This window comes from Kitasatospora sp. NPDC001159 (assembly GCF_053598235.1).
Genome location: NZ_JBSFJV010000037.1, coordinates 1 through 56894 on the forward strand (window position 1 = coordinate 1; position 56894 = coordinate 56894).

Annotated in this window: 48 protein-coding genes and 2 pseudogenes (1 of these 50 running past the window's edge); 31 read left to right on the forward strand and 19 right to left on the reverse strand. The window is 72.7% G+C overall.

All coding sequences use genetic code 11. The features are described from left to right. Positions 1-220, reverse strand: a pseudogene (locus tag ACWC9T_RS20275) (hypothetical protein); the annotation flags it as partial. A 90-nt stretch (positions 221-310) separates the two neighbouring features. On the opposite strand from ACWC9T_RS20275, the gene ACWC9T_RS20280 reads away from it, so the two are divergent. After that, positions 311-1063, forward strand: a complete 753-nt coding sequence (locus ACWC9T_RS20280; RefSeq protein WP_449822418.1) for an SDR family NAD(P)-dependent oxidoreductase — start codon at positions 311-313, stop codon at positions 1061-1063. A 139-nt stretch (positions 1064-1202) separates the two neighbouring features. On the opposite strand, the gene ACWC9T_RS20285 is transcribed toward ACWC9T_RS20280, so the two are convergent. Continuing rightward, positions 1203-1805, reverse strand: coding sequence for a TetR/AcrR family transcriptional regulator (locus ACWC9T_RS20285; RefSeq protein WP_449822419.1), 603 nt, complete (start codon positions 1803-1805; stop codon positions 1203-1205). A 56-nt stretch (positions 1806-1861) separates the two neighbouring features. Here ACWC9T_RS20285 and ACWC9T_RS20290 point away from each other — a divergent pair, with 56 nt between their 5' ends. Further along, a complete protein-coding gene (locus ACWC9T_RS20290) occupies positions 1862-2764 on the forward strand; it encodes an alpha/beta fold hydrolase (protein ID WP_449822420.1) in 903 nt (300 codons plus the stop codon). 173 nt (positions 2765-2937) lie between these two features. After that, positions 2938-5004, forward strand: coding sequence for a phosphocholine-specific phospholipase C (locus tag ACWC9T_RS20295; protein WP_449822421.1), 2067 nt, complete (start codon positions 2938-2940; stop codon positions 5002-5004). A gap of 126 nt (positions 5005-5130) precedes the next feature. On the opposite strand, the gene ACWC9T_RS20300 is transcribed toward ACWC9T_RS20295, so the two are convergent. Next, the gene (locus ACWC9T_RS20300) at positions 5131-5838 is read right to left on the reverse strand and encodes a sirohydrochlorin chelatase (protein ID WP_449822422.1); all 708 of its coding nucleotides are present in this window, start codon (positions 5836-5838) and stop codon (positions 5131-5133) included. After that, positions 5835-6959: a uroporphyrinogen-III synthase gene (locus ACWC9T_RS20305; RefSeq protein WP_449822423.1), complete on the reverse strand. Its 1125-nt coding sequence runs from the start codon at positions 6957-6959 to the stop codon at positions 5835-5837. The genes ACWC9T_RS20300 and ACWC9T_RS20305 overlap by 4 nt, the downstream gene beginning before the upstream one ends. 192 nt (positions 6960-7151) lie before the next feature. Between ACWC9T_RS20305 and ACWC9T_RS20310 the strand changes: the two genes are divergently transcribed. The 6 genes from ACWC9T_RS20310 to ACWC9T_RS20335 all read left to right on the forward strand — a co-directional run bounded on the left by ACWC9T_RS20310 (position 7152) and on the right by ACWC9T_RS20335 (position 15040). Then, positions 7152-9290: a molybdopterin oxidoreductase family protein gene (locus ACWC9T_RS20310; RefSeq protein ID WP_449822424.1), complete on the forward strand. Its 2139-nt coding sequence runs from the start codon at positions 7152-7154 to the stop codon at positions 9288-9290. After that, positions 9287-10510 (forward strand): NAD(P)/FAD-dependent oxidoreductase, encoded by a 1224-nt coding sequence (locus ACWC9T_RS20315; RefSeq protein ID WP_449822425.1) that lies wholly within the window; start codon positions 9287-9289, stop codon positions 10508-10510. The genes ACWC9T_RS20310 and ACWC9T_RS20315 overlap by 4 nt, the downstream gene beginning before the upstream one ends. After that, a complete protein-coding gene (gene nirB, locus ACWC9T_RS20320) occupies positions 10507-13092 on the forward strand; it encodes a nitrite reductase large subunit NirB (RefSeq protein ID WP_449822426.1) in 2586 nt (861 codons plus the stop codon). Before ACWC9T_RS20315 ends, nirB begins: the two co-directional genes overlap by 4 nt. Then, positions 13089-13448, forward strand: coding sequence for a nitrite reductase small subunit NirD (nirD, locus tag ACWC9T_RS20325; RefSeq protein ID WP_449822427.1), 360 nt, complete (start codon positions 13089-13091; stop codon positions 13446-13448). The genes nirB and nirD overlap by 4 nt, the downstream gene beginning before the upstream one ends. Next, positions 13445-14782, forward strand: coding sequence for a nitrate/nitrite transporter (locus ACWC9T_RS20330; protein ID WP_449822428.1), 1338 nt, complete (start codon positions 13445-13447; stop codon positions 14780-14782). Before nirD ends, ACWC9T_RS20330 begins: the two co-directional genes overlap by 4 nt. 126 nt (positions 14783-14908) lie before the next feature. Beyond that, a complete protein-coding gene (locus ACWC9T_RS20335; RefSeq protein WP_449822429.1) occupies positions 14909-15040 on the forward strand; it encodes a hypothetical protein in 132 nt (43 codons plus the stop codon). Positions 15041-15117: 77 nt separating this feature from the next. On the opposite strand, the gene ACWC9T_RS20340 is transcribed toward ACWC9T_RS20335, so the two are convergent. Further along, on the reverse strand, positions 15118-15591 hold the full coding sequence (locus tag ACWC9T_RS20340) for a hypothetical protein (RefSeq protein WP_449822430.1): 474 nt from the start codon (positions 15589-15591) through the stop codon (positions 15118-15120). A gap of 381 nt (positions 15592-15972) precedes the next feature. Here ACWC9T_RS20340 and ACWC9T_RS20345 point away from each other — a divergent pair, with 381 nt between their 5' ends. After that, positions 15973-16149 (forward strand): hypothetical protein, encoded by a 177-nt coding sequence (locus ACWC9T_RS20345; protein ID WP_449822431.1) that lies wholly within the window; start codon positions 15973-15975, stop codon positions 16147-16149. 57 nt (positions 16150-16206) lie between these two features. Next, complete coding sequence (locus ACWC9T_RS20350; RefSeq protein ID WP_449822432.1) at positions 16207-17358, forward strand: alpha/beta hydrolase; 1152 nt, start codon at positions 16207-16209, stop codon at positions 17356-17358. Positions 17359-17360: 2 nt separating this feature from the next. Here ACWC9T_RS20350 and ACWC9T_RS20355 read toward each other — a convergent pair whose 3' ends face one another. Further along, entirely contained in the window at positions 17361-17846 is a 486-nt protein-coding gene (locus ACWC9T_RS20355) for a universal stress protein (RefSeq protein ID WP_449822433.1), read from the reverse strand. Between the two features lie 194 nt (positions 17847-18040). Then, positions 18041-20218: a potassium-transporting ATPase subunit KdpB gene (gene kdpB, locus ACWC9T_RS20360; RefSeq protein ID WP_449822434.1), complete on the reverse strand. Its 2178-nt coding sequence runs from the start codon at positions 20216-20218 to the stop codon at positions 18041-18043. 360 nt (positions 20219-20578) lie between these two features. Between kdpB and ACWC9T_RS20365 the strand changes: the two genes are divergently transcribed. From ACWC9T_RS20365 to ACWC9T_RS20375, 3 genes are all read left to right on the forward strand, one after another. Continuing rightward, a complete protein-coding gene (locus ACWC9T_RS20365; protein WP_449822435.1) occupies positions 20579-20755 on the forward strand; it encodes a hypothetical protein in 177 nt (58 codons plus the stop codon). Positions 20756-20793: 38 nt separating this feature from the next. Next, positions 20794-22137, forward strand: coding sequence for a diaminopimelate decarboxylase (lysA, locus tag ACWC9T_RS20370; RefSeq protein ID WP_449822436.1), 1344 nt, complete (start codon positions 20794-20796; stop codon positions 22135-22137). A 66-nt stretch (positions 22138-22203) separates the two neighbouring features. Continuing rightward, positions 22204-23313, forward strand: a complete 1110-nt coding sequence (locus ACWC9T_RS20375) for a hypothetical protein (RefSeq protein WP_449822437.1) — start codon at positions 22204-22206, stop codon at positions 23311-23313. A 94-nt stretch (positions 23314-23407) separates the two neighbouring features. Here the strand turns inward: ACWC9T_RS20375 and ACWC9T_RS20380 are convergent, their stop codons facing one another. From ACWC9T_RS20380 to ACWC9T_RS20390, 3 genes are all read right to left on the reverse strand, one after another. Then, the gene (locus ACWC9T_RS20380; RefSeq protein WP_449822438.1) at positions 23408-23761 is read right to left on the reverse strand and encodes a VOC family protein; all 354 of its coding nucleotides are present in this window, start codon (positions 23759-23761) and stop codon (positions 23408-23410) included. A gap of 68 nt (positions 23762-23829) precedes the next feature. Continuing rightward, on the reverse strand, positions 23830-24414 hold the full coding sequence (locus ACWC9T_RS20385) for an AAA family ATPase (RefSeq protein WP_449822439.1): 585 nt from the start codon (positions 24412-24414) through the stop codon (positions 23830-23832). A gap of 107 nt (positions 24415-24521) precedes the next feature. Then, positions 24522-26033: a S53 family peptidase gene (locus tag ACWC9T_RS20390; RefSeq protein WP_449822440.1), complete on the reverse strand. Its 1512-nt coding sequence runs from the start codon at positions 26031-26033 to the stop codon at positions 24522-24524. A gap of 327 nt (positions 26034-26360) precedes the next feature. Here ACWC9T_RS20390 and ACWC9T_RS20395 point away from each other — a divergent pair. The 7 genes and pseudogenes from ACWC9T_RS20395 (at position 26361) to ACWC9T_RS20425 (ending at position 33694) form a co-directional block, all read left to right on the forward strand. Then, a pseudogene (locus ACWC9T_RS20395) lies at positions 26361-26955 on the forward strand (isochorismatase family protein). A 322-nt stretch (positions 26956-27277) separates the two neighbouring features. Then, positions 27278-28621, forward strand: a complete 1344-nt coding sequence (locus tag ACWC9T_RS20400; RefSeq protein WP_449822441.1) for an ABC transporter substrate-binding protein — start codon at positions 27278-27280, stop codon at positions 28619-28621. Then, entirely contained in the window at positions 28618-29565 is a 948-nt protein-coding gene (locus tag ACWC9T_RS20405; protein WP_449822442.1) for a carbohydrate ABC transporter permease, read from the forward strand. The genes ACWC9T_RS20400 and ACWC9T_RS20405 overlap by 4 nt, the downstream gene beginning before the upstream one ends. Then, positions 29562-30389, forward strand: coding sequence for a carbohydrate ABC transporter permease (locus ACWC9T_RS20410; RefSeq protein ID WP_449822443.1), 828 nt, complete (start codon positions 29562-29564; stop codon positions 30387-30389). Before ACWC9T_RS20405 ends, ACWC9T_RS20410 begins: the two co-directional genes overlap by 4 nt. Before the next feature lie 2 nt (positions 30390-30391). Further along, positions 30392-32116, forward strand: coding sequence for a glycoside hydrolase family 36 protein (locus ACWC9T_RS20415; protein WP_449822444.1), 1725 nt, complete (start codon positions 30392-30394; stop codon positions 32114-32116). 18 nt (positions 32117-32134) lie between these two features. Further along, entirely contained in the window at positions 32135-33169 is a 1035-nt protein-coding gene (locus ACWC9T_RS20420; RefSeq protein ID WP_449822445.1) for a LacI family DNA-binding transcriptional regulator, read from the forward strand. 48 nt (positions 33170-33217) lie between these two features. Then, positions 33218-33694: a hypothetical protein gene (locus ACWC9T_RS20425; RefSeq protein WP_449822446.1), complete on the forward strand. Its 477-nt coding sequence runs from the start codon at positions 33218-33220 to the stop codon at positions 33692-33694. A 108-nt stretch (positions 33695-33802) separates the two neighbouring features. Here the strand turns inward: ACWC9T_RS20425 and ACWC9T_RS20430 are convergent, their stop codons facing one another. Continuing rightward, complete coding sequence (locus ACWC9T_RS20430) at positions 33803-34423, reverse strand: L-threonylcarbamoyladenylate synthase (protein WP_449822447.1); 621 nt, start codon at positions 34421-34423, stop codon at positions 33803-33805. Between the two features lie 159 nt (positions 34424-34582). Beyond that, positions 34583-35758, reverse strand: a complete 1176-nt coding sequence (locus tag ACWC9T_RS20435) for a PP2C family protein-serine/threonine phosphatase (RefSeq protein WP_449822448.1) — start codon at positions 35756-35758, stop codon at positions 34583-34585. Between the two features lie 251 nt (positions 35759-36009). On the opposite strand from ACWC9T_RS20435, the gene ACWC9T_RS20440 reads away from it, so the two are divergent. After that, a complete protein-coding gene (locus tag ACWC9T_RS20440) occupies positions 36010-36588 on the forward strand; it encodes a hypothetical protein (RefSeq protein WP_449822449.1) in 579 nt (192 codons plus the stop codon). Positions 36589-36643: 55 nt separating this feature from the next. On the opposite strand, the gene ACWC9T_RS20445 is transcribed toward ACWC9T_RS20440, so the two are convergent. Next, the gene (locus tag ACWC9T_RS20445; protein ID WP_449822450.1) at positions 36644-37552 is read right to left on the reverse strand and encodes a cyclase family protein; all 909 of its coding nucleotides are present in this window, start codon (positions 37550-37552) and stop codon (positions 36644-36646) included. A gap of 171 nt (positions 37553-37723) precedes the next feature. Between ACWC9T_RS20445 and ACWC9T_RS20450 the strand changes: the two genes are divergently transcribed. The 4 genes from ACWC9T_RS20450 to ACWC9T_RS20465 all read left to right on the forward strand — a co-directional run bounded on the left by ACWC9T_RS20450 (position 37724) and on the right by ACWC9T_RS20465 (position 44415). Further along, positions 37724-40579, forward strand: coding sequence for a SpoIIE family protein phosphatase (locus tag ACWC9T_RS20450; protein WP_449822451.1), 2856 nt, complete (start codon positions 37724-37726; stop codon positions 40577-40579). 79 nt (positions 40580-40658) lie between these two features. After that, a complete protein-coding gene (locus ACWC9T_RS20455; RefSeq protein WP_449822452.1) occupies positions 40659-42212 on the forward strand; it encodes a sugar ABC transporter ATP-binding protein in 1554 nt (517 codons plus the stop codon). Beyond that, positions 42209-43270 carry an ABC transporter permease gene (locus ACWC9T_RS20460; protein ID WP_449822453.1) on the forward strand — a complete coding sequence of 354 codons (1062 nt, stop codon included), beginning with the start codon at positions 42209-42211 and terminating at the stop codon, positions 43268-43270. The genes ACWC9T_RS20455 and ACWC9T_RS20460 overlap by 4 nt, the downstream gene beginning before the upstream one ends. Beyond that, a complete protein-coding gene (locus tag ACWC9T_RS20465; RefSeq protein WP_449822454.1) occupies positions 43267-44415 on the forward strand; it encodes a substrate-binding domain-containing protein in 1149 nt (382 codons plus the stop codon). The genes ACWC9T_RS20460 and ACWC9T_RS20465 overlap by 4 nt, the downstream gene beginning before the upstream one ends. A 171-nt stretch (positions 44416-44586) precedes the next feature. Here ACWC9T_RS20465 and ACWC9T_RS20470 read toward each other — a convergent pair whose 3' ends face one another. The 4 genes from ACWC9T_RS20470 to ACWC9T_RS20485 form a co-directional block, all read right to left on the reverse strand. Then, positions 44587-45675, reverse strand: coding sequence for a PP2C family protein-serine/threonine phosphatase (locus ACWC9T_RS20470; RefSeq protein ID WP_449822455.1), 1089 nt, complete (start codon positions 45673-45675; stop codon positions 44587-44589). Positions 45676-46183: 508 nt separating this feature from the next. Next, the gene (locus ACWC9T_RS20475) at positions 46184-46993 is read right to left on the reverse strand and encodes an MFS transporter (RefSeq protein WP_449822456.1); all 810 of its coding nucleotides are present in this window, start codon (positions 46991-46993) and stop codon (positions 46184-46186) included. 117 nt (positions 46994-47110) lie between these two features. After that, positions 47111-47590, reverse strand: a complete 480-nt coding sequence (locus ACWC9T_RS20480; protein ID WP_449822457.1) for an RrF2 family transcriptional regulator — start codon at positions 47588-47590, stop codon at positions 47111-47113. Positions 47591-47657: 67 nt separating this feature from the next. Continuing rightward, a complete protein-coding gene (locus tag ACWC9T_RS20485; RefSeq protein ID WP_449822458.1) occupies positions 47658-48071 on the reverse strand; it encodes a Fur family transcriptional regulator in 414 nt (137 codons plus the stop codon). Positions 48072-48340: 269 nt separating this feature from the next. Between ACWC9T_RS20485 and katG the strand changes: the two genes are divergently transcribed. Next, positions 48341-50560, forward strand: coding sequence for a catalase/peroxidase HPI (gene katG, locus ACWC9T_RS20490; protein WP_449822459.1), 2220 nt, complete (start codon positions 48341-48343; stop codon positions 50558-50560). A 55-nt stretch (positions 50561-50615) separates the two neighbouring features. Here the strand turns inward: katG and ACWC9T_RS20495 are convergent, their stop codons facing one another. After that, positions 50616-51302, reverse strand: coding sequence for a response regulator (locus tag ACWC9T_RS20495; RefSeq protein ID WP_449822460.1), 687 nt, complete (start codon positions 51300-51302; stop codon positions 50616-50618). Continuing rightward, on the reverse strand, positions 51302-52552 hold the full coding sequence (locus ACWC9T_RS20500; RefSeq protein ID WP_449822461.1) for a sensor histidine kinase: 1251 nt from the start codon (positions 52550-52552) through the stop codon (positions 51302-51304). The genes ACWC9T_RS20495 and ACWC9T_RS20500 overlap by 1 nt, the downstream gene beginning before the upstream one ends. A 207-nt stretch (positions 52553-52759) precedes the next feature. Here ACWC9T_RS20500 and ACWC9T_RS20505 point away from each other — a divergent pair, with 207 nt between their 5' ends. The 4 genes from ACWC9T_RS20505 to lanM form a co-directional block, all read left to right on the forward strand. Beyond that, the gene (locus ACWC9T_RS20505; protein WP_449822462.1) at positions 52760-53461 is read left to right on the forward strand and encodes an ABC transporter ATP-binding protein; all 702 of its coding nucleotides are present in this window, start codon (positions 52760-52762) and stop codon (positions 53459-53461) included. Further along, positions 53458-55836 (forward strand): FtsX-like permease family protein, encoded by a 2379-nt coding sequence (locus ACWC9T_RS20510; RefSeq protein ID WP_449822463.1) that lies wholly within the window; start codon positions 53458-53460, stop codon positions 55834-55836. The genes ACWC9T_RS20505 and ACWC9T_RS20510 overlap by 4 nt, the downstream gene beginning before the upstream one ends. A 298-nt stretch (positions 55837-56134) precedes the next feature. Then, positions 56135-56314 carry a hypothetical protein gene (locus ACWC9T_RS20515; RefSeq protein ID WP_449822464.1) on the forward strand — a complete coding sequence of 60 codons (180 nt, stop codon included), beginning with the start codon at positions 56135-56137 and terminating at the stop codon, positions 56312-56314. A gap of 123 nt (positions 56315-56437) precedes the next feature. Further along, on the forward strand, positions 56438-56894 hold the start of the coding sequence (gene lanM, locus ACWC9T_RS20520; protein ID WP_449822465.1) for a type 2 lanthipeptide synthetase LanM. The gene runs 2756 nt beyond the window's last position; only the first 457 of its 3213 coding nucleotides appear in the window; its start codon is at positions 56438-56440; the stop codon falls past the right edge of the window.

Sequence of the window (56894 nt, forward strand, 5' to 3'; positions counted from 1 at the left end):
GTGGGCACACGCCCTCACGGTCACGTTCTCGACGTTTCCGCAGCTCAAGCCCCGCTTCCGACCCTCCCGAATGCCCACCAACTGCGGAAGTCAGGGAGATGATCAGCGTCGCCCAGCGGCTCGTCGTCTGGTCCATGATCGGCCTGAGCGCGCACTTGTTGTCGAAGGTGTCGTGGGCCAGGAGCCGGTTGGCCGTCGCGACCTGCTGAGTATCCGTCACGGCAGGAGCTTACAAAAAAGTAGGTACTTCCGAGTAGTAATGAGCTTTCCTACGGTGACTTCCGCAAGCACCAACGTTCGAGGAGTCACTGTGAGCAGCAGCAGCAACGCACGTACGGCGATCGTCACGGGCGCATCGAAGGGCCTGGGGGCGGGGATCGCCAAGGCGCTGGCCGGGACCGGCGCAGCCGTCGTGGTGAACTACCGGGAGGATGCGAAGGGCGCCGAACGGGTCGTCGCGGGCATCATCGCCAAGGGCGGCCGGGCGCTCGCGGTCCGGGCGGACGTGGCCCGCGGCGACGACGTGCGCCATCTGTTCGATCGGGCGCGCGAGGAGTACGGACCGGTCGACGTGCTCGTGAACAACGCGGCCGTCGCCGCCTTCGCACCGCTGTCGGGCATCACCGAGGAGGAGTTCCAGCGCGAGATGACCACGAACTTGCTGGGCACGATCCTCACGACGCAGGCCCTGGCCGCGCAGGACGACATCGGCGCCGCATCGATCATCAACGTCTCGACGGCCGGCACGCTCACCCACCCGCCGTATGCCTCGCTCTACGTCGCCTCCAAGAGCGCCGTCAATGCGTTCACCGTCGTCGCGGCCAAGGAACTGGGCCCGCGCGGCATCCGGGTCAACGCGATCATGCCCGGACCGTCGGACACCGAGGGCACCAGGGCCATGGGATTCCCCGGCTCGGCCCAGGAAGCACAGGCGATCGCCGCCACCCCACTGGGTCGTACGGGCACCCCCGACGACTACGGCCCGCTGGTGGTCTTCCTGGCTTCCGACGACGCGCGCTGGATCACCGGGGACGTCATCCTCGCTTCCGGAGGTATGCGCTGACACCCCGTCCGTTCGGTTGCGGGCTCCGCCGCCTGCCTGCGGTCGGCAGGCCCTGCAGCCTGATCGGTGATCGACCGCAGGAGGTGCGTGCGGTCGCCGTGGCATGGCTTGCGCGGCTGAGGGGCGGCCCCGCTGTGCCCTAGCCGGGGAAGAGTCGGCCGAGGTGGTAGTGCAGGACGGTGGTCGCCTCCTCGGCCGAGCGCTGGCCGAGGAGGACGCTCAGGCCGAGGCCGGCGGAGACGGCGAGCAGGACGACGGCCTCCTGTCGGGCGTCCAGGTGGGGACCGGCGGTTCCGGCCCGTTGGGCACCGGTCAGTTGGGCGACCAGGAAGTTCTCCATCTCGTTGGGGGTGGCGAGGAACGGCTGGCCACCGAGGGCGGGGTCGGTGACGGAGAGCACCGCGTACTCGGTGTAGATGAGGTGGAAGGCGCGGCTCTCCTCGTCGGTGGGGACGGCTTCGAGCAGCACCGCCTCGATGATGCCGCGGGGGTCGGTGGTGGCCCCGGTCGCGCGGACGCGTTGCTGGACCCGTTCGCCCATGCGGGCTGCCAGGCGGGTCATGGCGGCGAGGAGCAGCTGTTCCTTGGTATCGAAGTAGTACTGCACGAGCCGCACGGAGACGCCGGCCGCGATGGCGACGGAGCGCATGGTGACGGAGTGCAGGCCGTTGCTCGCCGCCGAGCGGAGCAGGGCGTCGATGATGTGGGCCCGCCGCTCCTCGTGATCCACCAGCTTCGGCATCGGGTTCCTTCCGGATGTTTTTGTGGTACAACCATACCATCAAACTGGGAGGGATCATGACCAGGACCAGCGTCGGAAACTTCGTCAGCGAGGACGCCCGCGCGAAGTTCCTTGAGGCGTACGACCGCGCGATGGAGCTGTGGCCGAGCCCGCGCCGGGAGCTCGACGTCGAGACGAGCTACGGCACCGTCCACGTCCACCACTACGGGCCGAGCGAGGGCGAGCCGGTCGTGCTGTTGCACGGGCACGCCGGGCACCCGTCCAACTGGTACCCGCAGATCGCCGCCCTGGGCGAGCGCCACCCGGTCTACGCGATCGACACCCTGGACGACCCCGGGCGCAGCGTCCAACACGCCGTCGCGGCGGGCTCGGAGGAGAACGCGGAGTGGCTCGGCGAGGTCTTCGCGGGGCTCGGGCTGGAGCGAGTTCATCTGGTCGGCGTCTCGTACGGCGGCTGGCTGGCACTCAACCAGGCCATCCACGCGCCCGACCGCCTCGCCTCGGTCGCGCCGCTGGACCCGGGCGGGATCGAGAAGCTCCCCGCGCGCTTCTACGCCCACATGATCGGCGGTCTGTTCGGGATGCTCGCCCCACGGGCGCTGCGTCCGGCCGTAGGACGGCTGCTCGCCAACCCGGCGCTCAGCGCACCGCCAGAGATGATCGCCCCGCTAATGCTCGGCATGCGCGGCTACAAGCCGGGCAGCCGCCCGGCGGCACGGCCGTTCACGGACGAGGAGCTGGGCTCGATCGAGCTGCCCGTGCTGGTGCTGGTGGGCAAGCGCAGCGCCCTGCTGCGGCCGCGCCAGGTGGTGGGGCGGGTCACGGGGCTGATCCCGGGCGTGCGGGCCGAGATCCTGGACCGGGCCGGGCACGGGCTGAACCTGGAGCAGCCCGAGCTGGTCAACGAGCGGCTGCTGAGCTTCATCGGTTCGGTCGGGCGGGAGGCGAGGGCCGCGTAGGTCGGCTGCTCAAGCACTGCGTCCCGCCCCCGGCGCCTTCGGGGGCGGGACTCGGCTTTCCGTCAACCGTCGGCCAGGTGTAACTTCTCCGCCACCTGGCTACCCACTGGTAGCCATCTCGCTGCCGGACAGTCGCCGGCGTCGGATTTGTCCATACTTCTCGGAGTTTCCACGTGTCACCTGTCACCCGTCGTACCTTCCTCGGCTCGGCCGCCGCCCTCGGCGCGGCCATCGGGCTGGACACGGCCCTGCCCGGCGCAGTGCCGAGCGCGTCCGCCGCGACGACGGGGACGATCCGCGACGTCAAGCACGTCGTGGTGCTCATGCAGGAGAACCGCAGCTTCGACCACTACTTCGGCATGCTCAAGGGCGTGCGCGGATTCGGCGACCGCACCGCCATCCAGATCGCGGGCGGCAACAGCGTGTTCAACCAGCCGAACGGCAGCGGGCGGCAGTACCCGTGGCAGCTCAGCAAGACCAACACTTGGTGGTGGGGCGTCAGCGCCGAGCAGCTGGCGCAGTGCGACGGATCGCTCGACCACTCGTGGAACACCCAGCACCACGCGTGGAACAACGGGAACATGGACTCCTGGATCGCCGCCAAGTGGTCGGACAGGACCATGGGGTTCATGGCCCGCGAGGACATACCGTTCCACTACGCGCTGGCCGACGCCTACACCATCTGCGACGCCTACCACTGCTCGATCCTCTCCGCCACCGGCCCCAACCGCACCTACCTGTGGTCCGGCACGATCGACCCGGGTGCCACTGCGGGTGGTCCGGCCTACGACGGCGGCTCCGAGTCGGGCCTGCACTGGCAGACCTACGCCGAGGCCCTGCAGAACGCGGGTGTCAGCTGGAAGGTCTACCAGAACGCCAACGACAACTTCGGCGACAACGCCCTCGCCTACTTCAATCAGTTCACCAGCGCGCCGAGTTCGAGCCCGCTCGCCCAGCGCGGCATGGGCTCGGTGCCCAGCACCGGCTCGACGCCGGACGACATCGCCGCCGCGATCAAGGCCGACGCGCTCGCGGGCACCTTGCCCCAGGTCTCCTGGGTGGTGGCCAACCAGCTGTTCTCCGAGCACCCGGACGGCCCGCCGGAGAACGGCGCGCACTTCGTCAACCTGGTGGTGCAGGCTTTGGCCGCCGACCCGGACGTCTTCAACTCCACCGCTCTGTTCCTCAACTACGACGAGAACGACGGCTTCTTCGACCACGTGCCCCCGCCCGTGGCCCCGGCCGGCACCGCCGGCGAGTTCTACAACGGAACCAACATCGGCCTCGGCTTCCGCGTCCCGATGATCATCGCCTCGCCGTGGACCCGCGGCGGCTTCGTCGATTCCCGGGTGTACGACCACACCAGCGTCATCCGCTTCCTGGAGACCTGGACCGCCGCCCTCGGCACCCCCGCCGTCTGCCCCAACATCAGCGACTGGCGCCGCCAGGTCTGCGGCGACCTCACCGGCGCCTTCGACTTCGCCAACCCCGTCTACGGCGTGCCCGCGCTGCCCGACACCAGCGCCACCATCAGCCAGGCCACCACCAACGTGCAGATCAACCCGAGCCCGGGCACGAACTCCATGCCCACCCAGGAACCCGGGACCAAGCCCGCCCGCGCGCTGCCCTACCAGCCCAACGCCTGGGTCGACCGGATCGAGTACGGCGCCAACAACCAGATCCTGCTCTGGATCGACATGGCCAACCAGGGCCCGCAGGCCACCGCCTGGGCGCACTACTCGGTCTACGCCAACGCCTACCGCGGCGGCGGCCCCTGGCAGTACACCGTCGCCCCGTACGACGCCACGACCGGCACCGACGGCAGCGCCCGCGACTTCTTCAACATCGGCGCCAACTACGGCAACGGGCAGTACGACCTCACCGTGTACGGCCCCAACCGCACCCTGCGCCGCTTCGCCGGCAACGCGACCACCGCCGGCAAGACCGCGGAGGCCACCACCTCCTACGCGCCGGCGCCGGACACCGGCAAGCCGGCGCTCTGGTTCACCATGACCAACACCGGCACCAGCACCGTCACCTTCACCATCACCGCCACCAACTACCGCACCGGTACATGGACCTACCAGGTCGCCCCCGGCGCCACCGTCAAGGACTTCTTCAACGCCGTCACCATCGCGCAGGGCTGGTACGACTTCACCGTCACCGTCAGCAGCGACCCCGCCTGGAGCCGCCGCGCCACCGGCCACATCGAAACCGGCGCCACCAGCATCACCGGCTGACCGGCACCCACCGGCGGCCGTGACGAGGCTCCCAGCCACCGGGCCGGGGGCCTCGTCGCCGTGCCCTGCGCCCTGGTGTGCGGCCGGCCCGGTTGCGGGCCCGCCGCGCCGGCCTGTTCCGGCCGGTCAGGCGGCCGCAGGGAGCTCGGTGGCCGCGCGCGCCTCGTCGTAGCGCCGCAGCACCAGCCGGGCGACCGCCGGGTGGGCCGCCAGTGGGGCACTGGTCCAGCCCGCCGTGGTGGTGGCCGCGCGGCGGGCGAAGAAGCCGGGGGAGAGGAGGTAGCTGGCCAGGGCTACCCGGGGGTGGCCGGCGGCCTGGAGGGAGGCGACCGCCTGGTGGGGGGTGGGGGCGGCGGCCGAGAGGTGGGCGGGGGTGACCGGGCGGCCGAGGCGGGTGGCCAGCAGCTGGGCCATCCGGGCGGTGTCGGCGAGGGCGGTGGGGTCCGAGGAGCCTGCTCCGGCCAGGACCACGGGTGCGTCCGCCGGGGCGCCGGCCTCGGTGAGGCGGTCGGTGAGGGCCTCGGCGAGCAGCGGGTGGGGGCCGAGGGCGGGGGCGAGGCGGGAGGCGGGGAGGTCGGCGGCGGCGAGTGCCTCGGGGAGGTCGACCCGTAGGTGGTACCCGGTGCCGAGGAGGAGGGGGACCAGGATCGGCTGCGCGCCCGAGAGTTGGGCGAGCGCCTGGTCAAGGGACGGCCGGGCGAGGTCCAGGAAGCAGCAGCGGACGGTCAGTTCGGGGCGTTGGGAGCGAACGAGTCCAAGCAGCGAGCGCGTTGCGGTGGAGGCGGCCGCGTCGCGGCTGCCGTGGGCGACGGCGAGCAGCACCGGGGCCGTCACCCCGCCGCCAGCCGGTAGCCGCGCTTCGGCACGGTGCGGATCAGCGTCGCGTGCGGCCCCAGCGCCGCCCGCAGCCGCCCCACCGCCGCCTCCACCGCGTGCTCGTCCGCCGCCGCGTCCGGCCAGGCGGCGCGCAGCAGGTCGGCGCGGCTGAGTACCCGGCCGGGTCGTTCGGCGAGCGCCCGGAGTACGGCCGCGCCGCGCGGGCTGAGCCAGTGGCTCTCGCCGTCGACCAGGGCGGCGTTCCCCTGGAGCGTCAACATCCCTCCGGAGAGCGTGATTTCACGTCGGGTCCGGCCCGGCAGGGTGTCCGCGAGCAGTCGGACCAGCGAGCCGAGGCGGCCGCGCTCGGGGTGGACGGCGGGCAGGCCGAGCCCGGTGAGCGGACGGGCGCACAGGGTGCCGACGCAGACCGGCAGGACGTCCTCGCGCAGGGCGTCGATCAGCGCCTCGTACAGGCCTTCGGCCTCCGCGGTGGCGAGCAGGGCGGTGATCGCGGGCGCGCTGGTGAAGGTGAGGGCGTGCACCTGGCGGCGGACGGTCTGGTCGAGCAGCTTGCGCACCGCGCCCGGGTCCTCCGGGGGTGCCCAGCGGTAGACCGGTACGGAGATCACCGCGGCGCCGCGCTCGCGCAGCGCCGCCGCGAAGGCGTCCAGTCGGACCCCGTGCTCCTGGACGGCGATCCGGCGCCCGGCCAGCGGGCGGGCGAGCAGCCAGGTGAGCAGTTCGTCGGTGGCCTCGGTGCCCGGCGAGTAGCCCTCGTCCAGTCCGCTGGCCCGCACCGCGCCGGTGGCCTTGGGGCCGCGGCTGAGCACCACCGCGCCCCGGCAGGCCTCGGCGAGCGCGGCGCCCCGGCCCCAGCCTTCGGCCGCGCTCATCCAGCCGCGCCAGCCGACCCCGGTGGTGGCCACCACGTAGTCGAGCGGGGCGGCCAGGCAGCGGTCGGTGGCCTCGCGCAGTGCGAGGTCGTCGGCGAGCGGCAGGATGCGCAGCACCGGGGCCTCGACCACCTGCGCGCCGCGCCGGGTGAGCAGGGCGGTGAGCTCCTCGCGGCGGCGCGCGGCGGTGACGCCGACGGTGAAGCCGGTGAGCGGTCCTGGCGGAGTGGGAGTTGCTGCCATGCCCGCCAGCGTGCGGTGCGCGTGTTACGGGGGCATTGCCCGGCCGTCACCTGCCGGTAAGCGAAAGTGCCGCTCCGGTTACGGCAGATGTCGGGCCGTGCACTCTGGCGGCCGGGTGCCGTGAGCGAGGTGTACCGCGCCCGCAACATTGACGACCCGATCGCGAAACAGCGGACGGTCACCTTTCTCGGCATGACGTTGACCAGCCCCGCCGTCCTCGCCACGGCCACCGACACGCACTGCCCGTACTGCTCGCTGCAGTGCGGCATGCGGCTGTCGCCGGCCGCGCCTTCGGGCCGACCGGGCGCGGACCAGCCGGTCGAGGTGCTGGAGCGCCCGGACTTCCCGGTGAACCGGGGCGCGCTGTGCGGCAAGGGCCGCTCGGCGCCCGCGCTGCTGGACCGGGACGTCCGGCTGACCGGCCCGCTGCTGCGCGACCGGCCCGGCGCCCCGCTGCGTTCGGCGAGCTGGCCGGAGGCGCTGGACCGGGTGGCCGCCGGGCTGGCCCGGACCCGGGCCGAGCACGGGCCGGACGCGGTGGGCGTGTTCGGCGGCGGCGGGCTCACCAACGAGAAGGCGTACCTGCTGGGCAAGTTCGCCCGCGTGGTGCTGGGTACCGCCAACATCGACTACAACGGCCGGTTCTGCATGTCCTCGGCGGCCGCCGCGCACCGCCGGGCCTTCGGCCTGGACCGCGGGCTGCCGTTCCCCCTCGCGGACATCCCGCACACCGGCTGCCTGATCCTGGTCGGCGGCAACCCGGCCGAGACGATGCCGCCCGCCGTCCGCTACTTCCGCGAACTGCGGGAGAACGGCGGCGCGCTGATCGTGGTCGACCCGCGTCGCACCCGCACCGCCGAGCTGGCCGACCTGCACCTGCAGCCCCGCCCGGGCGGGGACCTGGCGCTCGCCCTGGGCCTGCTCCACCTGGTGGTCGCGGACGGCCTGGTGGACCGCGAGTTCGTCGGTCAAAGAACGTCAGGCTTCGAGCGGGCCCGCGAGTCGGCGATGGCCCACTGGCCCGACCGGGTGGAGCGGATCACCGGCGTGCCGGCCCACCAACTCCGAGAGGCCGCCCGGCTGTTCGGCCGGGCCGACACCGGCATGGTGCTCACCGCGCGCGGCCCGGAGCAGCAGAGCAAGGGCACCGACACCGTCGGCGCCTGGATCAACCTGTGCCTGGCCACCGGCAAGGCCGGCCGCCCGTACAGCGGTTACGGCTGCCTGACCGGCCAGGGCAACGGCCAGGGCGGGCGCGAGCACGGCCAGAAGGCCGACCAGCTGCCCGGCTACCGCTCGATCGAGGATCCGGCGGCGCGGGAGCACGTCGCGGCGGTCTGGGGAGTCGACCCGGCCGAGCTGCCCGGCCCCGGCAAGTCCGCGTACGAGCTGCTGGACACCCTCGGCCGACCGGGCGGCGTCCGGACGCTGCTGCTGGCCGGCTCCAACCCGGCGGTCTCCGCGCCGAACGCCGGGCACGTCACCGAACGGCTGCGCGCACTGGACCTGCTGGTGGTCGCCGACGTGGTGCTCTCCGAGACGGCCAGGCTAGCCGACGTCGTGCTGCCGGTCACCCAGTGGGCCGAGGAGGAAGGCACCACCACCAACCTGGAGGGCCGGGTGATCCTGCGCCGCCGCGCGTTCGACCCGCCCGAGGGGGTGCGCAGCGAGCTGTGGCTGCTGCGCGAGCTGGCCGCCCGGCTGGGCGTTGCGGACGGCTTCCCGGCCGAGGCCGAGCAGGCCTTCGCCGAGCTGCGCCGCGCCTCGGCCGGCGGCGACGCCGACTACGCGGGCATCAGCTACCAGCGGATCGCCGCCGAGGACGGGGTGTTCTGGCCCTGCCCGACGCCGGACCACCCGGGCACCCCGCGGCTGTTCCTGGACCGCTTCGCCACCCCGGACGGCCGGGCCCGCTTCGCCGAGGTCACCCACCGCCCGGCCGGCGAGGAGCCGGACGAGGAGTACCCGCTGTTCCTGACCACCGGCCGGGTGCTCTCCCAGTACCAGAGCGGCGCCCAGACCCGCCGGGTCGCCGAGCTCAACGCCGCCGCCCCCGGCCCGTTCGTCGAGCTGCACCCGAGGCTGGCCGAGCGGCTCGGGATCGCGGACGGCGAGCCGGTCGCGGTCACCAGTCGGCGCGGCCGGGCCGTCGCCCCGGCGCGGATCACCGACGCCATCCGGCCGGACACCGTCTTCATGCCCTTCCACTGGGCGGGCGCCGGCCGGGCCAACAGCCTCACCAACCCGGCGCTCGACCCGGTCTCCCGGATGCCGGAGTTCAAGCTCTGCGCCGTCCGGGTGGAGCGCGCCCAGCAGGAGGTGACGTCATGACCCCCAGAATCGCCGTGGTCGGCGGCGGCATGGCGGCCGCCCGCTTCGCCGAGCGCTACGGCGCCCTCGGCGGGGCCGGCGCGGTCACCGTGTACGGCGCCGAGCCGCGCGCCCCGTACAACCGGGTGCTGCTCGCCGAGGTGCTGACCGGGCGCTACGACGCCGAGTCGATCGCCCTGCCGCTCGGCGGGGCGTCGGCCCGGCCCGGCTGCGAGGTCATCACCCTCGATCTGAACGCCCGCACCCTCGGGCTGGCCGACGGCACCGTGGAGCCCTGGGACGAACTGGTGCTGGCCACCGGCGCCAACCCGGTGCTCCCGCCGGTCCGCGGGCTGCGCCGCACCGACGGGTACGGCCTGGCCGAGGGGGTGCACACGCTGCGCACCCTGGAGGATTGCGCCCGGCTGGCCGAGGAGGCCGTCGGCGCCAAGCGGGCGGTGGTGATCGGCGGCGGGGTGCTCGGGGTTAGCGCCGCCCGGGCGCTGGCCGCGCTCGGCGTGCGCACCGAAATCGTCCACCAGGGACCACATCTGATTGAGCGTCAACTCGACCCGGAGGCGGCCACCGTGCTGCGCGAGCGGTTGCAGGTGCTCGGCGTCGACTGCTACACCGGCAACCGCGCCCGGGCCGTGCACGGGGGCGAGCGGGTCGGCGCCGTGGAGCTGGCCGGCGGCTACCGGCTGGACTGCGACCTGGTGGTCCTCGCCTGCGGCACCCGCCCGCGCACCGCGCTGGCCCACGCCGCCGGACTGCCGGTCAACACCGGGATCCTGGTGGACGACCGACTGGCCGCCGCCCCGCACGTGTCCGCGATCGGCGACTGCGCCGAGCACCGCGGCACCGTCCACGGCCTGGCCGGCCCCGCCTGGGAACAGGCCGACGTGCTCGCCCGCCGGCTCTCCGGCGCCGAGCCCGAGGCCCGCTACCCCGGTACCAGCCCGCGCGCCCGGCTCAGCACCGGCGACCTGGAGTACGCGGCCTTCGGCACCGTGGACGAGACCCTCGACCCCGGCCTCGACGTGCTGCGGCTCACCGACGCCACCCGCGGCAGCTACAAGAAGCTCGTCCTGCGCGGCGACCAGCTGGTCGGCGCCATCCTGCTCGGCGACCTGGCCACCGTGGACGCGCTGGCCGGCGCCTTCGCCGACGGCGGCGCGCTCGCCGGCCACCCCCTGCACCTGCTCACCCGAGGAACTGCCATGACTGGAGAAGCGCGATGACCCTTGACGACCGCAATGTCCGGGACCTCGTCCTGGTCGGCCACGGCATGGTCGGCCAGCGCTTCCTGGAGGCCTGGACCGAGCAGCCGGCCGCGCGCGGCTGGCGGGTCACCGTGCTCGCCGAGGAGCCCCGGCCCGCCTACGACCGGGTCCACCTCAGCTCGCTCTTCGACGGCAGCACCGCCGAGGACCTCGCGCTCTGCCCCGCAGGCTTCCTCACCGAGCACGGCATCGACCTGCGCCTGGGCGACCCGGCCACCGCGATCGACCGGGCCGGGCGGACCGTCACCACCCGGTCCGGTGCCGAAGTCCGCTACGACGTCCTGGTGCTGGCCACCGGCTCGGTGCCCTTCGTGCCGCCCGTGCCCGGCACGGACGCCCCCGGCTGCCACGTCTACCGCACCATCGAGGACGTCGACGCCATCCGCGCCGAGGCCGCCACCGCCGGCACCGGCGTGGTGGTCGGCGGCGGACTGCTCGGCCTGGAGGCGGCCGGCGCCCTGCGGGCCGGGGGCCTGGCCACCCACGTGGTGGAGTTCGCGCCCCGGCTGATGGCCGTCCAGGTCGACGACGGCGGCGGCGCCGCGCTGCGCCGCAAGATCGAGGACCTGGGCGTCACCGTGCATACCAGCGCCGGCGCCAGCGGCGTGCTCACCGGCCCGGACGGCCGGGTCCGCGGCCTCGCCCTGTCCGACGGCCGGGAGCTGCCCGCCGACCTGGTGGTCTTCTCCGCCGGGGTGCGCGCCCGCGACCAGCTGGCCCGGGACTGCGGACTGCCGGTCGGCCAGCGCGGCGGCGTGGTGGTCGACGACTGGTGTCGCACCGAGGACCCGGCGATCCTCGCCATCGGCGAGTGTGCCCAGGCCGTCGACGGCCGGGTCTACGGCCTGGTCGCCCCCGGCTACCTGATGGCCGAGACGGCTGCCCGCACGGTGGCCGGCCTGGACGGCGAGGGCTTCACCGGCGCCGATCTGTCCACCAAGCTCAAGCTGCTCGGCGTGGACGTCGCCAGCTTCGGCGACCCGCACGGCAGCGCGGAGGGCGCGCTCGACGTGCTCTACAGCGACAGCCGCAGCGGTGTCTACCGCAAGCTGGTGATCGGCTCCGACGGCGCGCTGCTCGGCGGCGTCCTGGTCGGCGACACCGAGGGCTACGGCGTCCTGCGCCCGCTCGCCGTGGCCGGCAAGCCGCTCACCGTCGCCCCCGAACAGCTGGTGCTGCCAGCCGGGTTCGCCTCCGCGGGACCGGTCGCGCTGCCCGACGACGCGGTGCTCTGCTCCTGCCACAACGTCACCCAGGGCGCCGTCCGGGCCGCCGTCCGCGACCAGGGTGCCGACAGCGTCGCCGCCGTCAAGAAGTGCACCCGGGCCGGCACCGGCTGCGGCAGTTGCCTCAAGCAGCTCGGCACCGTCGTCACCGAGGAGCTGGAGGCCGCCGGGGTCTCCACAAGCAAGGGCCTGTGCGAGCACTTCGCCCACACCCGGGCCGAGCTGTACGAGATCGTCCGGGTCACCGGGCTGGCGAGCTTCTCCGAGCTGCTCGCCAGGCACGGCAGCGGCGAGGGCTGCGAGATCTGCAAGCCGACCGTCGCCTCCATCCTGGCCAGCCTCGGCAACGGCCACATCCTGGACGGCGAGCAGGGCGCCCTGCAGGACTCCAACGACCACTTCCTCGCCAACCTCCAGCGCAACGGCTCCTACTCGGTCGTCCCCCGGGTGCCCGGCGGCGAGATCACCCCCGAGGGCCTGATCGTGATCGGCGAGATCGCCCGCGACCACGGCCTCTACACCAAGATCACCGGCGGCCAGCGGATCGACATGTTCGGCGCCACCGTCGACCAACTCCCGGCCATCTGGCGCAAGTTGGTCGATGCCGGGTTCGAGTCCGGGCATGCCTACGGCAAGTCGCTGCGCACCGTGAAGTCCTGCGTCGGCGAGACCTGGTGCCGCTACGGCGTCCAGGACTCCACCACCCTCGCCATCGAACTGGAGCTGCGCTACCGGGGGTTGCGCTCCCCGCACAAGCTCAAGGCCGCCGTCTCCGGCTGCGCCCGCGAGTGCGCGGAGGCGCAGAGCAAGGACTTCGGCATCATCGCCACCTCGGCCGGCTGGAACCTCTACGTCGGCGGCAACGGCGGCATGACCCCCCGGCACGCCGACCTGCTCGCCGCCGACCTCGACCGCGAGACCCTCATCCGCACCATCGACCGCTACCTGATGTTCTACATCCGCACCGCCGACCGGCTGGAGCGCACCTCGGTCTGGCTGGAGCGGCTGGAGGGCGGCCTCGACCACCTGCGGGCCGTGGTCCTCGACGACTCGCTCGGCATCGCCGCCGAGCTGGACGAACTGATGGCCCGCCACATCGGCAGCTACCAGGACGAATGGGCCGAGACGCTGGCCGACCCCGAGCGGCTGCGGCGCTTCTCCTCCTTCGTCAACGCCCCCGGAACCCCCGACCCCGCCGTGACCTTCGTCCCCGAACGCGGCCAGATCCGCCCCGCCCGCCCCGGCGAGGCCGGCCACACCCTCAACGCCCCGGTGCTGGTCGCCGGGGCCCGACTGGAGGTGCTCACCCCGTGACCGTACAGATCCACGACGGCACCCGCTGGCAGACCGTCTGCTCCCTCGCCGACCTCCAACCCGGCCGCGGCGTCGCGGTGCTGCTCCCCGACACCGGACAGGTCGCCCTCTTCCGCGACCGCGCCGGGGAGCTGTACGCCGTCGACAACCTCGACCCGTTCAGCGGCGCCCCCGTCCTCTCCCGCGGCCTGATCGGCAGCCGCGGCGAGCGGCCGACCCTCATCTCGCCGATGTACAAGCAGGTCTACGACCTCACCGACGGGCGATGCCTGGACGAGGACACCGCCCCCGACGGAACCCCCGCCGTGCTGCGGCGCTGGCCGGTCAGGGCTTTCGACGGCGAGGCGATGGCATGACGACCGTCCTCGAAGCGAGAACGCCCGCCGCACTCAGCGGCTGGGACCCGGAGAACGAGGAGTTCTGGGCGCGCGGCGGGGCCCGGATCGCCCGGCGCAACCTGGTCTTCTCCGTGCTCTCCGAGCACATCGGCTTCTCGGTGTGGAGCCTCTGGTCGGTGCTGGTGCTCTTCCTCGGGCCCCAGTACCACATCGACACGGCGGGGAAGTTCACCCTCACCGCCCTGCCCACCGCGCTCGGCGCGCTGCTGCGGCTGCCGTACACCTTCGCCGTCGCCCGGTTCGGCGGGCGCAACTGGACGGTGATCAGCGCGCTGCTGCTGCTGGTGCCGACCGCGCTGGCGGCCGTGGTGCTGGAGCCCGGCGTGTCGTACGGGACGCTGCTCGCGGTGGCCTGCGTGGCCGGGGTCGGCGGCGGCAACTTCGCCTCCTCGATGGCCAACATCAACGCCTTCTACCCGCACCGGCTCAAGGGCTGGGCGCTCGGCGTCAACGCGGGCGGCGGCAACCTCGGCGTCCCGGCCGTCCAGCTGCTCGGGCTGCTGGTGCTGGCCACCGCCGGCGCCGCCCATCCCCGGCTGCTGCCGCTGGTCTACCTGCCGCTGATCGTGCTGGCGGCGGCCGGGGCCTGGTGGAAGATGGACAACCTGCCGGCCACGGCGGCGAGTTCGGGGGAGGGGCGGGCGCTGCGCGAGGTCGCCCGCGACCCGTACGGCTGGGCGGTCTCCACGCTGTACATCGGCACCTTCGGCTCCTTCATCGGGTTCGGCTTCGCCTTCGGGCAGGTGCTGCAGGTGCAGTTCCATGAGCGCTTCGACACCCCGGTCAAGGCCGCCGCGCTCACCTTCCTCGGGCCGCTGCTCGGCTCGCTGCTGCGGCCGGTCGGCGGGCGGCTCGCCGACCGGTACGGGGGCGCGAAGGTCACGCTGGCGACCTTCGTCGCGATGGGGGTCGGGACGGCGGTCGTGCTGGCGGCCTCCCGGGCGGGCTCACTGCCGCTGTTCCTGGCGGGGTTCATCGCGCTGTTCGTGCTCAGCGGGATCGGCAACGGCTCGACGTACAAGATGATCCCCGCCCACTTCCAGTCGATCGCCCGGAAGAGCGTCGCGGCCGGAGCCGACCCGGATGGTGCCGAGGCCGAGTCCCGGCGGCGGGCCGGGGCGCTGATCGGGCTCGCCGGGGCGATCGGGGCCTTCGGCGGGGTGCTGGTGAACCTGGCCTTCCGGCAGTCCTTCCAGGCCAGCCACAACGGGGACACCGCGTACCTGGGGTTCCTGGCGGCGTACGTGTTCTGCTCGGTGCTGACCTGGGCGGTCTGGCTCCGGCGGCGGTGAGGGGGTACCCCCAGTACGACTCCAGGTCACCTACAGGGGCGGCCAGGAGTCGACCGGCGTGGTGATCGGCGCCCCCAGCAGACCTGGAGCAACCAGAACCCGACCAACGGCTACCAGTTCCAGTCGGTGGACCTCTCCCCGGTCATCGGGCAGGTCGGCTGGGGGACCACCATCGGCCTCAAGCTGGTCTCCCACGAGACCGGTACGACCCCGACCACCACGTTCCTGATCGACGACGCCTCGACCCACGAGAGCTGACCTCGTGCCCGAACGTCGGCCCCGGCACCGCGCGTTGCGGTGCCGGGGCCGACGCCGCTGCGATCACGGTCCGGGGGTCACGGCCCGGGCAGCGGCCGGGTGCCGGTGTGTGCGCGGGCGGCGTCGGCCAGGAGCCGGACGGCGTCGAGGGGGATGTCGAGCCGCCGGGCGATCCACGCGGCCGGGCGGCCGGCCTTGGCGAGCATCCAGGCCGAGTACAACTGGCCGAGCTGAGGGGCGTGTTCGGCGAGCAGCAGGGGGCGGACGGCCTCCATCGGGAAGCCTTCGAGCGCGCGGGCGCTGTACTCGCGCCCGTTGGGGCCGAGCGGCGGCAGCGGGAGCGGGCGGCGGGTGTCGAGCCAGCGGCTGAACAGCACCGCGCCGACCAGCAGGAGCCCGGAACAGGAGACGCCGATCAGGACGCCGCCGATCACCGGGCGGTCCTCCTCCTCCGCCATGCCGAGGGCGACCTCCTCCAGGACGAGCAGCCCGAGGACGGTGAGCAGCACCGCCGCGTCGCGCGGGCGCGGGAAGAGCCGGGACGTCGTCATGGGGAACCTCCTCCTCGGCCGGGGCCGGGGCCGGGGCCGGGGGCCGGGGGTCGGGGGCGGGTGCGGCGACTCACCTTCCGTACAACGGCGGCGAGCGGCCCGGGGCACGCCCGGACGATCAGGCGGTGGAAGACCGGCCGTTGAGTTGCCGCTCCGTCAGGAAGTCACCGGGGAAGCCGAGTTCTGCCGGAGGTGGACTCGGGGGGTCGGGAGCGGACGTGGGCGTGGTCGCGAGCCGTACTCCTGCGGTCCATGGGTCCCGCCTCCTTCCGGTCGGGCGCGCCGGGGTGGTGCGGACGTCAACGGGGCGGGGACTCGCCTTCGGACCCGTCGACAGCATAGCCCGTCCATGCCAACTTCGACAGTGTTGTCGAAGTTGGCATGCGGACCGACCTGGAGACCGGCCGGGGGAGGTGGGGCGACATGGACCTGAGCGGGGTGACCAGGATGCGCGACGCCATCGGCATCCGCTTCACCGGCCCGCCGTTCCTGCGCGGCCAGGTGTGGCAGGCGCTGGCCGACCGGCGAGAGGCGAGAGTGATGCCGGGGTTACCCTGAGTAGGGGGCGCCGCTTTCCCGGCCGGTGGTCCACAGTGGTAGAGGAGGCCGGGACGGATGGGACTCACCAGTCACAAACTGCTGGCGCTGACGGCACTGCTCGCGGTGGCCACGGTGCTCGGTACGCTCTGGGTCTGGCCCAAGCTCGCCGTCCGCAGCTGGCCCGCGATGTTCCTGCGCCTCGGCACCATCGCCGTCACCCAGCTGACCCTGCTCGCCACCCTCGGGCTCGCCGTCAACGACTACTTCGTCTTCTACAGCAGCTGGTCCGACCTGCTCGGGCATGAGCGCGGCGCCGGCGTCATCCAGGGCGCCGGCGGCGGTACGGGCGGAGCGGGCACCCCGGCCGGCACCCCGGCCGGGGTGCAGCTGCTGGGCACGGCGGAGATCACCGGCGCCGGCCCGGTCGGCCGCGACCCGGCCCGGATCGGCCGGCTCGACAAGGTCCGGCTGCCCGGCACCACCACCGGCCTGAGCACCGACGGGTACGTCTACCTGCCGCCGCAGTACTTCAGGCCCGGCAACGAGGGCAGGCACTTCCCGGCCGTGCTGGTGATGACCGGCTTCCCCGGGGACGCCACGAACCTGGTCACCAAGCTGCGCTACCCGGCCACCGAACTCGACCTGCTGCGCAAGGGGACGATGAACCCCACCGTCCTGGTGCTGATGCGGCCCTCGCCCAGCATGCCCCGGGACAGCGAGTGCGAGGACGTCCCGAACGGCCCGCAGGCGAAGACCTACTTCACCGCCGACGTGCCCGCCGACCTGCGGGCCTCCTACCGGGTGCTGGTCGGCGCGGACAGCCTGGGCGTCATGGGTGACTCCACCGGCGGCTACTGCGCCGTCAAGCTCGGCATGGTGCACCCGGCGGTCTTCCCGGCCGCGGTCTCGCTCTCCGGCTACTTCAAGGCGGCGGACGACGTGACCACCGGCGATCTCTTCGGCGGCAGCCAGCAGCGCCGCGACGAGGCGAACCTCAACTGGCGCCTGGCTCACCTGCCGATGCCCGCGCTCGCGGTGCTGCTCGCCGACAGCAAGCAGGACGGCAGCACCTACGCCGACTCCACGGCCTTCGCGGCGGCCGCCCGTCCGCCCCTGGTGGTGGCTCAGGCGACGGTGGACGCCGGCGGACACAACTTCACCACCTGGAACCGGCTGCTCCCGCCCTCGCTGACCTGGCTCAGCTCCCACCTGGCGGACGCCTCGTAGCGTCAGCGTGCGAGCAGCGGCAGCGGCGCCCCGGTGCGGGCGGGCAGTTCCAGCCGGGTCAGCAGCGCCGAGGGCGAGACCTCGACCACCCGGCAGCCGGCCCGGTGCCGGCAGTGCCGGGCCACCGAGCCGCCGCGCAGCCGGTCGAGGCCGCGCCGGGTGGTGGCGCCCAGGACGAGCAGGTCGTCCGGGCCGCTGACGGCGGCGACCAGGGCGTGCCCCGGCTCGGCGTTCACCACCAGCGGGTGGATGACCAGTCCGGCCGGGTAGCCGCCGTAGGCCTGCTCGAAGGCGATGTCCAGGCGGCGCCGGGCTGCGTGCTCCAGTTCGGAGAGCGGGCGCAGGCCGTCCTTGTCGTCCGCCGTCCACGCGGCGACGGGCACCAGCACGGCCTCGTTCCGGGCCGCCTCGCCGACGGCGTGGTAGAGGGCGGCCAGACTGCTCAGTGATCCGCTCAGGCCGACGATCACTCGGGATGTGCTGGTCATCGTGCCGGTCATGGCCGTTCGCCTCCGTCTCTTCGGTAGCTCACTCCGGTCGAGTTCCGCCGGTTCGGTACTCCTTGCTTCGGATGCCTCCAGTGAACCCCGGAACAGCACCGTCCGTACCGCCGCTGACACCGTCATGACGCCGGTCGCACGCATCTTGACGCCCTCCTGACAGGTCCACCGGTCGCGGACCCTCAGCCCAGTCCCGGCACGAACTGGATCAGCAGGTCGATCGCCTTGATCCCGAGGAACGGCAGGACCAGCCCGCCCAGCCCGTACACCCGCAGGTTGCGCCGGAGCAGGTCGGTCGCGGAGGCGGGCTGGTAGCGCACGCCGCGCAGCGCCAGCGGGATCAGCGCGATGATGATCAGCGCGTTGAAGATGATCGCGGAGGCGATCGCCGAGGTGGGGCTGTGCAGGCCCATGATGTTGAGGTGGTGCAGTCCGGGGTAGGCGTTCGCGAACATCGCGGGGATGATCGCGAAGAACTTGGCCACGTCGTTGGTGATCGAGAAGGTGGTCAACGCGCCCCGGGTGATGAGGAGTTGCTTGCCCACTCGGATGATGTCGATCAGCTTCGCCGGGTTGGAGTCCAGGTCGACCATGTTGCCGGCCTCCTTGGCAGCCGGGGTGCCGGAGTTCATCGCGACCCCGACGTCGGCCTGGGCGAGCGCCGGGGCGTCATTGGTGCCGTCGCCCGTCATCGCGACCATGTTCCCGGCGGCCTGCTCGCGCCGCAGGTGGGCGAGCTTGTCCTCGGGGGTGGCCTCCGCGAGGAAGTCGTCCACCCCCGCCTCCTCCGCGATCGCCTTGGCGGTCAGCGGGTTGTCACCGGTGACCATGACGGTGCGGATGCCCATCCGCCGCAGCTCGGCGAAACGTTCGGCGATGCCCTCCTTGACCACGTCCTTGAGCTCGACCACGCCCAGCGCCCGGGCGCCGTGCCGGTCGTGCACGGCGACCAGCAGCGGGGTGCCGCCGGCCTCGGCAATCCGGTCGACCAGCGGCTTGGCCTCCATGGGGATGCGTCCTTCGGAGTCCACCACCCAGCGGGCGACGGCGGCGGCCGCGCCCTTGCGGATCAGACAGCTGTTGCCGTCCGGCCAGCGCAGGTCGACGCCGCTCATCCGGCTGTGCGCGGTGAACGGGACGGGCAGTTGCTCGCCCAGCTCGCCGGGAGCCCTCGGCGGCACCCAGTACTGACGGTTCGTCAACTCGATCAGTGAACGCCCCTCCGGGGTCTCGTCCGCGACGGACGCCAACTGGGCCGCCTCGGCGAGCTGTTCCATGGTCGCACCGGGCAGCGGGTGCAGCGCGACGGCCCGACGGTTGCCGTGGGTGATGGTGCCGGTCTTGTCCAGCAGCAGCACGTCCACGTCCCCGGCGGCCTCCACCGCCCGGCCGGAGAGCGCGACCACGTTGCGCTGAACCAGCCGGTCCATCCCGGCGATGCCGATCGCGGACAGCAGCGCGCCGATCGTGGTCGGGATGAGCGCGACCATCAGCGCGACCAGCACGACGGTGGTCTGCGGCGCGTGCGCGTAGATGGCCATCGGCTGGAGCGAGATCACCGAGAGCAGGAAGACGATGGTCAGCGAGGCGAGCAGGATGTTCAGCGCGATCTCGTTCGGGGTCTTCTGCCGGTTGGCGCCCTCGACCAGGGCGATCATCCGGTCCACGAAGCTCTGCCCGGGCCGCGAGGTGACCCGCACGATCAGATGGTCGGAGAGCACCTTCGTGCCTCCGGTGACGCCCGTACGGTCGCCGCCGGACTCGCGGATGACGGGTGCGGACTCCCCGGTGATCGCCGACTCGTCGACGCTCGCGACGCCCTCGACCACCTCGCCGTCCTGCGGGATGACCTCGCCGGCCGACACCAGCACGATGTCGTGCAGCATCAACTGCTCGGCGGGGATGACCTCGTGACGTCGGTCGCGGGTGCCGACCCGCCAGTGCAGCAGTCGCCGGGCCGTCGTCCAGGCCTGGGCGCGGCGCAGCGAGTCGGCCTGCGCCTTGCCCCGGCTCTCGGCCACGGCCTCGGCGAGGTTGGCGAACAGCACGGTCAGCCAGAGCCAGAAGGAGATCACCCAGGCGAAGACGCTCGGGTGGATCACCGCGCTGATGGTGGTGAGCGCCGAGCCGGTCTCGACCACGAGCATCACCGGGTTGCGCGTCATCACGCGTGGGTGGAGCTTGCGGACGGCGGCGGGCAGGGCCTCGGCCAGCTGTCGGCGGGTGATCAGCCGGCGGCGGCCTCTGGGTGAGGACGGGCGGTGGCTCGGATGCTCCGGTGGTTGCTCGGGTGCGGAGGCTGGGCGACGGAACCAGTCGGTTCGGGTGGCATCCGGTGTGGTGAGGGCCGAACGGCGCATCGTCTCGGGGGACCTTCCGGGGCGCCCTGACGCGGGGGCGGCGGGGCGGCGGGCTCGTGGCGACGGGGACGGCCGACAGCCCACCACCGGAACTCCGTCCACCACACACGTCTTGACGCATGCTTGGCGGGGAAACGGCCATCCTTGACAGTTCCCTGACAGCATGTTCGATCCGGGCTCCGACCTGCACGAACGGTCGTTCCAATGCCTGGGATGAGGGGCATGTCAGGAAGTCGTCAAGGTACGCCCCCGACGCGTAGGCCGTGCGTCAAGGCCGGGTGCCATCGGCGTACGGAGGGTCTCCACTGGAACCGAGGGCCACCGGACGACGGCCCGCGCCACAGACCCGAGGAGCCCGCCGTGACCACCGCCACCACCGTCATCGACGTCGACCAGCTCGGCCAGCCGCTGGAGCGCGCCATCCGCCTGGTGCCCGCCGCCGGACTCCAGGACCAGCCCGAGCCGCCGGAGCCGGCCACTTACCACGCTCGGACCCGCCCGGCGCACTGCCGGTTCGCGATGCACTACGAAGACTGACCCACCACATCTCTCGACTTTTCGTAGGAGTAGCCGCCATGACCCAGCTCACCGTCCCTCCCGTCACCACCGCCCCTGCCGACGCGCTCGGCGGCCCCTGGCCGGCCTCGGCGCGGCCCGGTCCGGGCGGCGAGGTGCTGGTCGGCGGGGTCGGGCTGGCCGAGGCCGCCGAGCGGTTCGGCACCCCGCTGTATGTGGTGGACGAGGGCGAGGTGCGCGCCCGGGCGCGGGCCTACCGGCGGGCGCTGCCACACACCGAGGTGCTGTATGCGGCCAAGGCCTTCCTGTGCAGCGCGATGGCCGACTGGGTGGCGGAGGAGGGTCTCGGTCTGGACGTCTGCTCCTCCGGCGAACTGTGGCTGGCGGTGTCCGCTGGCTTCCCGGCGCAGCGGATCCTGCTGCACGGCAACGCCAAGTCCCCCGAGGAGCTACGGTTGGCGCGGCGCCTGCGGGTCGGACGGATTGTGATTGACGGCCCGGCCGAGATCGCCCGGCTTGCGGCGCTGGTGGCGGCTGACACCCCGCAGAAGGTGCTGGTCCGGGTCGTCCCCGGGATCGCCGCCGGACACCACACGGCGGTCCAAACCGGCCTCGGCGGCCAGAAGTTCGGCTTCCCGATCGAGGGCGGCGACGCGACGGACGCGATCGTCCGGGTGCTCGACCAGCCCGGCTTGGAACTCGCCGGACTGCACTGCCACCTGGGCTCCCAGATCACCGAGATCGCACCGTTCCTCCAGGCAGTCGACGCTTTGGTTCGCCTGCTCGCGGAGATCCGGGACCGGTACGGCGTGGAACTGTCCGAGCTGGACCTCGGCGGCGGCCACGGCATCAAGTACCTGCCCGGGGACGCGGAGTTCGATCTCGCCGAGTTCGCGGTACGGGTGACCGACCGGGTCGCGGTGCGCTGCGCCGAGACGGGGTTGGAGGTGCCGCGCCTGATCGTCGAACCGGGCCGTGCCATCGCAGGACCGGCGGCAGTGGCGGTCTACCGGATCCTGTCGGTGAAGCACACGGCGGACGGTCGCACCTTCGTAGCCGTGGACGGCGGAATGAGCGACAACCCGCGCCCCGCGCTGTACGGATCGCAGTACAGCGTGCGCCTGGTGGGCCGCCGCTCAGACGCGGGCTCGGCCCGGGTCGACGTGGTCGGCCGCCACTGCGAGGCCGGCGACGTCCTGGTGCGCGACGCGGTGCTGCCCGCCGACCTGCGGCCCGGGGACCTCCTGGCCGTGCCTGCGGCCGGGGCGTACCAACTGTCGATGGCCTCGGGCTACAACCTGGTCGGCCGCCCCGCCGTGGCCGCGGTGAAGGACGGTCGCGCCCGCCTGCTGATCCGCCGCGAGACGGTCGAGGACTTCCGCCTGCGCGAAGTCGGCCCCTGAGGCCCGGGGGATAACGGAAGCGCGAAGATCCCGCGGGGCCTGGCCACCCCCGCTACGCTCGGCCGCATGGGTGGATTGGACGTGGTCAACGGCGTTGCCGGCGCCGTGATCGGGATGCTGTTCGCGGTGCTGTTCCAACAGCCCTTGCAGGACGCATGGTTCAAGGTGCGCAGGCGTTCGTCCGTCGCGGTTCGAAGCCTTCGGTCCAAGACGGAGCACAGTCCCGTGTGGACGACCTTCTCGCTGGGCCCACTCCACACACCGGCGCTGATCGTCGAGGGCGACGGCGAACACCCCATCCCCGCCGAGGGCGTTCACATCCAGGTCCTGGACGGCGAGACCAGGCTCCCGGGTGAGATAGCGCACTGGTGGGCCGAGATAGAGGCCGAGAGCAGCCGCCTCCAGGAGGAGGGACGAACGCCGATCTGGAACGGCCTCCGGTACGCGGTCGAGTCGTTCGACATCTCCCGGACGCCCGTCGAGGAGCAGCCGGAGGTCCGCCTGCGACTGCGGCCCACGGACTACTACACCTTCCTCGCTGCCCAGCAGCTCGACCGTCGGCTGCCCGACGGGACCACACTGCGCTCCCGGTACCTCGACCCCGACCGCCCGCTGGAGGCACCGGCGTTCCTGCAGTGCAGCCTGGGCGTCAACGTCGCCGTGGTGACCGCCGACGACATGCTGGTCGTGAGCCGGCGCAGCGACCGGGTCCGGGTGGCGCCGGGCACCTGGAACTCCTCCGTCAACGAGGGCGTGTCACGGCAGATCGATTCGTCCGGCAGGAGCGCACCGGTCCTCCACGCCGTCGCCCGGCGCGGCATGCGGGAGGAACTGTCCCTGGAGCCGCACGAGTACTCGCTCGAACTCCTGGCCTTCGTGCTGGACGTGGAGAAGCGTCAGTGGAGCGCCCACTTCTACGCGCGCCTGAACGAGCTGACCGGCCAGGGCCTCCAGGCCCGGCTGAGCCGAGGGGTCGCGGACCGGTGGGAACACGAGACCATCGACTACGTTCCCTTCCGCGCGACCACGGTGGCCGGATACCTGCTGCACCCCGACCGCATCCACCGCTGGGCCCCGACAGCCCCGGCACTGTTCCACCTGGCCCTGGTCCACGTCCACGGGCGAGCGACGGTCGAACGAGCCGAGGCACAGGCCGTTCGACGCTGCCGCGCATGACAAGTGAGGGACTGTGCACGCTGGGGGCGGAGCACCGCGCGGGAAGTCGGCCCAGCCGACTTCCCGCGCGGTGCTGCTGCGGGCGGATTCGCGGTCAGACGGGCTGCCAGAGCTCGATGCGGTTGCCCTCGGGGTCGGTGACCCAGCCGAAGCGGCCGACGCCCTCCATGTCCTGGGTCTCCTCGGCGACGTCCGCTCCCCTGGCCCGCAGTTGCGCGAGCATCGCATCCAGGTCGCGGACCCGGAAGTTGAGCATGGTCTGCTGGGCGCGGGACCCGAAGTGGTCGGTCTCGGCGTCGAAGGTCGCGAATACCGTCGCCCCGGGCGCCTGCCGCCACAGGCCGTACTCGTCGGCGTCCAGCCCCAGGCGGTCGCGGTACCACGCGCTCAGGGCGGTCGGATCGGCGGCCCGTAGGAAGTACCCACCGATTCCAAGCACACGTTCCATGCGGCCATCCTGCCAGGACGGCGAGCGGACGGGCGGGCGCCGCACCAGCGCCGGATCAGCCTCCAGTCTTATTCGTGGAGGACGTCGTCGGGCCCGGTGCGCTTCGCTGTTTCGATCCAGTCGATGACCGCCTGGATGCCGACCGGCCCGGTGGTGTCGACGCGGAGGGTCGGGCCGACCCGGAGCGGGAGGGCCGTGCGGCGCCAGTGCTCCCAGTCGTCGGCCGTCAGCAGGGCACCGTGGATCGGGTGCCGTGGATGGCGCGCCTCGAAGCGGCGCCGGGCGGTCTCCAGCGGGACGTCGCACCAGAGTTCCACCGTGGCGGGATTGCCGGCGCGGTTCAGGCCCCGCAGCACGAAGTCGCGAACACTGCTCGGCCAGCAGGATTCGAGGACGGCGCCGGCGGGCGCGTCCGCCAGGAGCGCCCACATCGTCTCGCTCGCCGCGGCGCCGAGCGAAGCGTTCCAGCGTCCTTGCGGCGCGTCGGAGCGTTCGGCGCCCAGCACATCGGCGTGGGCCTCCTTGATGACGTCCTTGCTGAACAGCGGCAGCGCGAGGCAGCGGGACAGGGCGCGCGCCAGGGTCGACTTCCCCGCGCCGGGAAGCCCGTTGACCAGTACGGCGACAGGTCTCGTCGTGGTACCGGTGAGCACCGGCGATCCCTCCTGTGTCCCGTCATTCGGTTTGGCAGCGTGTGCCGCCCGCACGGCTTCGCCCCGCCGAGCCAGGGCTCGACGGGGCGCAGCGCAGTCAGTCGGAATCACCCGGTGTGGGCGGCGCTGACCATGTCGGGCAGCAGGTTCGCCGCGTTGGGGGTGCCGAGGCCGGTGATCGGGTCCCAGCCGGTGGTGGCGGGGTAGCCCGGGACGGTCGGGTCGGCGGTGTTGTTGCCGAGGGTCACGTCGTTGAAGTCGGCCGCGTACTTGGCAGGGTCGGTGCTCAGCTTGTACAGGGCCGGGTTGATCTGGCCGAGGCCGCCGCCGTTGATCTGGTCCGCGATGGAGACCAGGCCGGCCCACTGCGGGCAGGAGAGCGAGGTGCCGCCGATGTCGTACCAGCCCGTGCTGCACGGCGTGCCACCGCAGTTGAGGCCGGAGGAGCCGTCCGGCGGCAGCGACAGGTAGACCAGCGCGCCGGTGCCGGGGGCGGCCTGCAGGGACACGTCCGGCACGCCGCGCTTGGCGGCGATCGGGGTGGAGCCGGCGGGCAGCGCCGACTGGTAGGCGGGCTTGTCGAAGACCTGGCTGAACCCGCCGCCCGCGAATGTCCAACCGACCTCGGCCGCACCGGGGTTGGCCTGGCACTTGCCCGGGTTGTCGGTGCTGTCCACGGCCCGGTTCCCGGTCGCGTTGGGGTCGGTGCACAGGTACGTGCCGCCGACGCCGGTCACCAGCGGGTCGGAGGCCGGCCACTCGACCGCCGGGTCCGGGAGGGTGGTGCCGCCCGACTTCACCGGGGTCTTCGTCGAGCCAGCCGTGCCGTTGTCGCCGGAGGAGCCGAGCACCGTGATGCCGTTGAGGGCCGCCGACTTGAAGGCGTGCCGCAGGGGCTCGATCGACTGGGCGCTGCCGAACGCTCCTTCGGAGGAGGCGAAGGACTGCGAGATGACGTTCGCCAGGTGGTGGTCGACCACGTACTGCTCGGCGTCCATCAGGGCGGGGAAGCCCTGGACGCCGAGCGTCTCCGCAGTGGGCGTGGAGACCAGCAGGATGTTGGCACCGGGGGCCATGGCGTGCGCGGTCTCGACGTCGAGCGCGACCTCCAGCGCCCAGGCGGCCTTGCTCTCCTGGCCGGTGCCCTGGCTGGTGGACGGCGGCGCGGTGGTGCCCGGCGAACCCTGGACGTGCAGCTCGCTGAAGGTCGGCATGCCCGGCCGGCAGGTCACGCCCTCCTCGCCGCACATCGCGTTGACACCGAAGGCCTGGTCGAAGACGTGCAGGTCGTGCGCCATGGTGTCGCTGCCGTACGAGTCGAAGATGGCGATCGTCTGGCCTCGACCGTCATAGCCGTTGGCGTACAGCGGGCCCAGGTTGTAGGCGGCCCTGATCGCCTGCGGGCTGAAGCAGCGGCGGCCCGCGCTCGCGCACTGCGCCTGGGTGGGGGGAGTGGCGCCGGTCGACACCTGGCTGTAGTCGGCCACCGCGGGGTGCACCGCCGGGTAGCCGGTGGCCATGACGCTGCCGACCGTCGGGACGGCGAGCGCGCCGGAGGCCGCGAGGGCCAGGCTGCTCACACCCGCCAGGAGCATGCCGCGTATGGTTCGAGCCTTCAAGTAGTCCTCCATGAGGGTTGATTGGGGGACATCGGCCCGGGACCCGGGTCGGATCGAACGACACCGGGTACGTGGGTGATGGGGGATCTCCGGGACGCAAGGTCACGGACGGGCGTGAGTGTAGGCGTGTGAGCAGTCCGGCCTCAATGGCTGGTCGGAAATCAGTTCTCCCGCCCGATCCGCACGGTCGGCCCCGCCCGAAGGCCGCCCGAGTGCCCGAAACCCGTTCGGGTGAACGCCTGCGCGGCCCCTTCGTCCACGGCCCATCAACCCGCCGAGCTGGGCGGCGAATCCGTGGGAACCCAACCCCTGAGGAAAGGACGGCCGATGGCTCGCGCGCTGATCGTGGTCGATGTGCAGAAGGACTTCTGCGAGGGCGGAAGCGTCCCGGTCGGCGGTGGTGCCGACCGGGCGCGGGCGATCGCCGAGTTGGTCCAGGGCCCGGCGCGCGGGGGCTGGTCCCGCGTGGTCGCCACCCGGGACCACCACATCGACCCGGGCGGCCACTTCTCCGAGCACCCGGACTTCCGCGACTCCTTCCCGGTGCACTGCGTGGTCGGCACCGGGGGCGGCGAGTTCCACCCCGCCTTCACGCCCGCCGTCGAGGCCGGCGCGGTGGACGAGGTGTTCTTCAAGGGCGCGCGCTCCGCCTCCAAGAGCGGCTTCGAGGGCTTCACGGCCGACGGCACCCCGCTCGCCGACTGGCTGCACGACCGGGGGTGTGGACGCGGTCGACGTGGTCGGCATCGCCACCGAGCACTGCGTCAAGGCCACCGCCCTGGACGCGGTCAAGGCCGGCTTCGACACCCGCGTGCTGCTGGACTACACGGCGGGCGTGGCGACCGACACCACGGACGCGGCAGTCGTCGAACTGCGGCGCGCTGGCGTGGAATTGACGGGCGCGCCGGTCGTGCTCGGCTGAGCCGGCGGCACCCAGGCGGCGGCCTCAGGGCACCGGCGGCGGCCGTCACAGGCCTGCGGCCACCGCCGCGCCCAGGGCCAGCAGGACCACGCCGGTCACCGTGCTCGGCCCGTTCCGGCGATCGGTCATAACGGAACGGTTGCGGAGCTCGTTCTCCGCGCGCCCGGGGTTGACGGCGCGGGGAGGGCGGGCGTTTGCTGTCTTCGCTCGTGCGAACCTGTTGAGTTCTGATCTGTTTTGTGTGTTTGAACGTTCAAACCCACACCCCGAGCGTTACCTTGCCTCCGTCTCCGCTCAGCGCCACCCCATCGGGAGGAATGCAATGTCACACCTTTCCCGTCGCGACCTGCTCCGCGCCTCCGGAGCAGGCCTGTTCGCCCTGGCTGCCGGCGGCACCCTGGCGGCCTGTGGCGGCTCCGGCTCGGGCGGCGGCTCGGGCGGGGACGCCGACACCGGCACCGTCACCGTCTGGTCCTGGGCCACGGCCGCCGCCGCCCTGCGTGGAGTCGTCCCGGCCTTCGAGAAGGACAACCCCGGCATCAAGGTCGACGTGCAGGACATCGGCAACCCGGCGATCTGGGACAAGATCACCGTCGGTCTCGCGGCGGGCGGCCAGGGCCTCGGCGACGTGCTGCACATCGGCTGCGACTACCTGCCCGGCTACCTGGAGAAGTTCCCCGGCGGCCTGGCCAACCTCTCCGGGTACGGTGCCGACGCGCACAAGGACAAGTTCGCCAAGGGCCTGTGGCCCGTCGTCACCGGCAAGGACGGCCACGTCTACGCACTGCCCTGGGAGGTCAACCCGCTCGGCTTCTTCTACCGCAAGGACTACTTCGACAAGGCGGGCATCGACCCCACCACCCTCGCCACCTGGGACGACCTGATAGCCGTCGCCGACCGCTTCAAGGCCGCCAACCCGGGCATCTCCCTCATCGGCATCAACAAGGCCGCCAACCCGGGCCCCGACCTGGACTTCCTGCAGTCCCTCATGCAGCTCCAGGGCGCGTTCTACTTCGACCTCCAGGGCCGGATCACCCTCGGTTCCGAGCCGGGCGTGCGCGCCCTCGCCACCGTCAAGCGCCTGGAGGACGCCGGCCTGGTCGCCGACGCCCCCGGCGACCAGGGCTGGGCCACCGCGATGAAGGCGGGCAAGCTCGCCGTCGCCCCGATGCCCGCCTGGGCCGCGCACTACCTGGAGTCCAAGTTCGCCGACCAGAGCGGCAACTGGCGCCTCGCCAAGCCCCCGGCCGTCACCCCGGGCGGCAAGCGCACCGCCCTGGTCAACTCCACCCACCTCGCCGTCGCCGCCTCCAGCCCGCGCCGTCGCGCCGCCTGGAAGTTCGTCGAGTACGCGCTCACCCGCCCCGACTCCGTCAACAGCATGTTCGACGCCGGCGGCGTCTTCCCCGCACTCACCGCGGCCTACACCGGCCCGATGTACGCAGCGCCCCACCCGTACTTCGGCGGCCAGCCCGTCCTGAAGACCTTCGCCGACCTGGCCGTCGACGGCGGCGACCCGACCAACTACTCCGGGGACTACGCCCGCGCCCTCAAGCTCGCCAGCGACGCCCAGACCAAGGTCTTCCTCAAGGGCGGCGACCCCGCCGCCGTCCTCCAGGACGCCGCCAAACAGCTCGCCCAGCAGACCGGACGCGGCATCGCATGACCGCCGCCACCCCGTCCGCCGCCCCTGCCAAGGAGCTCGCCAAGCAGCTCACCAAGGACGTCGTACGGTCCCGCCGTAGCCCCCGGTGGCGCCGCGCCGCCCTGCCGTACCTGCTGCTCGCCCCCGCCCTGCTCACCTTCGGCGTGTTCAAGGCCTACCCGGTCGTCGACTCGCTGCTGCTCTCCTTCACCACCGGATCCGGCACCGCCACCCGCGCCGCCGGACTCGCCAACTACCGCCGCCTGCTGGACGACCCGCTGTTCTGGACGGCCCTGCGCAACACCGGCGAGATCCTCGTCGTGCAGGTCCCGCTGATGCTCGGCCTGGCCCTGCTGATGGCCGTCGGCATCAACTCCGCCCTGGTGCGCTGGCGCGCGGTGTGGCGACTCGGCGTCTTCATGCCCGCCGTCACCGGCCTGGTCGCCACCGGCGTGATGTTCGCCTTCCTGCTCAGGACCGACGACGGCGCGGTCAACTGGCTGCTCGACGCGGGCGGCCTGCCCACCGTCGACTGGCTCGGCCAGCCGTTCTGGGCCCGGATGTCGGTCGTCCTGGTGCTCACCTGGCACTACACCGGCTACAACGCCGTCATCTACCTGGCCGGCCTGCAGTCCATCCCCCGGGAGCTGTACGAGGCCGCGATGGTCGACGGCGCCGGGCCGGTCCGCCGCTTCACGGCCATCACCGTCCCGGCGCTGCGCCCGGTCCTGCTGTTCACCGTCGTGCTGTCCACCATCGGCACGCTCCAACTGTTCGACGAGCCGTACGTGCTGACCGGTGGCGGCCCGGACAACGCGAGCCTCACCGTCTCCATGTACCTGTACCAGAACGGCTTCCGCTACTTCGACTTCGGCTACGCCTCCGCCATCGCCTACGCGCTCACCCTGCTGGTGTCGGTGCTCGGCGCGGTCCAGATGCGCCTGATGGGGGACAAGGACACGTGAACCTCAAGAAACTGCGGGGCTGGCCGCTGACCTTCCTCCTCGCCGCCGTCACCGGCCTGTCCGTCGGTCCGTTCTACTGGCTGGTGATCGCCACCACCCGGAAGGACACCGAGATCTTCGACTGGCCGCCCGCACTGCTCCCCGGAAGCCACCTCGGTGACAACCTGGACCGGCTCCAGCGCCGGATCGGGCTGCTCCGGGTGATCGGGAACTCGTTGCTGGTGGCCGGAGTCCAGACGGCCGGCGCGCTGATCGTCGCGCTGCTGGCCGGCTACGCCTTCGCCAAGTTCCGCTTCCGCGGCCGCACGCTGCTCTTCGCACTGCTGCTCTCCACCCTCGTGGTGCCCGAACAGGTCATGCTGGTGCCGCTGTTCAAGATGATGATGAGCTTCGGGCTGCTCGACTCCTACCAGGCGATCATCCTGCCCGGCCTGTGCGTGCCCTTCGCGATCTTCCTGATGCGCCAGTCGCTGAGCGGCCTGCCGGACGAACTGCTCGACGCCGCCCGGGTCGACGGCGCGGGCGAGTTCCGGGTGCTGTGGAGCGTCGTCGTCCCGGTCATGCGGCCGGTCCTGGCAGCCCTCTCGATCTTCCTGTTCCTGGGCTCCTGGAACCAGTTCGTCTGGCCGCTGATCGCCCTGCGCAGTCCGGACATGCACACCCTGCCGGTGGCCCTCGCGACCCTGTACGGCAACAAGAGCACCACCGACTACGGCGCGATCCTCACCGGCACCGCGCTGTCCACGTTGCCGATGATGGTCCTCTTCCTGGTCCTCCAGCGGCAGTTCATCTCCGGCCTGCTGGCCGGCGCCACGAAAGGCTGAGCATGTCCGAGACCGTGAACGACATCTGGGAACCGCACGCCCCCACCGCCGCCAGCGGCCTGCGTCCGCTGTACGCCGAGGGGTTGGACCTGAGGGTGAGTGGCGCGGCCACCGCCCGGGCGGTCGCCGACGGAGTGGTCGAGGTGAACGCCGAAGGGAAGGGCGAACTGCGGATCGAGTGGCGGGTGCCCTGCGTGGACGCCACCGCCTTGTGGACACCCGAGCCGCGCGGCACCGGCTGGCTGCCCGCCGCCTGGAGCGCCCCGCGCCGTACGAGCCTGGCCGACGGCGCCCCGATCGCCGCGCTGGTCGGCACCGGGGACGTCGCGCTCTGCGCCTTCGCCGCCGAGCGCGCCGACGTGCTGGCCGGGGCCGGAGTGGTCGAGGAGACCGGCGAGTTCCGGTTCTGGGCCCAGGCCGCGGGCCGGCTCACCGTACGGATCGACACCTCGGGGCGGCACTTCGCCCGCTGCCTGGCCGACCTCGCCGCCTGGTGGGGCAGCGGCCGCGCCGCGGACATCCCCGAGGCAGCCCGTCGCCCCGCCTACTCCACCTGGTACTCGATGCACCAGGACATCACGCCCGAGCGCGTCGAGACCCAGGCCGCGCTGGGCAAGGAGCTCGGCCTGGACGTGATCATCGTGGACGACGGCTGGATGACCGCCGACCGCACCCGGGGCTACGCCCACTGCGGCGACTGGGAGCCGGTGTCGCTGCCCGACACCGCCGCCCACGTCCGCCGGGTGCACGAGCTCGGCGTGCGCTACCTGATCTGGTACGCGCTGCCGTTCATCGGCAAGGACAGCGCCGCGTACCAGAAGCTCGGCCGCTACGCCCTCGCCGACGCGGCACACCTGGGCGCGATCGTCGCCGACCCGCGCTACCCCGAGGTCCGCGACTTCCTCACCGACCGGCTCGCCCGTGCCGTCGAGGAGTGGGGCATGGACGGTCTGAAGGTCGACTTCGTCGACCGGTTCGCGCGGGCGGAGGTCGCCGAGCCCGGCCCCGGGGCGGACTGCGCAGGCGTGGACGAGGGCGTGGAGCTCCTGCTCGCGGCCGTCCGGCGCCGGATCACCGCCGCGAACCCGGAGGCGATGGTCGAGCACCGCCAGCCGTACGTCAGCCCGGGGCTGTGGCCGTACGTCACCATGATCCGCGCCACCGACTGTCCGCTCAGCCCGCAGGAGAACCGGCAGCGCACCATCGATCTGCGGCTCGCCGCCGGGCCCGTCCCGGTCCACTCCGACATGCTGATGTGGCACCCGGCCGAGCCACCGGAGCAGGTCGCCTGCCACCTGATCAACGTGCTGTTCTCGGTGCCGCAGATCTCCGTCGACCTCGCCGCGCAGAGCACCGCGCAGCGGGAGGCGATCGCCTTCTGGCTCGGCGTCTTCCGCGAGCACACCGCGACCCTGCAACTCGGCGAACTGCTGCCGGCCCGCCCGGACCTCGGCTACCCGCAGGTCGCCGCCCTCGGCGACGGGACGGTCGCGGTGGCCCGGTATGCCGCGCTGCCGGTGGACGCCTCCGGGGACGGCTGGCGCACCCTGCTGGTGGCCAACGCCGACACCGACCCGGACGTCCGGCTGACCGGCGGCAGCGGGACCGCCGCCGCCACCGTGCAGGACGCCCAGGGGCGTATCGTCCGGCAGGGCGAGGTCGAGCTCGACCGGGCGGAGCCGATCCCGGTGCCACGCGGCGGGCTGCTGACCCTGCGCCGCGACTGACGACTCCAGGAGGACCGCATGCCCGAGGGACCACACCGGCCGCGCCGTGGCGCCACCACCATCGAGGAGGTCGCCCGCGCGGCCGGGGTGTCCCGGCAGACCGTCTCCAACGCACTCAACGCCCCGCACCGGGTCCGTCCGGAAACGCTGGAGCGGGTGACCGCGACGATCCGCGAACTCGGCTACCAGCCCGACCAGTCGGCCCGCTCGCTGCGCAGCGGCGCCCGGCGCACCATCGGCTACCTCGCCCCGGTGGACGACCCCAATGACCCCAACCCGCTGATGGCCGGCTTCCTCGAGGCCCTGGTCGACGCGGCCGGGGAACAGGGCCGGCGGGTGCTGCTGTTCCGCCCGGGCCGCGGTGCGCCCGATTCGCTGGCTGCCATCGACGAGCTGGTGGCGGCCCGCCAGGTCGACGGGCTGGTGCTCGCGGACGTGCTCCACCAGGACGCCCGGATCGACCACGTCGCCCGGCTGGGCGTCCCGTTCGTCGCCTTCGGCCGGACCGGGCCCGCGCAGCCGCAGCACTGGGTGGACATCGCCAACGACGCGGCGATGGCCGCCGTGGTGCGGCACCTCGCGGCGCGCGGTCACCGGCGGATCGGGTACCTCGGGGCCTCCGAGGACCTGCCGTGGATGGCGGCGCGGCGGGCGGGCTTCCTCGCCGAGGCACGCCGACTGGGACTGTCCGCCGTCACCGCGACCCACCCGCAGGGGGCGGCCGTACGGGCGCTGCTGCGCGGGCCCGACCGGCCCACCGCCTTCGCGGCGGGCAGCGACCTGCTGGCCTTGGACGTGTACGAGGCCGTCCGGGCGGAGGGGCTGGCGGTCGGGCCGCGCGGGGTCGCCGTCACCGGATTCCACAACACGCCGCTCTGCCGCCACCTGCACCCGCCGCTGACCTCCGTGCGGCTGCCGCTGCGGGCGATCGCCGGCGCGCTGGTCGGGCGGCTGCTCGACCAGGGGCGTGGGGAGGCGGCACCGACGTCGGGGGTCGAGCTGGCGGCCGAGCTGGTGGTGCGGGGGAGTTCGGGGCAGGGCCGGCCTTCGTAACTCCCGCCTGCGGGAAGACGACGGGAGTACGAAGACCGGCCCGGGGCGGTGGTCTGCGCGACGATCACCAGCGGCGCCAAGCCCCGGAACGCCTTCTGGGACAAGCAGACCACCCCCTACCGGACGTTCGTCGACTGGCTGCGCGGCCCGGACCTCCAACTCGCCGTCGAAGCAGCCGTCCTGCGAACCGACGACTCCACCCAGCTCGACCAACTCTCCACTGTCCATGACATCCTGGATCGCGTAGCGTTCGTTCGTATGACCCACGACTCGGCGCCGCCACTGCTCGCGGTCGCGGCGGTTCTGCTTGCCCGCAACCTGATCCGGCGCCGACGGAACGGAAATCCGGTACCGCTGCTGCCCCGGTCCACCCCGGCCCGGGCGGTCGCCGTGGCGGTCGTCGCGCTGGTGGTGGTCTCAGGCGTACTGGCCGGCCAGCCCTGGGTGGCGTCGATCGTGCCCGCCGTGGCGCTCGGCGGACTCGCGGGCGCCGTCGTGGATCTCCGTTACCGCTCGCGCCGTTGACGCCGCTCCAGGGCACCGGCCACGGCATCCTGGCGGCCCGTCGTGTCAGGACCTCTGGTTTTCACCGGTCCGTCGTGCTGTCCGCGCTCCGCGGGTGTGCCCGGCCCGTCACTCGAAGCGCGTGGGGTCGCCGGCCCCGCGCCGGACGACTTCCGGCCCGCCGCCGGAGAAGTCGATGACCGTCGTCGGTTCCGTGCCGCAGTCGCCCGAGTCCACCACGGCGTCCAGCACGTGGTCGAGGCGCTCCTTGATCTCCCACCCCTGTGTCATCGGTTCGTCCTCACCGGGGAGAAGCAGGGTGCTGGAGACCAGGGGTTCACCGAGTTCGGCGAGCAGAGCCCTGGTGACGGTGTGGTCGGGGATCCTGACTCCCACCGTCTTCTTCTTCGGGTGCATCAGGCGGCGTGGCACCTCCTTGGTGGCAGGGAGGATGAAGGTGTAGCTGCCCGGCGTCGCGGCCTTGACGGCGCGGAAGACGTTGTTGTCGAGTTGGACGAACTGGCCCAGCTGCGCGAAGTCCACGCACATCAGGGTGAAGTGGTGGCGCTCGTCGAGACGCCGGATCGACCGGATCCGCTCAAGGCTGTCGCGGTTGTCCAGCTGACAGCCCAGGGCGAAACAGGAGTCGGTCGGGTACGCGATAAGGGCCCCGGACCGGAGACTGGCGACCACGGTGCTGATGGTGCGCGGCTGGGGAGACTCTGGGTGCACGTCGAAGTACTTCGCCATTGGCCGACCCTACGGGATCCCGGCGACGGATGGGCGCAGCCGCGACATCCCACTTCGCGAGCGGCCGCAGGGCGCTGCGTCCGCGGTGGTTGGTGCCGACGGTTCGAGCCGGTCTCGGCGAGCGTAGCGAGAGCCGGTCGCATCGGGGAGTCGCGCCGTCTAACGCGGCGTTGGACCACTCTCGCAGAGGGGCGGGTTTTGACCGGGCTCGTCGGGGTGGGCGGCGGTGGGTTCGGCGCGCCGGATGGCGATGACGGCGGCGTCGTCGTTGAGGCGGTGGCCGACGTGAGCGAGGAGGTCGCGGCGGATGTGGTTGACGAGTGCCTCGGGGGAGCATTTGGTCCAGTGGGCGGCGCGATCGGCGAGCGGGTAGAACTCGCCGGTGTCGTCGCGTGCCTCGGTGACCCCGTCGGTGTACAGCAGCAGGGTGTCGCCTCTTTCGAACGGGAAGTCGTCGCTCGGGTACGTGCCGTCGCCGAGGTCATTCACGCCGAGGGGTGGGGCGGCCGGTACGGAGTCGACGGGCAGTGCGCGGCCGTCGCGCAGCAGGAGGGGCGGCGGGTGTCCGCAGTTGGTCATGCGGGCGACCGGCTCGTCGTCGGGCAGGTCGAGGAGAATCGCGGTGATGAAGTGCTCGACGACGTCGCCGCTCTCCTGGGCGAAGTCGGTGAGGTAGCGCCCCACGTTGTGGTCAAGCGTGGACGCCAGGTCCGCCAGGGTGTCGTGCTGCGCGGCGATGAGGCGGAAGGCGCTGACCAGCAGGGCCGACTCGCCGACGGCGGCCAGGCCCTTTCCCCGGACGTCTCCGATGACCATGCGGGTTCCGCCCGCAGTGCGGGTGGCGGTGTAGAGGTCGCCGCCGATCTGTGTCTCTTTCTCGGCGGCGAGGTACATCGTGGCGATCTGAAGCGGCCCGATCTGTTCGGGCAGCGGGCGAAGCAGGGCGCGCTGGGCGGCTTCGGCGACTGACTGGGCGCGGGCGAGCTGTCCGGCCCGGTGTTCGCGGATGGCGGTGAGCATGACGATCAGGACGCACAGGACGGTCAGCGCGGCGATCTGCGCGATGTGGTTGCTGGTGGTGAGGCCGCCGTGGAGGAAGGCGATGAGGACCTGGGCGGCGATGGCCAGGGCTCCGACGAGGGCGGTCGGGCGGAGGCCGGCGAACGAGGGAGTGAGGGCGGGGGCGATCACCAGGAGCGGGCCGAGGTGGATGGTGGTGGGGGACCGGAGATCGACCACGGTGATCGCCACGATGAGGGCGAGCGGGATCAGCAGCAGCGCCCAGCTCCGTTGCCCGCGCTGCTGGAGGCGGGCCGCGCGTGCTCGGACTTCCATGTCCCCACTGTGCTCCTGGGCGTCGGCGAGCGCAGGCGTGTCGCACAATGCGTGGCAACTTGCTCACCGGTGGAAGAGGCCTTGCGAGGTGCAGACATCTCACCGGTATGCGGTACGCGCCGCATCTTCACCTGGCTGGACTCATGGTGTCACACCTTGGACAAGTCCGAAATGACAGTCATAAGGGCTGTCGTTACGTTCGTCGCAGGTCGGTCACCCGGCCGACGTCCGTGAGACAGAGAGACAGTGACATGCGCACGCGCACATTGGCTTTGGCCGCTGCCGGAGTAAGCGCGGCGGCCCTTGCGGCCACCGGTATCACCTACACCCTGACCGCCGGATCCACCTCGGCGTCCCCGTCTGTGCGGCAGCCGGCCCAGCCCGTGCGGCAAGCCGCCCCGGCGCACCCGTCTGTTCAGTCGGCGCCTCAGTCGGTCCAACAAGCCGCCCCGGCCGCGGCTGCCTCGGGCGGCGGCAGCGAAAACGCGGAGAAGCACGAGGACCACGACCGTCGGGGTGGCGGACACGGCCACGGCCATGAGGGCGCGGGGAGGATCTACTTCAACGAACGTTCGTACTCCGCCTCCGACGAGGGATGCATCACCGCTGCCAGCGGACTGGGCTCCAGCAGCTTCAGCATTTTCAACGACAGCCCGAAGGTCGTCGAGGTCTTCCGCGGCTTTTCCTGTGACAACGGCGGTCCGGTCGCCACCGTGGGTCCCTACGGCGCCACCAATGGCGTCGCGACCCGCACCGGCCACGGGCGCATGTTCGGTGACAACGGCGCCGTGGGCAGCTTCCGGGTGATCGGCGACCGTGACGAGTGGTGACAGTGCCGCCCGGGACGCGGCCGGTTCCCGGCCCCGCGGAGAAGACCGCGAGTGCTCAGAAGACCGCGAGCGGATTGACCGGGGAGCCGGTGCCGCGGGGGATGTTCAGGGGTGCGGCGACGAAGAGGAACTCCCATCGTGAGGTGCGTGCGCACGCCTCGGCCAGCGGTTCCAGGTCCAGGTTGTCGATCAGCGGCAGGCCCAGGGCGGTGATGGCCAGCACGTGGACCGGCGAGTGGACGCCGTCGACGGGGGACGGGCGCATGTCGCTGTCGCCGTCGCTGCCCAGTGCCGAGGCCTGTGACTCGCTCAGCACGCACATCGCGCCGGGATGCAGTCCCGCGCTGAGGTCGTCCGGGTCCCAGGCGCCCAGCCGCCGCCGTCGGGCGAGGTGGCCCGTGCGGACCAGGAGGATGTCCTGGGGGCGGAGCGGACTGCCCTGTTCCTCGGCGCAGACCAGCAGCTCCGGGCCGCCGATCGCCTCTCCCGGCTCCAGCCAGGCACGGCCACGCAGGCGTGGCACGTCCAGCAGGACTCCCCGCCCCACCAGCCCGGGCAGCAGGTCGGTCACCGCGCCGTAGGCGGCACCTTGCGAGGAGAACACCTCCCGCGCCCGCACTCCCGCGAAGAGCAGTCCGCCGTACGCGATGTGGCAGAGCGCGTCCAGGTGCGTCTGCGCCTTGCCGTGGTAGTCGGAGGCGATGAAGTCCCGGTGCACGGTCGGCTCGGGGGCCGTGACGTCGGCCAGTTCGGTCATCTGGTGCAGCGCCGGCCTGCGGTTGTCGGGCCCCGGCACGCTGTCCCACGGCCGCCCCATGGCGACGACCTCGCCCGTGCGTACGAGTCCGGCGGCTGCCACCCGCCGCCTTCCTTCGACCGGCCCGGGGAGACGGTCGCGGCGCATCTGCCGGAAAAGCGCGTCGAACTCCTCGCGGGTCATCGCCGGCCCGTTGACACTGGTCATGGCACTCCTCAACCCGTCCCCCGCTCTGCCGATGATGCGGTGATGGTCGCAATACCGCCACCGTGCTCGGGGAGTGCGCGCGATCCGGTGACAAGCACCGCAGAACGGGCAAAGTCCTAATATTGCATCGGAAGGGTGTAGCTCTGTGGAAATGTGAGCGCTGTGGCGGTCATGACAGCTTCGGACGAGGCGGGGATCGGTCCCGTACGGGCCCGTGAGCGGTTCATGCTCGGTGAACCGGTCGAGGGTGGCGTGCGGAGTCTGATCCTGAACTCCTGGCAACGCTGCCAGTCGATGGGGATCTCCCCGGACGGGTCCGAGCTCCCGTACCGGCCGGACATCGATCTGGACGGCCGGCTGGTCCGCGCGGCCAGGCCCGTGCTGGACCGACTGGCATCCAGGTTCGCCGGCAGTCGGATGAACGTGGCCCTGACCGACGGGGACGGGGTGGTGCTGCAGCGCCGTTTCGGCGAAGCGTCCATGGTCAGGCAGTTGCCCGCGATCCAGAGCGTCCCGGGCTTCGTGTTCGCCGAGCAGTACGGCGGGACCAACGGCATCGGGCTGGCGCTCACGGAGCGGCGGTTCATCCAGGTCTCCGGAGCCGAGCACTTCGCCGAGCGCGGCCAGTCGAACGCCTGCACGGCGATTCCCGTCCGTGACCCCCTCAACGGACGGATCGAGGGCGTCCTCTGCTTCGGCTATCCGCCCGCCTACGCGGACCCGCAGATGGAGGACCTGATCCGCAAGGCCGCCACCGCCATCGAGCGGCGCCTGCTGGCGCAGAGCTCGGCGCGAGAGCGCACCCTGCTGCGCGCGTACCTCGACTCCAGGCGCCGCGCCCAGACCGACCAGGCGGCCGGGGACGGGTGTCTGGTCGGGATGGACGAGCTGCCCCGGAGCGGGCTGGACCGGCGCGACCAGGTACTGCTCGAACAGATGGCCACCGATCTGATCTCCTCGGCCCGCCGCACCGCGGTCGAGGTGACCCTCGCCCAGGGCCGGCGCGTCACCCTGCTGAGCCGTCCGGTGGCCAGCCCGTCCGGGGTGGAAGGCTTCGTCATCGAGGCGATCCTGCACGGCGACTCGCTGCCCCGGCTCGCCGCCCCCGACCAGGCCGGTCGGCCGGTCGACCTCCCGGCGCCCGGCACGACCACCGCCGTCCCACCGCTCCGGCACCCCGTGGGCACCGCATCGGATCGCGGGGCCACGGTGCCGTCCGCCCCCGCGCGCGGCGCAGCCACCGGGCTGCTGCTGCTGGGCGAGCCGGGCGTGGGACAGTACGCCGTCGCGGCCCGCCGCCGCCTGGAGCTGCTGTCCGAGGCCAGCACCCGCATCGGCACCACCCTGAACGTGACCCGCACCGCCTGGGAACTCGCCGAGATGGCCGTACCGCGGCTGGCCGACTACGTCACCATCGACCTGCCCGAGACCGTCCTGCGCGGCGAGGAGCCCACCGACCCCAGCAGCGAGCTGCACCGCACGGTGGTCCACGGCATCCGCGCCGACTGCCCCTTCTACCCGGTCGGCGAACGGATCGACCTCAGCCCCACCACGCCCCATCGCCGCTGCCTGGCCAGCGGGCAGGCGGTGCTGGAACCCGATCTGCGCAGGGCCGCCGGCTGGATCTCGCAGGACCCGGAGGCGGCCGAGCGCCTCTTCGCGCACCACGTCCACTCCCTCATCACCGTCCCGCTGCTGGCCCGCGGCGTCGTGCTGGGCATCGCCGGCTTCTACCGCGCCCAGAACCCCGTCCCCTACGGGGACGACGACCGCTCGCTGGCCCAGGAGCTGGCCACCCGCGCCGCCATCTGCATCGACAACGCCCGCCGCTACACCCGCGAACACGCCATGGTCCTGGCCCTGCAGCACAGCCTGCTCCCGCGCAGCCTGCCCGAGCAGAGCGCCATCGAGGTCGCCCACCGCTATCTGCCCGCCGAGTCCGGGGTGCGCGGGGACTGGTTCGACGTCATCCCCCTCTCCGGTGCCCGGGTCGCCATGGTCGTCGGCGATGTGGTCGGCCACGGACTGCACGCCGCCGCCACCATGGGCCGCCTGCGCACCGCCGTGCACAACTTCGCCGAACTGGACCTCGCCCCCGACGAGCTCCTCACCCACCTGGACAACCTCGTGGGGCGCCTGGACCGGGACGAGGACGGCGCGGAGCCGGCCACCGGCAATGACGGCATCATCGGCGCGTCCTGCCTGTACGCCGTCTACGACCCGACCTCACAGCGCTGCACACTGGCCCGCGCCGGTCACCCGCCACCCGCGGTGGTCCACCCGGACGGCACGGTCACCTTCCCCGACCTTCCCGCCGGGCCCCCGCTCGGCCTGGGCGGCCTGCCGTTCGAAACCGCCGAGCTGCACCTCCCCGAAGGCAGCCAGCTGGTCCTCTACTCCGACGGGCTCCTCGAAGACCACAGCCGCGACCCCGACGCGGCCCTCGACCGCCTGCGCACCGCCCTGGCCCACCCGAACCGCTCACCCGAGGACACCTGTCGCACGGTCGTGGGGGCCGTGGTACCCGAGCACCCGGCCGACGACGTCACGCTGCTCGTCGCCCGCACCCACGCCCTCGACCCCGGCCGGATCGCCACCTGGGACCTGCCCGCCGACCCGGCCCGCGTCTGCGACATCCGCGCCGCCGCCGCCCGCCGCCTGAGCGACTGGGGACTGGACGAGGTCGCCTTCGTCGCCGAACTGCTGCTCAGCGAGCTGGTCACCAACGCCATCCGCTACGGCACCGAGCCCATCCAGGTCCGTCTGATCCACGACCGCGCCCTGATCTGCGAGGTCTCCGACGGCAGCAGCACCGCCCCCCACCTGCGCCACGCGGCCACCACCGACGAGGGAGGCCGCGGCCTGTTCCTCGTCGCCCAGCTCACCCAGGCCTGGGGCACCCGCTACACGGCCAGGGGCAAGGTCATCTGGGCCGAATGCGCCCTGGAGGCGTCCGACGGCGTCCCCGACCTCTTCGAGAGCCCCTTCCTCGAGAACCAGTTCGCCGACATTCCCGACATCGGATGACCCGCCCTCCGGACATCAGCGACCACCGTGGCGTGTCAACACCACGGCGGCCGGGCTGAGCTGGTAGGAACGGTGGTCCATGCACGACACCCCCGACCCCCTGGCGGGCCCACCCGCGCGCCGCGGCCCACTCGTCCGCATCCGCGGTCTCGGCAAGCGGTTCGGCGGCACCGCCGCGCTGGCCGGGATCGACCTCGACATCCATCACGGCAGCGTCCTGGCCCTGCTCGGCGCCGGCAAGTCCACCCTCATCCGGACTCTCGCCGGGATCCACCACGCGGACCAGGGCGAGGTGACGGTGGCCGGGTACCCGCTCGGCACCGAGGCCGCCGCTCGTCGTATGGCCTTCATCCACCAGGATCTCGGTCTCGTCGAGTGGATGACGGTCGCCGAGAACATCGCCCTGGTCGCCGGCTACCCGCGCCGTCACGGGCTGGTCTCCTGGCGGCGGACCCGGGAGCGCTGCGCCGACGCCCTCGCCCTGATCGCCGGGCACCTCGACGCCGACGCGCGAATCGCCGACCTCGCCCCCGCCGAGCGCTCGCTGGTCGCCATCGCCCGCGCGCTGGCGACGCGGGCGGAGCTCATCGTCCTGGACGAGCCGACCGCCAGCCTCCCCGCCGCGGACTGCGCCCGGCTCTTCGCCGTACTGCGCACCCTGCGCGACCGAGGGCACGGCATCGTCTACGTCACCCACCGGCTCGACGAGGTCCACCAGGTCGCCGACACCTTCGCCGTCCTGCGCGACGGCCGTTTGATCAGCTCCGGCCCGCTCGCCGGCCACAGCCGCCGGCGCCTGGTCCACGACATCGTGGGCCGCGAACCGGTCAGCCACCGCTCCGGCCCGGTCTTCCCCGCAGAGGGTCCGGTGGTGCTGAGCCTCGACGCGGTGCGGACCACGAACGCCGGGCCGGTCAGCCTGAAGCTGCGTGCCGGCGAGATCCTCGGCATGGTGGGCCTCACCGGCGCCGGCCACCTCGACCTGGGCCGCGCCCTCGCCGGATCCCGTCCGATCCTCGGCGGGCGGGCCCTGCTCGACGGCCGACCGTACACCCCGCACACGGTGGCCGCTGCCGTCGACTCCGGCGTCGGCCTGGTCACCGGTAACCGTCAGGAGGAGGGCTGCGCCGCCCAGCTGACGGTCCGTGAGAACTTTCTGGCGAACCCCCGGGCGGGCGGTCGGTCGGCGCTGCACTGGATCAGCCCCCGGCGCGAGCGGGCCGAGGCCGCCGCCCTGATCGAGCGGTTCTCGGTGCATCCCCGCGACAGCGAGGCGCCGATCGCCACGCTGTCCGGAGGGAACCAGCAGAAGATCATGGTCGGCCGGTGGCTCCGGGTGCACCGGCGGCTGTTGATCCTCGAAGAGCCGACCGCCAGCGTCGACGTCGGCGCGAAGGCCGAGTTCTACCGCCTGCTCGACCAGGCGCTGGCCGACGGCCTCGCGGTCCTGCTCATGTCCACCGACTTCGAGGAGGTCGCCACCGTGTGCCACCGTGCCCTGGTGTTCGTCCGCGGGACCGTGACCGCCGAGCTGGCCGGTGCGGCCCTCAACGTCACCGGACTCACCTCCGCCGCCTCGGCCCTGCCTCCCGTCACCGACGGTGACGGCAACGGGCGCGCGACAGGCCGATGACCGCGCACCCCTTCCGCCGATCCCCGCAGGGCCGCCGGCGCGGGCACCTGATCGGCAGCTACGGCCTGCCGGCCCTCGCCGCCCTGCTGTTCCTGATCTTCTCCGTCGCGCTGCCGAACACCTTCCCCACCCTCGACAACGTCTCCTCGATCCTGTCCAACCAGTCGATCCCCGCCATCCTCGCGCTCGGTGCGACGATCCCCATCGCCACCGGCAAATTCGACCTGTCCATCGGCTACGGCCTCGGCCTCGCGCACGTCGCGGTGCTGCGGCTCATCGTCGACGGCAACTGGCCCTGGCCGCTCGCCTGCCTGGCGGTGATCCTGGGCGGAGCGGCCTTCGGGGCCCTCAACGGTGTCATCGTCGAATTCGGGCGGATCGACTCCTTCATCGCCACGCTCGGCACCGGCAGCATCCTGTACGCCTTCACCGGCTGGATCACCGGTGGCGCCCGGGTCCTCCCCGGTACAGGCGGTCTGCCGGTCGCCTTCACCGACCTCTACGACTCCACATTCCTCGGACTGCCGGTGTCCGCCTCCTACGTGCTCGCGCTCGCGGCCGTCCTGTGGCTGCTACAGGAGCGGCTGCCGCTCGGCCGGTACCTGTACGTCATCGGCTCCAACCCGCGCGCCGCCGAACTCGTCGGAATCCCCACCCGCCGCTACAGCGTCTACGCCTTCGCCGGATCGGGCCTGGTCGTCGGTTTCGCGGGGGTCCTGCTCGCCGCGCAGCAGCAGATCGGCAACCCGAGCGTCGGCCTGGAGTACCTGTTGCCCGCGTTCGTCGGCGCGCTGCTCGGCTCCACCGCCATCAAACCCGGACGCGCGAACGCCCTGGGCACCGTGGCCGCCGTCGCCGTCCTCGCCATCGGTCTGGCCGGTATCGGGCAGCTCGGCGCAGACTTCTGGGCCGTGCCGCTGTTCAACGGTGCCACGCTGCTCCTCGCCGTCGGCCTGGCCGGTTACTCCGCACGCCGCCGGCTGCGCGCCGGCGCTGCCGAGACCCGCCGTCCGCGCACTCCGCCGCCGGACGCGGCCGCCTCCCGGGAGGCGCCATGAACCGTGGTGCCGCGACTGTGCTGGCAGCAGTCGTGCTGGCAACGGCCGGCACCACCCTGGCCGGCTGCCAGCGCGGCCTGTCGACCGGGACCGGGGCCCCCGCCGCGGGGTCGTCGAGGGCCGGCTGCCCGGCCACCCTCACCCGGGCGAAGGCGGACGTCCAGCAGGCCGAGCAGGCCGCCACCCCCTGGAACGGCCCCACCAGCGGCCCCAGAGCGGTTCCCGGCAAGGCCATCGTCTACGTCGCCCAGACCATGACCAACCCCGGCGTGGCGGGCGTCGCCAGGGGCGTCACAGAAGCCGCGACGGTCATCGGCTGGAGCGTGCGGGTGATCGACGGACAGGGCACGCCCGCCGGCATCCAGGCGGCGCTCGGCCAGGCGGTGAACCTCGAGCCCTCGGGCATCGTCATCGGTGGCTTCGACCCGGGCCTGACCTCGCAACAAGTCGCGCAGGCCGACACGGCACACATCCCGCTCATCGGCTGGCACGCGGTCGCGGCCCCCGGGCCGAGCACGAACCCCCCGCTCTTCAGCAACATCACCACCAACGTCGGGGACGTCGCACGGCTCAGCGCGGACTGGGTCATCGCGGAGTCCAACGGCAACGCCGGAGTCGTCCTCTTCACCGATGACTCCGTCCCGTTCGCCAAGACCAAGGCCCAGCTGATCAAGGACGAACTCGCCACCTGCCCCGGCGTGAGACTGCTGGCCTCCGAGGACATCCCCATCCCGGACGCGACCAGCCGCACCCCCCAGGAGGTCTCCGCCCTCCTCGCCCGTTTCCAGGGCCAGTGGACGCACTCCATCGCCATCAACGACCTGTACTTCGCCGACGCCGCGCCCGCCCTGCGCGCGGCCGGCAGGCCCGGCAACGCAGCCCCGTACAACATCGGCGCGGGCGACGGCGACCCCTCGGCCTTCCAGCGCATCGACAGCAGGCAGTTCCAGGCCGCCACCGTCCCCGAACCCCTCACCGAACAGGGCTGGCAGATCGTCGACGAGTTCAACCGCGCGTTCTCCCACCAGCCCGCCAGCGGCTACGTCGCCCCGGTCCACATCGCCACGGCCGCCAACAGCGGCGGAGCAACCTCCTGGGACCCGGCGGGCTACCGCCAGGCGTACCGGACGATCTGGGGCAGGTAGCGAGGGCGGTGCTGACGGAGCCGTGTGAGCGGTTCGCGTCAGCGCGGTCGTCGGTGACGGGCTGCCGCGGGGTGACGGCCCAGCGCCGCCGTCCCGCGCTGTCGCCGCCGCGGTCGCTGCCGCCGAGCCTGCCCCTCGACTCCATCCTGGGCGCCGTAGGTGTGGGCCCGGCTACTCCCCGTCGGGGAGCCGGTGCGCGACGAGCACGGCGATGTCGTCGTCGAGGCCGGCATCGCTGTAGGCGAGCAGGTCCCGGTGCAGGCGGTCCAAAAGCTCGCGTGGCGGCAGGGCGGTCCAGTGGCGGACACGCTGGGTGAGCGGGTAGAAGGCTCCGGTGTGGTCGCGGGTCTCGGTCACGCCGTCGGTGTACAGCAGCAGTTGGTCGCCTGGGCGGAAGGGCTCCACGTCGACGTGGTAGTCACCGCCGAGTAGCACACCGAGGTTGAGAGGCGGTGACGGATCACCCGGGGCCAGTTCGCTGACCCGGCCCTGGTCGATGAGCAGCGGCGGGGGGTGACCGCAGTTGACGATGCGGACCACGGGCTCGTCACCGGGAATCTCGGCGAGCACAGCGGTGATGAAGCGTTCCTCACTACCGGGGAGCTGGGCGGCTCGGCGGCTCATGCTCCGCTCCAATCTACGCGCTATCGCGGGCAGATCGGGCTCGTCGTAGGCGGCCTCGCGGAAGGCGGCCAGCATCGCCGCGGCCGTCTCCACCGCGAGCAGGCCCTTGCCCCGGACATCGCCGATCAGCAGGCGCACGCCGTGCGCGGTGCTCATCGCCTCGAAGAGGTCGCCGCCGATCCGGGCCTCCGCAGCCGCCGACAGGTACAGGGTTTCGATGCCGATGCGGCCCAGGAGGCGGGGCACCGGACGCAGCAGTACGCGCTGCGCCGTCTCGGCCACCGAGCGCACGGTGGCCAGGGTGCGTTCCCGGCGCGTTCGGTGGGCGGCCAGAAGGGCGCCCAGCATCCCGACCAATGCCGTGGAGAAGTAGGTGGCCACGTAGTGGCGTTCCCACAGATAACCGACGTCGCGGCCCGCACAGCACGGAGTGCCCGCCAGGATGCCTTCGAAGATCACGGCGAAGACCGTGATGGCGGCGACGAAGGCGGGACCATGGGCGTAGGCGGCGACGACGGGCAGGGCGATGAGCAGGAAGCTCACCGGCCACTGCACGGGAGTGATCGGTTCCAGCGCCAGGATGGCCGCGACATAGATGGCCGGTAGCCAGCGTATCCATGCCGGCGGGGCGGGCACCCGCGGCTCCGTCCCGCCCGGCTCCGTCGCACGGTGCCGGTCGGCCCCGCCGCGGCCCGGGAGCCTCACCGCGCGCTCCGGTGGCGGTGTGCCCGGCTGAACGAGACGCCGCGGCGAACCGGCCGGGCACGGGCGGGCGAAGCGGACCGCCGCGGCCCCACGAGCGGCGGATCCATCAGTATGCCGGAGAGCATCCGTCCGGACGGCGGCGGGAGTCCGACAGCCGCGGGGGGCGCCGCGACGTGCAGCGGTGTGACCCCGAACTCCCGGTGGCGGGCGTCATCCGGTTCGCGATCCGCCTGTACACACATACATCAATCATCACGGCAAACCGGCCACTGCCGCCCGCCGACGGAGTCGAGCACGCGACCGCATGGCGCGGGCACCCCGACACGTGGACCGCGGTGGTGGCCGGTGCCCGGGCGCCGTCTGGCCGACCGGCTCCCCGGCCTCGAACCGGACCCGGAGCGGGCCCCGCAGCGCCTGGTCCCCGACTTCCAGAACGGCCTCAAGAACCTGCCGGTTCGCTGGACGACGGAGGAGCGGTCCGCGCGCTCCACCGCAGGAACGCCAGCGCCGCCAGGTTGCGGACGACCGCCCCGAGCCCGTAGAGGAAGAGCATCCACAGCGCCGAGCGTTCCGGCACCCCGACCGCCTCCGGCACCGGCACGCTGTACGCGTACGCGGTGTAACTCGCGCCCATGCCGAGGACGGTGAGCGGCAGCACGGTCAGCACCGCGGGCCGGCGCAGGACGGCGAGCCGGGTGCGCAGCGGCACCCGGAGGTTCCCCGGGACCCACGGCATGACCAGCCGCAGCACCAGCGCCACCGCCAGGCAGAGCCCGGCCACCACCACCAGCGCGGTGCGCCAGCCGAACCAGTGGCCGGCGGCGTTGCCGAGCGGCACGCCGAGGGCCGTCGCGGCGGTGAGCCCGCCGATCACCACCGCCAGGGCACGGGCCCGCAGTTCGGGCCGGACCAGGGAGGCGCTGACGGCGCCCGCGTTGGGCGTGTACGCCGCCGCGCCAGCGGCGGCGAGCACCCGGCTGAGGAGCAGGACGGCCATGGAGGGGGCGAGCGCCGAGCCCAGGTTGGCGAGGCCGAGGGTGGTGAGCGCGGTGATCAGCAGGGTCCGACGGGGGAGCCGGGCGAGCAGGGTGGCCAGGACGGGGGAGAGGGCGGCGTAGGCGGCGGCGAAGACGGTGATCGACTGGCCCGCCGTGGCCGAGGAGACGTGCAGGTCCTCGGCCATCGAGGGCAGGAAGCCGGCCACCACGAAGGCGTCCGTCCCGACCGCGAAGGTCCCCAGGGCGAGCACCAGGGTGGAGGAGAGCCCGCCGGAGGCCGGTCGGGGTGTCAGAAATCAGGACATTAGACATCCAGGTTCTCCTGACAGGGAAGTCGCGCAGGTGAAAACTGCTGGAAACGGGGCGAATCAGCCCGTCAGCCGCTCATAGTGCCGCCGGGTGCGCTCCGCCGCCCCGGCGGGCGCGGCCGCCATCAGGTCGGCGACGGTCTGCCCCGCGAGCTCGCGCCGCCAGGCCAGTTCGGCGCGGCGCATCGCGGTGGACACCCCGCACGGGCGGCGGAAGTCGTCGGCGGCGGCCGCGGCGCCCTCGGTGCGCTGCCGGATCTCGGTGCAGCGGAACAGGTCGTCGGGGCCCTCGATGGCGGCGACCACGTCCATCAGCGTGATCTGCTCGGGCGGCCGTCCCAGTCGGAAGCCGCCCCGGGCGCCGGGGGTGGAGCTGAGGATGCCGGCCCGGACCAGTGCCTGTAGGCGCTTGGTCAGGTAGGCGGGCGGGAGGTCGAACCAGGCCGCCAGTCGGGCCGTCGGGACGGGCTGTTCGTCGCCCAGCCAGGCCAGCGTGAGGCAGCAGTGCAGGCCCCACTCGACTCCCTCGCCCATCCGCATAACCAGGACACTACACGTCCAGGTTCTGGGGGCGAAAGGCCGGACGGCGAAGCGGGAGTCGAAACGATCAGCCCGCGCAGGACGGGCAGAGCCCCCGGTAGGTGACCTCGGCGCCGGAGACGGCGAAGCCGAAGCGCTGGTCGGCCGGGAGGTCGGTGAGCGGGTTGCCGATCGGGTGGACGTCGCGGATGGTGCCGCAGCCGGTGCAGATCAGGTGCTGGTGCGGGTGGTGCGCGTTGGGGTCGTAGCGCTTGGCGCGCCCGTCGGTGGAGACCTCGATGACCTCGCCGAGGGTGACCAGTTCGCCGAGGGTGTTGTAGACGGTCGCTCTGGAGATCTCCGGCAGCCGTTCGGCCGCCCGGGCGTGCACCTCGTCCGCGGTCAGGTGCACGTGCTCGCCGTCCAGGACCTCGGCGACGACACGCCGCTGGGAGGTGAGGCGCCAGCCGCGCCCGCGCAGTCGCTCCAGCAGGTCACTCATATCGGTTCACCTATTCAGGTCATGGGGAAAACCGGAGTTTACCAATGCACATCCTCTACGGTCCGGTTCCCGATCAGATATGGATTTGGTGTCTTTCTTGACTTGGATTGCGTCCATCGTAGGATCGGCTCCGGCGCTAGCCTGGGTAGCAGCAGTACACAGCAGTAGCCAGCGACACCCGGTAGTAGCAGCAGTGCACAGCGGTAGCAGCAGTTGGTGCCGTAGGTAGCAGATAGACACCGTGATCCGCCTTGTAGGGAAGGATTCCCATGTCTGAGAACCACGATGCAACCGGCGTTGAGGCGAGCGCGGAAGGCTGCCCGGTCAACCACGGGCGCGCGCTTCACCCCACCCAGGGCGGCGGGAACCGCCAGTGGTGGCCGGAACGGCTGAACCTGAAGATCCTGGCCAAGAACCCCGCCGTGGCCAACCCGCTGGGCGGGGACTTCGACTACGCCGAGGCCTTCAACTCCCTCGACCTCCCGGCCGTCAAGCGCGACATCCAGGAAGTGCTCACCACCTCGCAGGACTGGTGGCCGGCCGACTACGGCAACTACGGTCCGTTCATGATCCGCATGGCCTGGCACAGCGCCGGCACCTACCGGATCAGCGACGGCCGCGGCGGCGCAGGCGGTGGCCAGCAGCGCTTCGCCCCGCTGAACAGCTGGCCGGACAACGCCAGCCTGGACAAGGCCCGCCGTCTGCTCTGGCCGGTGAAGAAGAAGTACGGCCGCAGTCTGTCCTGGGCCGACCTGATGATCCTGGCCGGCAACGTCGCCCTGGAGGGCATGGGCTTCGACACCTTCGGCTTCGGCGGCGGCCGCGTCGACGAGTGGGAGCCGGACGAGGACGTCTACTGGGGCCCGGAGACCACCTGGCTGGACGACAAGCGCTACACCGGTGACCGCGAGCTGGAGAGCCCGCTGGCCGCCGTCCAGATGGGCCTGATCTACGTCAATCCCGAGGGTCCCAACGGCAACCCGGACCCGATCGCCGCCGCCCGCGACATCCGCGAGACCTTCTACCGGATGGCGATGAACGACGAGGAGACCGTCGCGCTGATCGCCGGCGGCCACACCTTCGGCAAGACCCACGGCGCCGGCCCGGCGGACAACGTCGGCCCGGACCCGGAGGCCGCGCCGATCGAGCAGCAGGGCCTGGGCTGGAAGAGCGCCTTCGGCACCGGCGTCGGCGGCGACGCGATCACCAGCGGCCTCGAGGGCGCCTGGACGCCCACCCCGATCACCTGGGACAACAGCTTCTTCGAGACGCTGTTCGGCTACGAGTGGGAGCTCACCAAGAGCCCGGCCGGCGCCCACCAGTACAAGCCGAAGGACGGCGGCGGCGAGGGCACCGTCCCGGACGCCCACGACCCGAGCAAGCGGCACGTCCCGATCATGCTCACCACCGACCTGTCGCTGCGCTACGACCCGGTCTACGGGCCGATCTCCCGCCGCTTCCTGGAGAACCCGGACCAGTTCGCCGACGCCTTCGCCCGCGCCTGGTTCAAGCTGACCCACCGCGACATGGGCCCGGTCGTGCGCTACCTCGGCCCGGAGGTCCCGAGCGAGCAACTGCTCTGGCAGGACCCGCTGCCGGCCGTCTCGTACGGGAAGATCGAGCCGGCGGACGTCGCCGACCTCAAGCGGCGGATCGCCGCCACCGGCCTGTCGGTCTCCGAGCTGGTCTCCACCGCCTGGGCCGCGGCCTCCTCCTTCCGCAGCAGCGACAAGCGCGGCGGGGCCAACGGCGGCCGGATCCGGCTGCAGCCGCAGGCCGGCTGGGAGGTCAACGAGCCCGACCGCCTGGCCACCGTGCTGCGCGCCCTGGAGGGCGTGCAGGCGGAGTTCAACGCGCAGGCCGGCGACAAGCAGGTCTCGCTGGCCGACCTGGTGGTGCTGGCCGGCGGCGTCGGCATCGAGCAGGCCGCCAAGGCGGCCGGCCTCGCCGTCGAGGTGCCGTTCGCGCCGGGCCGGGTGGACGCCCCGCAGGAGCTGACCGACACCGAGTCCTTCGCCGCGCTGGAGCCCAAGGCGGACGGCTTCCGCAACTGGGTCGGCAAGGGCAACCGCCTGCCGGCCGAGTACCTGCTGCTCGACAAGGCGAACCTGCTCGGCCTGAGCGCGCCCGAACTGACCGTCCTGGTCGGCGGTCTGCGCGTGCTGGGCGCCAACCACCAGCAGTCCGCGCACGGTGTCCTCACCGGGACCCCGGGCGTGCTGACGAACGACTTCTTCGTCAACCTGCTGGACCTGGGCACCAGTTGGAAGGCCACCTCGGAGGACGCGCACACCTTCGAGGGCCGGGACGCCTCCGGCCGGGTCAAGTGGACCGGCACCCGCGCCGACCTGGTCTTCGGCTCGAACTCCGAACTGCGGGCCGTCGCCGAGGTGTACGCGAGCGACGACGCGAAGGAGAAGTTCGTGTCGGACTTCGTCGCGGCCTGGGTCAAGGTCATGAACGCGGACCGCTTCGACCTCGCCCGATAGCAGGTGGCTGACAGCGGGAGCCCGGGGGCCTCGACGCCCGGGCTCCCGTTCGTCGTTACGGCGTCCCGGGTACGGCGGAGCCGACGCTGACCAGCCCGGTCTCGTACGCCGCGACCACCGCCTGGGCCCGGTCCCGCAGCCCCAACTTGCCGAGGATCCGGGCCACATGGGTCTTCACCGTCGCCTCGGAGAGCTGCAGCCGGGCGGCCAGCTCGGCATTGCTCAGGCCCCGGGCGAGCAGCGTCATCACCTCCAGCTCGCGCGGGGTGAGGGTGGCCAGCTCGCGGTGCGGGGCGGCGGCGTCCGGGGCGGCCGGGCGGGCGAAGCGCTCGACCAGGCGGCGGGTGATCGTGGGCGCGAGCAGTGCGTCGCCGGTGCGGACCAGCCGGACGGCGGCCGCCAGGTGCTCCGGGGTGACGTCCTTGAGCAGGAAGCCGCTGGCCCCGGCGGCCATCGCGGCGTAGACGTAGTGGTCCAGGTCGAAGGTGGTCAGCATGATCACCCGGGGTGCGTCCTGCGCACCCTCGGCGAGGATCCGGCGGGTGGCCTCCAATCCGTCCAGGCCGGGCATCCGGATGTCCATCAGCACCACGTCCGGTCTGGTCCGGCGGGCGGCGGCGACGGCCTGCTCGCCGTCCTCGGCTTCGGCGACCACCTCGATCCCCTCGGACTCCAGGATCAGCCGGAACCCGATCCGGACCAGGGCCTGGTCGTCGGCCACCACCACGCGCAGCGTGCTCATCAACTCTCCAGCGGGATCAGGGCCGTGACGCGGTAGCCACCGCGTGGCCGGGGACCGGTGTGCAGGGTGCCGCCGTAGACGGCGAGGCGTTCGCGCAGCCCGAGCAGGCCGCGCCCGTTGCCGGTGGCGGCGGCGCCGGTGGGGCGGCCGCCGGTGTCGGTGACCTCCACCCGCAGCTGGTCGGGGGCGTACTCGACGGTGACCGCGGCGTCGGCGCCGCCCGCGTGCTTGACGGTGTTGGTGAGTGCCTCCTGGACGACCCGGTAGGCGGCGAGTTCGACCCCGGGCGGGACGGCCCGGCGCTTGCCGCGCACGGTCACCTCCACCGGCAGCCCGGCCTGCCGGACACCTTCGACCAGGGCGTCGAGCCGGCCGAGGCCCGGCTGCGGGCTGAGGTCGGCGCTGGCCGCCGGGTCATCCCCGGTGCCCGCGTCGATGGTCAACAGGCCCATCACGTGCCGCAGTTCGGTCATCGCCGCGCGCCCGCCGGTCTCCACCGCGGCCATCGCCTCGCGGGCCTTGTCCGGGGCGGTGTCCAGGATCTTGCGGGCGGCCCCGGCCTGGATCGTCATCATGCTCACGTTGTGGGTCACCACGTCGTGCAACTCCCGGGCGATGCGCGCCCGTTCGAGCTCCACCGCGCGCTGCAGCGCGGCCAGCTGCTCGCGTTCCAGGGCGGACAGCCGTTCCCGCCCCTCCTCAACCCGGCGGCGCCACATCCGCAGCTCGTAGGCGACCGCGAACACCGGCACCAGGACCAGGACGGCCATCACCCCGTTCGGGAAGTGCGGCAGCTTGGCGTCGTTGAACAGCACCACCAACGCGGCGGTGGCGACCGGCAGGTTCGGCAGCACGGCGGCGGGCTGGCGCCCGTACGCGGCCGCGCTGTAGGCGGCGACGATCACCGCCACACCCGCCGAGTATGCGATGTCCTCGGACTGCGACCGCACCAGCAGTGCGGCCGGCAGCACCGTCCACAGCACCGGAAGCGGATAGCGGCGGCGCAGCACCAGCGGCAGCGGGACGAGCGGGACGAGCAGCAGCACCCCGTGCCAGGTGCCGTCCCGCGGGTGGCCCGCGATGGTGACGTAGCGGCCGGAGGCGAGGGCGAGGAAGAGGGCCAGGAGCGCGTCGAAGAGCTGGCCGCGCCGGGTCGGCCGGGGCGGGGGAGCCGCACCCGGGCCGCCGCTCAGTCGGGCCGCTGCCGTGCGCAGCCGCTGCACCGTCGGGTGGTTGAGCACCTTGATCACCGGGACATTGTGACGGTCGGCCGCCGCCCGGGACAGCCCCGCGGCCGGCGGCAGCCGGTACACCGGCCGACTACATCGGAAGGATGACGCCGGCGGCGGTCCGCCCGACGCGGTACGGAACTTGCCGTGATCGGCGGACGCGGGTGCGGGCCGCCCGTTCGTACCTTCGTCCTCGTCACCAGGCAGGACACGGCGAGGAGCGGGGAAATGAGCAGCGATCCGGTGATCGAGCTGAGCGGCGTGAGCCGCCACTACGAGGGCGCGCGGGCGGCGTTGGACGGGGTGACGCTGAGCGTGCGGGCGGGGGAGTCGGTGGCCGTGCTCGGCCCGTCCGGCAGCGGGAAGTCCACCCTGCTGAACCTGGTTGCCGGGCTGGACCGGCCGAGCGCCGGGACGGTCACCGTGGCCGGGGTCCGGGTGGACCGGCTGAACGAGTCCGGCTCGGCACGGTACCGGCGCGGCACGATCGGCATGGTGTTCCAGTTCTTCAACCTGCTGGACGACCTCACGGTGGCCGACAACGTGGTGCTGGCCGGCGAGTTGGCCGGCGTCCCGCGCTCCGAGGCCCGGTACCGGGCCGCCGAGCTGCTGGAGTCGCTCGGCATCGACCGGCACGCCCGCGCCCACCCGGGCCGGCTCTCCGGCGGCGAGCGCCAACGCGTCGCGGTGGCACGGGCGTTGATGAACCAGCCGCCCCTGCTGCTGGCCGACGAGCCGACCGGCGCACTGGACTCGGCCTCCGGCGAGGACGTCAAGGAGCTGTTCCGCGAGCTGCACCAGGACGGCCAGACCATCCTGATCGTCACCCACGACCTCAAGCTCGCCGAGGACTGCGCGACCCGCACGGTCCGGATGCGGGACGGCCGGGTCGAGTCGGACTCGGCGAACTCGGCGGAGGGGGCGGCATGAGCGCGCTCGGCCGCGTCGTCCGCGCCGGGGTGCGCAGGCGCCGGACCCAGTCGGTCGCGGTCGGGCTGGCGGCGATGGTGGCCACCACCTGCTCCGTCCTCGGGGGTTCGCTGCTGGTCGCCTCCGAGGCCCCTTTCGACCAGGCCTTCGACGGCCAGTACGGCGCTCACCTCACCGCGCGCTTCGACGGCACCCGGGTGAGCGCCGACCAGCTCGCCGCCACCGGGCGTGCCGCCGGGGTGACGGCCACCGCCGGCCCCTTCCGCACCGTCACCGTCGACCCCGAGCCGGGCCCCGGTTCCTCCGTCCCGGCGGGCCTGACGATGCCGCCGATGACGCTCACCGGCCGCGCCTCGGCCGCCGACGGCGTCGACAACATCACGATGATGCAGGGGAGTTGGCCGACCAAGCCGGGCGAGGTGGTGCTCGCCGCCGGGTACGGGAACCCGGGCGTGCCGATCGGCGGAACCCTCCGCCTGCCCGCCCTGCCGGGCGCACCCACGCTGACCGTCGTCGGCCTCGCCCGGTCCGTCAGCCGTACCTCCGACGCCTGGGTCACCCCGGACGCCATCCCCGTCCTCACCGCGCCCGGCACCACCCCCGGCTTCGAGATGCTCTACCGCTTCGCCCAGGCCGGCACCGCCGACGCGATGACCGCCGACCGGGCCACCGTCGCCTCCGCCGCGCCCGCCGGGGCGCTCACCGGTGCCCAGTCCTGGCTCACCGCCAAGCAGGGCTCGGACCGCAACACCGCGTTGTTCCTGCCCTTCATGGTCGCCTTCGGCCTGCTCGGCATGGCGATGTCGGTGCTGGTCGCGGGCAATGTGGTGGCCGGCGCCGTCGGCACGGCCACCCGGCGGATCGGGGTGCTCAAGGCGATCGGCTGCACCCCCGCCCAGGTGGTGCGCGCGTACGTCGCCCAGGCGCTGGTCCCGGCCACCGTCGGCACCCTGCTCGGGGTGGTGGTCGGCAATGTGCTGACCGTCCCCGTGCTCGCCACCGCCGGGAACCTCTACGGCACCAACGCCTCGGGCGTCGCGCCCTGGGTGGACGTCGCGGTGGCGGGCGGAACGCTGGCCGCCGTCGCCCTGGTCGCCTGGGCTGCCGCCGCCCGCGCCGGACGGCTGCGCACCGTGGACGCACTGGCCGTCGGCCGTACGGCGGGCGGCACCCGGCGTGACGCCGTCGCCCGGCGGGCCGCCGCGCTGGCCGCGCGACTGCCGCTGCCCCGGCCTTTCAGCCTCGGCCTCGCCCAGCCCTTCGCCCGCCCGGCCCGCGCGGCCGGGATGCTCGCGGCCGTGCTGTTCGGCACGACGGCGGCGGTCTTCGCGGTCGGCATGGGCGGGACGCTGAGCTGGGTGCAGGAGGCGAAGAACCACGCGGGCGCGGACGTCCTGGTGGAGCCCGTACGGCAGGTCGGTCCGCCCGGGGCGGTTCCGGCGAAGCCGGTCGGGGCCGACCCGGCCGCCGTCACCGCCGCGCTGACCGCCCAGCCGGGCACCGCGGCCTACTACGGCGTCGGGACGGAGGACGTCACCGTCCCCGGAGTCGCCGGGAACACCACGGTGACCGTGTTCCGGGGCGACTCCTCCTGGGCCGGCTACCGGATGGTCTCCGGCCGCTGGTACCACGGCCCGGGCGAGGCCGTCGCCCCCGTCACCTTCCTCACCGAGGCCTCGGTGAAGCTCGGCGACCAGGTGACCTTCACCACCCGCGGCCGACCGGTCACCGTCCGGATCGTCGGCGAGGTCTTCGACCCGCACGTGCAGACCAACGAGCTGTTCACCGACGCCGCGAGCCTCCAGGGCGCTACGGCGCCCGTGCCCGACCAGTGGTTCGTCAAGCTCAAGCCCGGCACTGACCACGCCGCCTACGCCACCGCCCTCGGCAGCGCGCTCGCCCCGCTCGGCCAGACCGCCGAGAACGGCCTGCCGCAGCACACCGCCGACTCGGCCCTCGCGCTCAGCTCGCTCACCGCCACCCTGACCGTGCTCCTGGTCGCGGTCGCCGGGCTCGGGGTGTTCAACACGGTCGTGTTGGAGACCCGCGAGCGCACCCGGGACATGGGCGTCGCCAAGGCCCTCGGCATGACCCCGGCGCAGACCGTGGGTGTCGTCCTCGCCTCGGTGCTGCTGGTCGGGGCGGTCGGCGGCGCGATCGGCCTGCCGGTGGGGCTGCTGCTGCACGGCCTGACGGTGCCCGCGATGGGCCACAGCGCCGGGCTGAACTTCCCGGCGTCCGCGCTGGACGTCTTCGGCACCCCGGTGCTGGTCCTGCTCGGCCTCGGCGGCGTGCTGATCGCCCTGCTCGGCGCCCTGCTGCCCGCCGTACGGGCGGCGCGGGCGCGGACGGTGGACGCGTTGCGGGCGGAGTGAGCGGAGTGACACGTGCTTCTCGGCCGCCTACGGCCGGGAAGCTGACACCAGGGCTGCGGGTCACCTGGCCGCAACCGCCCGTGTTTCGGCCAGGTGTAGGGCCGCCCGAACGGTTGGACGGTGCGAAGGGGCGGGTCGCGGCCTGGGAGAACGGGGCGCGGCGGTCGGGCGGGCGCCGGTTCGATCCTGGCCGAAACAAGGGCCGGCGATGCGCATGCCCCTGGTGTGCCGCGAGGGGTGCTGCCAAGATCCGGATCCGGCACACCCGTGCCAGACCCGAACGTTTTGAGGAGGCAGCATGCAGCCCACGGCTGAGCAGGTTCGCGCACTCAAGGACGAGGACTTCCGGCTCACCCTCGGCCAGGGCCACCAGGTCCACCCGGCCGGGGAGCTCTCGGACGAACTCTACGTGACCGCCGCGGTGCAGAACTCCACCTGTGACGGCTGGTCCAGCTGCGGGCGCGTCTGCAGCTTCTGAGCCCGGGGTCCGGCGCGGACCCCGGTCCCGGTCGTTACGGCCGGGGTCCGCGCCGGACTGGGCGCTTCACGCCCGTTCGAGAGACAGCGCAGAGCAGACAGAACAGAGAGGCAGCACCGCCCCGTGGTCGACGCGTCCGAACTCCTGCGGGCTGCCGCCCGAGCCGTCCCGCTGAGCGCCCGCGGCCGGGCGCCGGAAGGGCCCGATGCGGAGCCCGTCGATGGCACCGAACGCCGTGAGCGCGCCGCCCGGAAGCTGGAGCGCTGGCGGGCCCAGGCGCCGTTCGACCGGGCCGACTGGTTCGCGCGCCGGCTGGCGGCCGACGGCCTCAACCCCGACGCCGTGCGCGCCCTCCTCGCCGAGCACCCGGACGCGCTCGCCGCCCGCCTGGGGTCGCACCCGTGGGCCGAGCAGCTCGCCGCCGCGTTCCACCGGGCGGCCACCCTGGACGTCCCCGAGGAGCACGAGTTCGCCCGCCTCGTCGCCCCGCTGCTCGCCGGCGCCCGCGACCGCCTGTGCGCCGGACTGGCCGCCCTGGACGCCCCCGCCCTCGGCACCCCCGAGGAACTGGCCGCGCTCG

Coding starts and splice junctions, on each gene's coding strand:
- ACWC9T_RS20510 (WP_449822463.1), top strand. CDS start 53,458: ATGAGCGCGCTCGGCCGCGTCGTCCGCGCCGGGGTGCGCAGGCGCCGG.
- lysA (WP_449822436.1), top strand. CDS start 20,794: ATGACCCAGCTCACCGTCCCTCCCGTCACCACCGCCCCTGCCGACGCG.
- ACWC9T_RS20310 (WP_449822424.1), top strand. CDS start 7,152: ATGACGTTGACCAGCCCCGCCGTCCTCGCCACGGCCACCGACACGCAC.
- ACWC9T_RS20505 (WP_449822462.1), top strand. CDS start 52,760: ATGAGCAGCGATCCGGTGATCGAGCTGAGCGGCGTGAGCCGCCACTAC.
- katG (WP_449822459.1), top strand. CDS start 48,341: ATGTCTGAGAACCACGATGCAACCGGCGTTGAGGCGAGCGCGGAAGGC.
- kdpB (WP_449822434.1), bottom strand. CDS start 20,218: ATGCGCCGTTCGGCCCTCACCACACCGGATGCCACCCGAACCGACTGG.
- ACWC9T_RS20315 (WP_449822425.1), top strand. CDS start 9,287: ATGACCCCCAGAATCGCCGTGGTCGGCGGCGGCATGGCGGCCGCCCGC.
- ACWC9T_RS20380 (WP_449822438.1), bottom strand. CDS start 23,761: ATGGAACGTGTGCTTGGAATCGGTGGGTACTTCCTACGGGCCGCCGAT.
- ACWC9T_RS20340 (WP_449822430.1), bottom strand. CDS start 15,591: ATGACGACGTCCCGGCTCTTCCCGCGCCCGCGCGACGCGGCGGTGCTG.
- ACWC9T_RS20285 (WP_449822419.1), bottom strand. CDS start 1,805: ATGCCGAAGCTGGTGGATCACGAGGAGCGGCGGGCCCACATCATCGAC.
- ACWC9T_RS20290 (WP_449822420.1), top strand. CDS start 1,862: ATGACCAGGACCAGCGTCGGAAACTTCGTCAGCGAGGACGCCCGCGCG.
- ACWC9T_RS20420 (WP_449822445.1), top strand. CDS start 32,135: ATGCCCGAGGGACCACACCGGCCGCGCCGTGGCGCCACCACCATCGAG.
- ACWC9T_RS20400 (WP_449822441.1), top strand. CDS start 27,278: ATGTCACACCTTTCCCGTCGCGACCTGCTCCGCGCCTCCGGAGCAGGC.
- ACWC9T_RS20495 (WP_449822460.1), bottom strand. CDS start 51,302: ATGAGCACGCTGCGCGTGGTGGTGGCCGACGACCAGGCCCTGGTCCGG.
- nirB (WP_449822426.1), top strand. CDS start 10,507: ATGACCCTTGACGACCGCAATGTCCGGGACCTCGTCCTGGTCGGCCAC.
- ACWC9T_RS20305 (WP_449822423.1), bottom strand. CDS start 6,959: ATGGCAGCAACTCCCACTCCGCCAGGACCGCTCACCGGCTTCACCGTC.
- ACWC9T_RS20455 (WP_449822452.1), top strand. CDS start 40,659: ATGCACGACACCCCCGACCCCCTGGCGGGCCCACCCGCGCGCCGCGGC.
- ACWC9T_RS20345 (WP_449822431.1), top strand. CDS start 15,973: ATGCGGACCGACCTGGAGACCGGCCGGGGGAGGTGGGGCGACATGGAC.
- ACWC9T_RS20405 (WP_449822442.1), top strand. CDS start 28,618: ATGACCGCCGCCACCCCGTCCGCCGCCCCTGCCAAGGAGCTCGCCAAG.
- ACWC9T_RS20330 (WP_449822428.1), top strand. CDS start 13,445: ATGACGACCGTCCTCGAAGCGAGAACGCCCGCCGCACTCAGCGGCTGG.
- ACWC9T_RS20355 (WP_449822433.1), bottom strand. CDS start 17,846: ATGACCAGCACATCCCGAGTGATCGTCGGCCTGAGCGGATCACTGAGC.
- ACWC9T_RS20515 (WP_449822464.1), top strand. CDS start 56,135: ATGCAGCCCACGGCTGAGCAGGTTCGCGCACTCAAGGACGAGGACTTC.
- ACWC9T_RS20440 (WP_449822449.1), top strand. CDS start 36,010: ATGCGCACGCGCACATTGGCTTTGGCCGCTGCCGGAGTAAGCGCGGCG.
- ACWC9T_RS20460 (WP_449822453.1), top strand. CDS start 42,209: ATGACCGCGCACCCCTTCCGCCGATCCCCGCAGGGCCGCCGGCGCGGG.
- ACWC9T_RS20450 (WP_449822451.1), top strand. CDS start 37,724: ATGACAGCTTCGGACGAGGCGGGGATCGGTCCCGTACGGGCCCGTGAG.
- ACWC9T_RS20445 (WP_449822450.1), bottom strand. CDS start 37,552: ATGACCAGTGTCAACGGGCCGGCGATGACCCGCGAGGAGTTCGACGCG.
- ACWC9T_RS20415 (WP_449822444.1), top strand. CDS start 30,392: ATGTCCGAGACCGTGAACGACATCTGGGAACCGCACGCCCCCACCGCC.
- ACWC9T_RS20375 (WP_449822437.1), top strand. CDS start 22,204: ATGGGTGGATTGGACGTGGTCAACGGCGTTGCCGGCGCCGTGATCGGG.
- ACWC9T_RS20485 (WP_449822458.1), bottom strand. CDS start 48,071: ATGAGTGACCTGCTGGAGCGACTGCGCGGGCGCGGCTGGCGCCTCACC.
- ACWC9T_RS20435 (WP_449822448.1), bottom strand. CDS start 35,758: ATGGAAGTCCGAGCACGCGCGGCCCGCCTCCAGCAGCGCGGGCAACGG.
- ACWC9T_RS20480 (WP_449822457.1), bottom strand. CDS start 47,590: ATGCGGATGGGCGAGGGAGTCGAGTGGGGCCTGCACTGCTGCCTCACG.
- ACWC9T_RS20350 (WP_449822432.1), top strand. CDS start 16,207: ATGGGACTCACCAGTCACAAACTGCTGGCGCTGACGGCACTGCTCGCG.
- ACWC9T_RS20430 (WP_449822447.1), bottom strand. CDS start 34,423: ATGGCGAAGTACTTCGACGTGCACCCAGAGTCTCCCCAGCCGCGCACC.
- ACWC9T_RS20465 (WP_449822454.1), top strand. CDS start 43,267: ATGAACCGTGGTGCCGCGACTGTGCTGGCAGCAGTCGTGCTGGCAACG.